The 57,671-nt window shown below is 51.7% G+C and carries 54 protein-coding genes (1 of these 54 only partly in view); 18 read left to right on the top strand and 36 right to left on the bottom strand.

All coding sequences use genetic code 11. The annotated features are described in order from the left end of the window. On the top strand, window positions 1-623 hold the final stretch of the coding sequence (mfd, locus tag AC2FC2_RS03100) for a transcription-repair coupling factor (protein ID WP_490658704.1). The gene continues 2,857 nt to the left of window position 1, outside the view; 623 of the gene's 3,480 nt are visible here — the last part of the coding sequence; the start codon falls outside the window, past its left edge; its stop codon occupies window positions 621-623. A gap of 32 nt (window positions 624-655) precedes the next feature. Here mfd and AC2FC2_RS03105 read toward each other — a convergent pair whose 3' ends face one another. Next, entirely contained in the window at window positions 656-1,756 is a 1,101-nt protein-coding gene (locus tag AC2FC2_RS03105) for a GGDEF domain-containing protein (protein WP_490658705.1), read from the bottom strand. A 201-nt stretch (window positions 1,757-1,957) separates the two neighbouring features. On the opposite strand from AC2FC2_RS03105, the gene AC2FC2_RS03110 reads away from it, so the two are divergent. Next, window positions 1,958-2,443, top strand: coding sequence for a heme-degrading domain-containing protein (locus tag AC2FC2_RS03110; protein WP_209632853.1), 486 nt, complete (start codon window positions 1,958-1,960; stop codon window positions 2,441-2,443). Between the two features lie 230 nt (window positions 2,444-2,673). After that, a complete protein-coding gene (gene dauA, locus AC2FC2_RS03115; protein WP_490658706.1) occupies window positions 2,674-4,362 on the top strand; it encodes a C4-dicarboxylic acid transporter DauA in 1,689 nt (562 codons plus the stop codon). Window positions 4,363-4,436: 74 nt separating this feature from the next. Here the strand turns inward: dauA and kdsA are convergent, their stop codons facing one another. From kdsA to AC2FC2_RS03150, 7 genes are all read right to left on the bottom strand, one after another. Further along, entirely contained in the window at window positions 4,437-5,291 is an 855-nt protein-coding gene (gene kdsA / locus AC2FC2_RS03120) for a 3-deoxy-8-phosphooctulonate synthase (RefSeq protein ID WP_265556988.1), read from the bottom strand. A gap of 33 nt (window positions 5,292-5,324) precedes the next feature. Continuing rightward, entirely contained in the window at window positions 5,325-6,134 is an 810-nt protein-coding gene (gene sirB1 / locus AC2FC2_RS03125; protein WP_490658707.1) for an invasion regulator SirB1, read from the bottom strand. Further along, window positions 6,131-6,529, bottom strand: a complete 399-nt coding sequence (locus AC2FC2_RS03130) for a SirB2 family protein (protein ID WP_490658708.1) — start codon at window positions 6,527-6,529, stop codon at window positions 6,131-6,133. Before AC2FC2_RS03130 ends, sirB1 begins: the two co-directional genes overlap by 4 nt. Before the next feature lie 176 nt (window positions 6,530-6,705). After that, window positions 6,706-7,542: a peptide chain release factor N(5)-glutamine methyltransferase gene (gene prmC / locus AC2FC2_RS03135; RefSeq protein ID WP_265556991.1), complete on the bottom strand. Its 837-nt coding sequence runs from the start codon at window positions 7,540-7,542 to the stop codon at window positions 6,706-6,708. Beyond that, entirely contained in the window at window positions 7,542-8,627 is a 1,086-nt protein-coding gene (gene prfA / locus AC2FC2_RS03140) for a peptide chain release factor 1 (protein WP_037420465.1), read from the bottom strand. Before prfA ends, prmC begins: the two co-directional genes overlap by 1 nt. A gap of 31 nt (window positions 8,628-8,658) precedes the next feature. Next, window positions 8,659-9,921, bottom strand: a complete 1,263-nt coding sequence (gene hemA / locus AC2FC2_RS03145; protein WP_209632846.1) for a glutamyl-tRNA reductase — start codon at window positions 9,919-9,921, stop codon at window positions 8,659-8,661. A 333-nt stretch (window positions 9,922-10,254) separates the two neighbouring features. Next, a complete protein-coding gene (locus tag AC2FC2_RS03150; RefSeq protein ID WP_490658709.1) occupies window positions 10,255-11,427 on the bottom strand; it encodes an acyltransferase family protein in 1,173 nt (390 codons plus the stop codon). 487 nt (window positions 11,428-11,914) lie between these two features. Between AC2FC2_RS03150 and lolB the strand changes: the two genes are divergently transcribed. From lolB to prs, 3 genes are all read left to right on the top strand, one after another. After that, window positions 11,915-12,538: a lipoprotein insertase outer membrane protein LolB gene (gene lolB, locus AC2FC2_RS03155; protein ID WP_209632845.1), complete on the top strand. Its 624-nt coding sequence runs from the start codon at window positions 11,915-11,917 to the stop codon at window positions 12,536-12,538. Then, the gene (gene ispE, locus AC2FC2_RS03160; RefSeq protein WP_209632844.1) at window positions 12,535-13,401 is read left to right on the top strand and encodes a 4-(cytidine 5'-diphospho)-2-C-methyl-D-erythritol kinase; all 867 of its coding nucleotides are present in this window, start codon (window positions 12,535-12,537) and stop codon (window positions 13,399-13,401) included. The genes lolB and ispE overlap by 4 nt, the downstream gene beginning before the upstream one ends. 172 nt (window positions 13,402-13,573) lie before the next feature. After that, window positions 13,574-14,521, top strand: coding sequence for a ribose-phosphate diphosphokinase (gene prs, locus AC2FC2_RS03165; RefSeq protein WP_041414469.1), 948 nt, complete (start codon window positions 13,574-13,576; stop codon window positions 14,519-14,521). Window positions 14,522-14,705: 184 nt separating this feature from the next. Here the strand turns inward: prs and ychH are convergent, their stop codons facing one another. After that, window positions 14,706-14,984, bottom strand: coding sequence for a stress-induced protein YchH (gene ychH, locus AC2FC2_RS03170; RefSeq protein WP_037420452.1), 279 nt, complete (start codon window positions 14,982-14,984; stop codon window positions 14,706-14,708). A gap of 312 nt (window positions 14,985-15,296) precedes the next feature. On the opposite strand from ychH, the gene pth reads away from it, so the two are divergent. Further along, window positions 15,297-15,887 (top strand): aminoacyl-tRNA hydrolase, encoded by a 591-nt coding sequence (pth, locus tag AC2FC2_RS03175; protein WP_061807756.1) that lies wholly within the window; start codon window positions 15,297-15,299, stop codon window positions 15,885-15,887. 43 nt (window positions 15,888-15,930) lie between these two features. Here the strand turns inward: pth and AC2FC2_RS03180 are convergent, their stop codons facing one another. Beyond that, complete coding sequence (locus AC2FC2_RS03180) at window positions 15,931-17,460, bottom strand: SulP family inorganic anion transporter (protein WP_209632843.1); 1,530 nt, start codon at window positions 17,458-17,460, stop codon at window positions 15,931-15,933. 989 nt (window positions 17,461-18,449) lie between these two features. On the opposite strand from AC2FC2_RS03180, the gene ychF reads away from it, so the two are divergent. Then, window positions 18,450-19,541, top strand: coding sequence for a redox-regulated ATPase YchF (ychF, locus tag AC2FC2_RS03185; protein WP_209632842.1), 1,092 nt, complete (start codon window positions 18,450-18,452; stop codon window positions 19,539-19,541). A 100-nt stretch (window positions 19,542-19,641) separates the two neighbouring features. Here the strand turns inward: ychF and AC2FC2_RS03190 are convergent, their stop codons facing one another. Then, on the bottom strand, window positions 19,642-20,928 hold the full coding sequence (locus tag AC2FC2_RS03190; protein ID WP_490658710.1) for an MFS transporter: 1,287 nt from the start codon (window positions 20,926-20,928) through the stop codon (window positions 19,642-19,644). A gap of 141 nt (window positions 20,929-21,069) precedes the next feature. On the opposite strand from AC2FC2_RS03190, the gene AC2FC2_RS03195 reads away from it, so the two are divergent. Continuing rightward, the gene (locus tag AC2FC2_RS03195; protein WP_490658711.1) at window positions 21,070-21,987 is read left to right on the top strand and encodes an AraC family transcriptional regulator; all 918 of its coding nucleotides are present in this window, start codon (window positions 21,070-21,072) and stop codon (window positions 21,985-21,987) included. 40 nt (window positions 21,988-22,027) lie between these two features. Here AC2FC2_RS03195 and AC2FC2_RS03200 read toward each other — a convergent pair whose 3' ends face one another. Together AC2FC2_RS03200 and AC2FC2_RS03205 are read right to left on the bottom strand one after the other, a co-directional pair. Beyond that, window positions 22,028-23,497 carry an aldehyde dehydrogenase family protein gene (locus AC2FC2_RS03200; protein WP_490307665.1) on the bottom strand — a complete coding sequence of 490 codons (1,470 nt, stop codon included), beginning with the start codon at window positions 23,495-23,497 and terminating at the stop codon, window positions 22,028-22,030. 17 nt (window positions 23,498-23,514) lie between these two features. Further along, window positions 23,515-24,264, bottom strand: a complete 750-nt coding sequence (locus tag AC2FC2_RS03205) for an SDR family NAD(P)-dependent oxidoreductase (RefSeq protein WP_209632839.1) — start codon at window positions 24,262-24,264, stop codon at window positions 23,515-23,517. A gap of 337 nt (window positions 24,265-24,601) precedes the next feature. Here AC2FC2_RS03205 and AC2FC2_RS03210 point away from each other — a divergent pair, with 337 nt between their 5' ends. Together AC2FC2_RS03210 and AC2FC2_RS03215 are read left to right on the top strand one after the other, a co-directional pair. Next, window positions 24,602-25,141 (top strand): dihydrofolate reductase family protein, encoded by a 540-nt coding sequence (locus AC2FC2_RS03210; protein ID WP_404759783.1) that lies wholly within the window; start codon window positions 24,602-24,604, stop codon window positions 25,139-25,141. After that, window positions 25,138-25,701 (top strand): TetR/AcrR family transcriptional regulator, encoded by a 564-nt coding sequence (locus AC2FC2_RS03215; protein ID WP_209632837.1) that lies wholly within the window; start codon window positions 25,138-25,140, stop codon window positions 25,699-25,701. Before AC2FC2_RS03210 ends, AC2FC2_RS03215 begins: the two co-directional genes overlap by 4 nt. Here the strand turns inward: AC2FC2_RS03215 and AC2FC2_RS03220 are convergent. The 10 genes from AC2FC2_RS03220 to ebgR all read right to left on the bottom strand — a co-directional run bounded on the left by AC2FC2_RS03220 (window position 25,684) and on the right by ebgR (window position 37,239). Beyond that, window positions 25,684-26,280: an ATP-dependent Clp protease proteolytic subunit gene (locus tag AC2FC2_RS03220; RefSeq protein WP_490658712.1), complete on the bottom strand. Its 597-nt coding sequence runs from the start codon at window positions 26,278-26,280 to the stop codon at window positions 25,684-25,686. The two genes, AC2FC2_RS03215 and AC2FC2_RS03220, sit on opposite strands and share 18 nt — an antisense overlap. 41 nt (window positions 26,281-26,321) lie before the next feature. Continuing rightward, window positions 26,322-26,660, bottom strand: a complete 339-nt coding sequence (locus tag AC2FC2_RS03225; protein ID WP_490658713.1) for an SRPBCC family protein — start codon at window positions 26,658-26,660, stop codon at window positions 26,322-26,324. Further along, window positions 26,657-26,971: an ArsR/SmtB family transcription factor gene (locus AC2FC2_RS03230; RefSeq protein WP_209632834.1), complete on the bottom strand. Its 315-nt coding sequence runs from the start codon at window positions 26,969-26,971 to the stop codon at window positions 26,657-26,659. The genes AC2FC2_RS03225 and AC2FC2_RS03230 overlap by 4 nt, the downstream gene beginning before the upstream one ends. Before the next feature lie 79 nt (window positions 26,972-27,050). Beyond that, complete coding sequence (locus tag AC2FC2_RS03235) at window positions 27,051-28,322, bottom strand: NupC/NupG family nucleoside CNT transporter (RefSeq protein WP_490658714.1); 1,272 nt, start codon at window positions 28,320-28,322, stop codon at window positions 27,051-27,053. 142 nt (window positions 28,323-28,464) lie between these two features. Next, window positions 28,465-29,403, bottom strand: coding sequence for a pseudouridine-5'-phosphate glycosidase (locus AC2FC2_RS03240; RefSeq protein ID WP_490658715.1), 939 nt, complete (start codon window positions 29,401-29,403; stop codon window positions 28,465-28,467). Continuing rightward, window positions 29,400-30,518, bottom strand: a complete 1,119-nt coding sequence (locus tag AC2FC2_RS03245) for a PfkB family carbohydrate kinase (RefSeq protein ID WP_490658716.1) — start codon at window positions 30,516-30,518, stop codon at window positions 29,400-29,402. The genes AC2FC2_RS03240 and AC2FC2_RS03245 overlap by 4 nt, the downstream gene beginning before the upstream one ends. Window positions 30,519-30,929: 411 nt before the next feature. Beyond that, a complete protein-coding gene (locus AC2FC2_RS03250) occupies window positions 30,930-32,426 on the bottom strand; it encodes an amino acid permease (RefSeq protein WP_490658717.1) in 1,497 nt (498 codons plus the stop codon). A gap of 100 nt (window positions 32,427-32,526) precedes the next feature. After that, complete coding sequence (locus AC2FC2_RS03255; protein ID WP_490658718.1) at window positions 32,527-32,979, bottom strand: beta-galactosidase subunit beta; 453 nt, start codon at window positions 32,977-32,979, stop codon at window positions 32,527-32,529. After that, a complete protein-coding gene (gene ebgA / locus AC2FC2_RS03260) occupies window positions 32,976-36,071 on the bottom strand; it encodes a beta-galactosidase subunit alpha (protein WP_490658719.1) in 3,096 nt (1,031 codons plus the stop codon). Before ebgA ends, AC2FC2_RS03255 begins: the two co-directional genes overlap by 4 nt. Window positions 36,072-36,258: 187 nt before the next feature. Further along, window positions 36,259-37,239, bottom strand: a complete 981-nt coding sequence (gene ebgR, locus AC2FC2_RS03265; protein WP_490658720.1) for a transcriptional regulator EbgR — start codon at window positions 37,237-37,239, stop codon at window positions 36,259-36,261. Window positions 37,240-37,664: 425 nt separating this feature from the next. On the opposite strand from ebgR, the gene ygjJ reads away from it, so the two are divergent. Together ygjJ and ygjK are read left to right on the top strand one after the other, a co-directional pair. Further along, window positions 37,665-38,732 (top strand): protein YgjJ, encoded by a 1,068-nt coding sequence (ygjJ, locus tag AC2FC2_RS03270; RefSeq protein WP_490658721.1) that lies wholly within the window; start codon window positions 37,665-37,667, stop codon window positions 38,730-38,732. 17 nt (window positions 38,733-38,749) lie between these two features. Further along, entirely contained in the window at window positions 38,750-41,128 is a 2,379-nt protein-coding gene (ygjK, locus tag AC2FC2_RS03275; RefSeq protein ID WP_490658722.1) for an alpha-glucosidase, read from the top strand. A gap of 46 nt (window positions 41,129-41,174) precedes the next feature. Here the strand turns inward: ygjK and AC2FC2_RS03280 are convergent, their stop codons facing one another. Further along, on the bottom strand, window positions 41,175-41,600 hold the full coding sequence (locus AC2FC2_RS03280) for a universal stress protein (protein WP_209632830.1): 426 nt from the start codon (window positions 41,598-41,600) through the stop codon (window positions 41,175-41,177). 146 nt (window positions 41,601-41,746) lie between these two features. Further along, window positions 41,747-42,265, bottom strand: a complete 519-nt coding sequence (locus tag AC2FC2_RS03285) for a hypothetical protein (protein WP_490658723.1) — start codon at window positions 42,263-42,265, stop codon at window positions 41,747-41,749. 282 nt (window positions 42,266-42,547) lie between these two features. Here AC2FC2_RS03285 and metQ point away from each other — a divergent pair, with 282 nt between their 5' ends. Continuing rightward, the gene (gene metQ, locus AC2FC2_RS03290) at window positions 42,548-43,363 is read left to right on the top strand and encodes a methionine ABC transporter substrate-binding lipoprotein MetQ (RefSeq protein WP_209632828.1); all 816 of its coding nucleotides are present in this window, start codon (window positions 42,548-42,550) and stop codon (window positions 43,361-43,363) included. Between the two features lie 61 nt (window positions 43,364-43,424). Here metQ and AC2FC2_RS03295 read toward each other — a convergent pair whose 3' ends face one another. The 5 genes from AC2FC2_RS03295 to AC2FC2_RS03315 all read right to left on the bottom strand — a co-directional run bounded on the left by AC2FC2_RS03295 (window position 43,425) and on the right by AC2FC2_RS03315 (window position 48,945). Beyond that, on the bottom strand, window positions 43,425-44,198 hold the full coding sequence (locus AC2FC2_RS03295) for an SDR family oxidoreductase (RefSeq protein WP_404759789.1): 774 nt from the start codon (window positions 44,196-44,198) through the stop codon (window positions 43,425-43,427). A 131-nt stretch (window positions 44,199-44,329) separates the two neighbouring features. Next, window positions 44,330-45,247 carry a sugar ABC transporter substrate-binding protein gene (locus tag AC2FC2_RS03300; protein ID WP_404759790.1) on the bottom strand — a complete coding sequence of 306 codons (918 nt, stop codon included), beginning with the start codon at window positions 45,245-45,247 and terminating at the stop codon, window positions 44,330-44,332. 63 nt (window positions 45,248-45,310) lie between these two features. Beyond that, the gene (locus AC2FC2_RS03305; RefSeq protein WP_209632825.1) at window positions 45,311-46,339 is read right to left on the bottom strand and encodes an ABC transporter permease; all 1,029 of its coding nucleotides are present in this window, start codon (window positions 46,337-46,339) and stop codon (window positions 45,311-45,313) included. A gap of 17 nt (window positions 46,340-46,356) precedes the next feature. After that, complete coding sequence (locus AC2FC2_RS03310; protein WP_209632824.1) at window positions 46,357-47,841, bottom strand: sugar ABC transporter ATP-binding protein; 1,485 nt, start codon at window positions 47,839-47,841, stop codon at window positions 46,357-46,359. Window positions 47,842-48,015: 174 nt separating this feature from the next. Continuing rightward, window positions 48,016-48,945, bottom strand: coding sequence for a sugar ABC transporter substrate-binding protein (locus tag AC2FC2_RS03315; RefSeq protein WP_404759791.1), 930 nt, complete (start codon window positions 48,943-48,945; stop codon window positions 48,016-48,018). Window positions 48,946-49,478: 533 nt separating this feature from the next. On the opposite strand from AC2FC2_RS03315, the gene AC2FC2_RS03320 reads away from it, so the two are divergent. The 3 genes from AC2FC2_RS03320 (at window position 49,479) to dcuR (ending at window position 52,763) form a co-directional block, all read left to right on the top strand. Further along, window positions 49,479-50,321 (top strand): class I fructose-bisphosphate aldolase, encoded by an 843-nt coding sequence (locus AC2FC2_RS03320; RefSeq protein ID WP_209632823.1) that lies wholly within the window; start codon window positions 49,479-49,481, stop codon window positions 50,319-50,321. A 123-nt stretch (window positions 50,322-50,444) separates the two neighbouring features. Further along, window positions 50,445-52,046 (top strand): sensor histidine kinase, encoded by a 1,602-nt coding sequence (locus tag AC2FC2_RS03325; RefSeq protein ID WP_404759792.1) that lies wholly within the window; start codon window positions 50,445-50,447, stop codon window positions 52,044-52,046. A gap of 3 nt (window positions 52,047-52,049) precedes the next feature. After that, window positions 52,050-52,763: a two-component system response regulator DcuR gene (gene dcuR / locus AC2FC2_RS03330; RefSeq protein WP_265557009.1), complete on the top strand. Its 714-nt coding sequence runs from the start codon at window positions 52,050-52,052 to the stop codon at window positions 52,761-52,763. 73 nt (window positions 52,764-52,836) lie between these two features. On the opposite strand, the gene AC2FC2_RS03335 is transcribed toward dcuR, so the two are convergent. From AC2FC2_RS03335 to AC2FC2_RS03355, 5 genes are all read right to left on the bottom strand, one after another. Then, complete coding sequence (locus AC2FC2_RS03335; protein WP_209632820.1) at window positions 52,837-53,190, bottom strand: hypothetical protein; 354 nt, start codon at window positions 53,188-53,190, stop codon at window positions 52,837-52,839. A 17-nt stretch (window positions 53,191-53,207) separates the two neighbouring features. Continuing rightward, on the bottom strand, window positions 53,208-53,525 hold the full coding sequence (locus tag AC2FC2_RS03340; RefSeq protein WP_490658724.1) for a hypothetical protein: 318 nt from the start codon (window positions 53,523-53,525) through the stop codon (window positions 53,208-53,210). 174 nt (window positions 53,526-53,699) lie between these two features. Next, the gene (locus tag AC2FC2_RS03345; protein ID WP_490658725.1) at window positions 53,700-53,918 is read right to left on the bottom strand and encodes a hypothetical protein; all 219 of its coding nucleotides are present in this window, start codon (window positions 53,916-53,918) and stop codon (window positions 53,700-53,702) included. Between the two features lie 277 nt (window positions 53,919-54,195). Beyond that, window positions 54,196-55,395: an enoyl-ACP reductase FabV gene (gene fabV / locus AC2FC2_RS03350; RefSeq protein ID WP_209632817.1), complete on the bottom strand. Its 1,200-nt coding sequence runs from the start codon at window positions 55,393-55,395 to the stop codon at window positions 54,196-54,198. 219 nt (window positions 55,396-55,614) lie between these two features. After that, window positions 55,615-55,965 carry a DUF4377 domain-containing protein gene (locus AC2FC2_RS03355; protein ID WP_490658726.1) on the bottom strand — a complete coding sequence of 117 codons (351 nt, stop codon included), beginning with the start codon at window positions 55,963-55,965 and terminating at the stop codon, window positions 55,615-55,617. 245 nt (window positions 55,966-56,210) lie between these two features. Between AC2FC2_RS03355 and AC2FC2_RS03360 the strand changes: the two genes are divergently transcribed. Next, window positions 56,211-56,747 (top strand): DUF4136 domain-containing protein, encoded by a 537-nt coding sequence (locus tag AC2FC2_RS03360; RefSeq protein WP_490658727.1) that lies wholly within the window; start codon window positions 56,211-56,213, stop codon window positions 56,745-56,747. Between the two features lie 561 nt (window positions 56,748-57,308). Here the strand turns inward: AC2FC2_RS03360 and AC2FC2_RS03365 are convergent. Next, complete coding sequence (locus tag AC2FC2_RS03365) at window positions 57,309-57,650, bottom strand: YebY family protein (RefSeq protein WP_037420318.1); 342 nt, start codon at window positions 57,648-57,650, stop codon at window positions 57,309-57,311. Between the last annotated feature and the right edge of the window lie 21 nt (window positions 57,651-57,671).

Here is a 57,671-nt window from a genome sequence, read left to right on the forward strand (position 1 = left end):
TTGCGCTAGCCACTCACGATCTTGAGATCCGTGGCGCAGGTGAACTGTTGGGTGAAGATCAAAGCGGCCAGATGACCACCGTCGGTTTTTCACTGTATATGGAACTGTTGGAAAGTGCGGTTGATGCGCTTAAGCATGGACGTGAGCCTTCGCTGGAAGATCTCACCAGCAACCAAACCGAAGTGGAGCTGCGTATGCCAGCCCTCCTGCCGGATGATTTCATCCCCGACGTTAACACCCGCCTGTCGTTCTATAAACGTATTGCCAGCGCGAAAAACGACGGTGAACTGGAAGAGCTGAAAGTGGAGCTGATTGACCGCTTCGGTCTGCTCCCCGATCCGGCACGTAACCTGCTGCAATGTGCGGCTCTGCGTCAACACGCCCAAAAACTGGGTATCAAACGCATAGAAGGTAATGAACGCGGCGGCTTTATTGAGTTTGGTGAGAAGAACCTGGTTGACCCGGGTTATTTGATTGGTCTGCTACAGAGTCATCCGCAAATCTATCGTCTGGATGGACCAACCAAGCTGAAGTTTATGTTGGACTTGGCCGACCGTCAGAAACGCCTGAAGTTTACCGAAGAGTTACTGACCGCGTTCCGCGAGCATACCTTGGCAGCCTGAATCACTCCCCTCCTGTGAATATCAGGAGGGGATCATTCGTGGCGGAAACCCGCACCAAGCGGTGAGAGTTGCATCAGCCGGCTGCACACCACCTGATTTTTCCCCCTGCGTTTGGCGTCATACAGCGCTTCATCCGTGACCTCAATCGCTTTATCAACCACCATACCGGGCAGATACAACGACGCACCGATAGACACCGTGATGTGTGCCTCATCACCGTCGTCCAGTACAAACGCGGTGGCCTCAACGCTACGTCGGATACGCTCCGCTACCCCACCAATCGTCGCCGGATCGTAGCTGGCCGTAATAACAATAAACTCCTCACCGCCATAACGGCCGACGAAATCGTCGCTGCGTACGCTGTTTTTTAACAACGCCCCCACTCGTGCCAACAGTATGTCCCCAACCAAATGGCCATAGGTATCGTTGATGTGTTTGAAATCATCCAAATCGAGGATCATCAACCCACAGGGACGACGCTCCATGTGTTGTAACATCAGTCGGTAGTCCACACTGGCGCGGTTACTGAGATGAGTAAGACTGTCGATGGTGGCTTTATCACGCATAGAGAAATACGCATGAATGTGCCGTTCCTTGAAGTTGATCGCATGGTAGCAAATGGCCAAACACAGGGCAGAAATAGCCTGGTACAGCAATACGTCTGGCCACCGTTCCCACATATCCACAAAAAACCAAACTACCGCGATGCGATACAATGCAATGATGCAAATGGTGAGATAGAACACCCGATTCGTCTTTCTCAACCAAACGCGCGACAGCATTAATGGAAGAATGATCGAGCCGATAAACAGGTTATCAACGGTAAAACCCCCACTCAACACCAGCGACATCAGATAGCAGGCCAGCCCACTGACGGCACCACCATAAAACGTCACTAATATCATCGGGATCATGGCGAAGCTGTAATGCACGTCACCGACCAACTCCAGCTTGTCCTGATTGAGAAAAAAAACCGCCAGGCCAGCCAGCACGCCAAAAAGCAGGCGTTTCCACAGCTCGGAATGGTAGGAAAAGGGGGCGTTCTTGCTGAGAGCAAAATAGCTGATGGACAGTGTGGCATAGGTAATGCAGGCGTCACTATACAAGGCGGGAATTGACACAACGTAAGTCATAAATATTCGCTATGCTCCACGAGAATAACAGGGTGATTAAACAATAAATGTTGAGAACCAATCCCTGTCTCATCCAGCTCAGCATCGGAGATATTACACAGATTAATAATAGATTAGCAGTTCTATGTTATTTCCAAGGTATCTATCCCCTGCGTCCGGTTCAGGATAGTCTGTTAGCGACCAAATGAGGGGGTGACAACCATGAATACTGATGATGAATTGCACGCGCTTACTGAACAGGAAACGGCGTTAGCCTTTAACCATTTTGATCATAATACTGCCTGGGAATTGGGCTCCGCACTGAAATCCGCCGCAGAACAACGCAGCCTGTCGATCGCCATAGAAATCCAGTTGGCGGGGCAGACTCTCTTTTACTATGCCATGCCTGGCACTACCCCTGATATTGCAGACTGGGTGCGGCGTAAACGCAACGTGGTAAACCATTTTCACAAGAGCTCTTATGCTATTGGCCTGCGTTTGCAGCAGCGGCAATCAACACTGGAAGAACGATACGGGCTGAGTGTTCGCGACTATTCGGTTCATGGCGGTGCCTTCCCCGTCAATTTAACGGGTCTCGGCTGCATCGGTACCATCAGCATTTCTGGCGCACCACAGCTGGAAGACCATAATCTGCTGGTTGGCACCTTAGCCCGCTTTCTTGGGTTATCCTTGCCCGCCGTGCATTAAGGGGTAAAAATAGCATTATTCAATTTAGACTGGCCGTTTAAGCCACGGCCAGTCTACTATCGGGTGTTAATCGGCATTCTAAAAGAGTATAACTCCGATTTTTAGCACGGCATTGATGTACATCTATGAATCATTGCCATAACAGGCGTATGGTGTCTATCAGCTATTCGAGACGGACCTTTTCTGGCCCGCCATTCCGTTCTCTTTTATAGACTTGGTTTGCACCTTAGATGAAAACGCATGAAATTAACGGCATCCGGCCGTTCAGCGCGCTGGTAGATGCCTGCTGGCGGGAACCTTACTCTCTGCAACGCCTGCTTAAAGACGCCATTGCCGGCGTTACTGTCGGCATTATCGCCATCCCGTTGGCGATGGCGCTGGCCATTGCCAGCGGCGTCCCCCCTCAATACGGGCTTTACACATCGGCCGTCGCCGGGATTGTGATCGCCATCAGTGGCGGTTCACGCTTTAGCGTGTCCGGCCCTACCGCCGCTTTTGTGGTGATCCTGTACCCCGTATCCCAGCAGTTCGGGCTCTCTGGGTTGTTAATCGCCACGCTGCTTTCCGGCCTGTTTTTGGTGCTGATGGGATTAGCCCGTTTCGGCCGGTTAATTGAATATATACCGCTGTCCGTGACGCTGGGCTTTACCTCCGGTATCGCCATTACCATTGCGACGATGCAGGTGAAGGATTTCTTCGGTCTGCACTTGGCCGTGGTACCTGAACACTATGTGGGTAAGGTTTACGCCCTGTTGCAGGCGTTGCCTACGTTGGACCTTGGCGATACGCTGATCGGTGCAGTGACCCTGCTTATCCTGATCTTCTGGCCGAAACTCGGTCTGCGGGTACCCGGCCATCTGCCGGCCCTGCTGGCAGGTACGGCAGTCATGGGTGTTTTGGCGATGTTTGACCACCCCGTAGCCACTATCGGCTCACGTTTCAGCTACCTGTTGGCCGACGGTACTCAGGGCCAGGGCATCCCACCTATCCTGCCGCAGTTGATGCTCCCCTGGGATCTGCCTGCGGGCGACGGCAACCCCATGGCCCTAAGCTGGCAAACCATCTCCGCTCTGCTGCCAGCGGCATTTTCTATGGCCATGTTGGGCGCCATTGAGTCCTTATTGTGCGCCGTCGTGCTGGACGGTATGACCGGTAAGAAACACAACTCCAATACCGAATTGATTGGTCAGGGTGCCGGCAATATCATCGCCCCCTTCTTTGGTGGCATTACCGCAACCGCCGCCATCGCGCGGTCTGCGGCCAACGTGCGCGCAGGTGCCACCTCGCCGGTATCTGCCATTATCCATGCGCTGCTGGTGTTGCTGGCACTGCTGGTGCTGGCACCCTGGCTTTCCTGGCTGCCACTGGCCGCCATGGCATCACTGCTGCTGATGGTCGCCTGGAACATGAGCGAGGCGCATAAGGTCGTTTATCTGCTTCGACGGGCACCGAAAGATGACATTCTGGTGATGCTGCTGTGCATGTCACTGACCGTACTGTTTGACATGGTGATTGCCATCACCGTAGGCATAGTGCTGGCTTCCCTGCTGTTTATGCGACGTATTGCACGCATGACCCGCCTGAGCGAACTGAGCGCCGAAAACGGCCGCCTGGTGCTGCGCGTAAATGGCCCGTTGTTCTTCGCCGCCGCCGAGCGCATTTTTAATGAACTCCTGGTGCGCAGCGAAAGCTATGACGTGATTGTGTTGCAGTGGGATGCCGTACCGGTGCTGGACGCCGGTGGCCTGGATGCCCTACAGCGCTTTATCGAGGCCCTGCCGCCAGGCAAGCAGTTGGCGATCACCGACATGCCTTTCCAACCATTGAAAACGCTGGCGCGGGCGCGGGTACAACCCATTGAGGGGAGACTGCATTTCTACGCAACGCTACCTGAAGCATTGGCGTCACACGTAGCCTAACAAAACAAAAAGCCCGACAAGTCGGGCTTTAAACCATAGCGGGCGCAGCAGCTACGCCCCTGCAAAGAGCACGTTTAGTTGCTGGTATCCAGCTCTGGGAAGCTCTTCACCAGCTCGTCGATGGCTTTCATCTGCACCAGGAACGGCTCCAGCTTGTCCAGCGGCAATGCCGACGGGCCATCACACTTGGCACTGTTTGGCTCTGGGTGCGCTTCAATGAACAGCCCCGCCAAGCCAACCGCCATACCCGCACGCGCCAACTCGGCAACCTGCGCACGACGGCCGCCGGAAGCTGCGCCAAACGGATCACGCGTTTGCAGCGCATGGGTGACGTCAAAGATCACCGGATGACCACCGGTCACGTTTTTCATTACGTTGATGCCCAGCATGTCGACAACCAGGTTATCGTAGCCAAAGTTACTGCCGCGATCACACAAGATCACCCGATCGTTACCGCCTTCCTTGAACTTGTCGACGATATTACCCATTTGCCCAGGGCTAACGAACTGTGGCTTCTTGACGTTGATCACTGCGCCGGTCTTGGCCATTGCTTCCACCAGGTCGGTCTGGCGAGCCAGGAAAGCGGGCAACTGGATAACGTCAACGACTTCGGACACGGGCTGCGCTTGTGAAGCTTCGTGCACGTCAGTGATGGTTTTCACGCCGAAGGTTTTTTTGATTTCTTCGAAGATTTTCATCCCTTCTTCCAGACCCGGACCGCGGTACGAATGGATAGAAGAACGGTTGGCTTTATCAAAAGAGGCTTTGAAAACGTAAGGGATACCCAGTTTTTGCGTCACGGTGACGTAGTGTTCGCAGATGCGCATCGCCAGATCGCGCGATTCCAACACATTCATACCGCCAAACAGCACAAACGGCAGATCGTTCGCTACGTTGATGTCACCAATGCTAACCACTTTCTGTTTCATGCTTTCGCCTTTGTTGATGTTAAATCAAATGAATTAATGCAGCGTAACCTGTTTCGGTTCAATCGAGTGGATCTGTATTTTGATCACTTCGCTGACCGGATCTTCAGGACACTGTTCGACAAAATAGTTAAGATCGGAAATGGCAATATGGTTGCATTCCAATTGGGCGTAAATCAGCCCGCGATCGCGAATTTCGTAAGGATCATCAGGATCGAAGCACAGCACCGTTTCGCTGGCGCGCAGCGCCATTTCCATCTGTTTTTCTTCCATCAGGGCAGCTTTCAGCGTATCGAGCATCTTACGCACCACCATGACGTTTTCTGACTCATCGAGATCGTCGTCTTCCAACTCGGCGGCCAGACCCAGGTTGCCCTTGATCCACACTTCCAGTTGGTGTTCGTTCAGCGTCTCGCCGTTCAGCGGATTAATCAGCCACATTTCGTCATCCAGCCAGTCTGCTCGCAGGATCAACTGAGTGGGGAAAATTACCGGCAACAGCGGTAAACCCAAGTGCGCGGCAATATGCAGGAAAATGGTGCCAAGTGAAACTGGCGTCCCCTGCCGTCCTTCCAGCACTTTATCCAGCCAGATAGCGTCAGACAGACGATAGACGCCGCTGGCACCACCAAAACCCCAGGTTTTGAAGAACAATTCAATGAGCGCGTCCAGTTGCTGTTCCTGGCTGAGATCCTGCGGCACCGCCGCTCGCGCGTCGTCGACCAGCTGTTGCAGCTTACGTTCGACCTCGACGACGGGGAAATCACGCCGTACGGACTGCGATACCAGGATCACGCCCTCGCTCAGCAGCGAGGTGTTAAATTCAAAATCAGCAATGCTACTCATAAGTATCCCATCAGAAACGGTATTTTCGTCGTGGCAAGTTTAATTATCAGGTACAAACAACCCAACGCCAACACAAACGCCAGTGTGCGCAGGCTCTGGCTTTTGGTCTTTTTGCCCAATGCGACGTAGCCAAGCAGGATATAGATAATAACGCCAAACACCTTTTCGGTCAGCCATGAGTCCATACCCAACAGCGGATAAAACTTGAACATCACAACCAACGCAATGCCACTGACGAACAACACCGTATCATTTATGTGCGGTGTTATCTTCACCCAGCGCTTGTTCATCATAGCCGAATTGCGCCACTTCCAGAAGAAACGCAATACAAACAAGACAATACTGATGGTTACCGTCAACAAATGCAGATGTTTTAACGCCGAGTAGACTGCCATATTGCTTCCTTTTATTTATTCGCTGTGTGCTTATACCCGCCGTCTTTCACGCTGCGGCGTTGTTATCTACATTCACGCATCCCGGTGACTTGCCTGAGCCAACATCAGGAAACGATCGAAACTTGCTGCCGGGTAATACCGTGAAAGCCAGAGGCCAGCGTTTTGTTGGTTTTCAGTTACTGCTGCGGCCATTGACCAAACGTCACCCGATCGTTGTCACCGTAATCACGGCGCGTGGCGATCGAAATAAAACCGGCGGCCTGCAGCAGCGCTCGTACGCTCTCACCTTGCTGCCAGCCATGTTCCAGCAAAAGCCAGCCCTGTGGCTGCAAATGCAGTGGCGCCTGTTGCACAATAGCGGATAAATCTGCCAATCCATGCTGCTGTGCGACCAGCGCACTGCTAGGCTCAAAACGCACGTCGCCCTGTGCCAGGTGTGGATCGGCTGCGTCAATGTACGGAGGATTGCTGGCAATCAAAGCGTACGTTTGGCCTGTCAGGGGCGCAAACCAACTGCCTTGAAGAAATTGCACATTGCCGATCGCCAGCTTCTGCGCATTATGCTGTGCCAGCGCCACCGCCTCAGGCTGCAAATCAACGCCCGTCACGCTACAGTCCGGGCGTTCGCTGGCCAACGCCAGCGCAATGGCGCCAGTGCCGGTACCGAGATCGAGGATGGTGCAAGGGGACGGTGGTAGACGCTCCAACGCCAGTTCTACCAAGCATTCGGTGTCTGGACGAGGGATCAGGGTCGCGGGGGATACCGACAGCGGCAGAGACCAAAACTCCCGCTCGCCGATCAGATACGCCACCGGCTCGCCGCGTTCACGGCGCACCAGCAGCCTTTCCAACTGTTCCTGCTGTTGCTGCGTCAGCAGCGTTTCACCAAACGCCATCAGGAAGGTTCTGGCCCGGCCCGTCACGAAACCCAATAGGATTTCGGCATCACGCCGGGCGCTTTCACTTTGCGTCAGACGGGCAACCGCCGCCCTCAGCCAAGATTGATAATCCATTACTCGGGCTCTGCGGACAGCGCAGCAAGCTGGTCGGCCTGGTATTCCTGCACAATCGGCTGGATCAACATGTCCAGCTTGCCTTCCATGACCTCATCCAGACGGTACAGCGTCAGGTTGATACGGTGGTCGGTCACTCGCCCCTGAGGGAAGTTGTAGGTCCGGTTGCGATCGGAACGGTCGCCGCTACCCAACAGGTTACGGCGCGTTGATGCTTCCGCCTGCTGACGCTTGGCCATCTCGGCAGCACGGATACGTGCGCCCAACACCGACATCGCCTTGGCTTTGTTTTTGTGCTGTGAACGCTCATCTTGGCATTCCACCACAATGCCGGTCGGCAAGTGAGTAATACGGATTGCCGAGTCGGTGGTGTTAACGTGCTGGCCGCCGGCACCAGAAGAACGGAAGGTGTCGATTTTCAGATCGCCCGCGTTGATCTCTGGCAGTTCTGCTTCCGGCACGGCCGGCATGACAGCCACGGTACAGGCAGAGGTATGAATTCGCCCCTGCGACTCGGTTTCCGGTACACGCTGCACGCGGTGACCACCTGATTCAAATTTCAATTGGCCGAAAACGCCGTCGCCAGAAACCTTGGCAATCACTTCTTTATACCCGCCATGCTCACCTTCGTTGGCGCTCATGATCTCGACGCGCCAGCGACGCGTTTCGGCATAACGGCTGTACATACGGAACAGATCGCCGGCAAAGATCGCCGCTTCGTCACCGCCGGTACCGGCACGGACCTCCAGGAAGCAATCGCGCTCGTCATCGGGATCTTTCGGTAAGAGCAGCAGTTGCAACTGCTGCTCCAGCTCTTCCGTCGCCGCCTTGGCCTGCTTCAGCTCTTCCTGCGCCATTTCGCGCATTTCAGGATCGTCCAGCATCATTTCCGCCGTTGCCAGGTCGTCCTGCACCTGACGCCATTCCAGGAAACAGCGGCTAACGTCGGTCAGCTGTGCATATTCGCGCGATAACGCGCGGAACCGATCTTGGTCGGCAATAACGCCGGCATCGCCGAGCAGCGCCTGCACTTCTTCATGGCGCTCTTGTAACGCTTCCAGTTTGGCAACAATAGAAGGCTTCATGCGTGGTATTAAACCCTGTTAAAAGAGAAAACTAATGCTGATCCAGCCCGAGGCTGTCGCGTAATAATTGCAACCGCTCCACGTCGCCATCGCCGGCGGCCTGTTGGAGGGATTTGGTAGGGGCATGAATAAGGCGGTTGGTCAGCCGGTGGGCCAGTTCGTGAATAACCTGTTCCACGTCGGCGCCTTGCGCAATGGCAGCCAAGGCTTTGGTTTCCATTTCTGCACGGATCTGATCGGCCTGCGAACGGTAATCGCGGATGGTTTCCACCGCGCCCTGTGAGCGCAGCCAGGCCATAAAGTTGGTGCTTTCCTGCTGAACGATCGACTCCGCCTGCACTGCCGCGGCCTTGCGCTGCGCCAGATTGCTTTGAATGATGGCGTGCAGATCGTCCACGCTGTACAAATAGGCGTTAGCCAGCTTGCCCACTTCGGGTTCTATATCGCGAGGTACGGCAATATCCACCAACAGCATCGGCTGGTTACGGCGCGCTTTTAGCGCCCGCTCCACCATCCCTTTACCGATGATCGGTAGTGGGCTGGCGGTAGAACTGATAATAATGTCGGCGTCCGCCAAGCGTTCGTCGATCTCCGGCAGCGTAATGACTTCTGCGCCGACTTCATCCGCCAAGAGTTGGGCACGTTCGCGGGTACGGTTAGCGATAATCATGTGCCGTACTTTGTGCTCGCGCAGATGACGCGCCACCAGCTCTATCGTCTCGCCTGCGCCGACAAGCAGCACATTCAGTTCAGCAAGCGATTCGAAGATTTGTCGTGCCAAAGTACAGGCGGCGAAAGCCACGGATACGGCACTGGCACCAATTTCAGTTTCGGTGCGCACGCGTTTGGCAACAGAGAAGGATTTTTGGAACAGACGTTCAAGCTCACCGGACAGTGACTGACCGCGTTGTGATTCAGCAAAGGCTTTTTTTACCTGCCCGAGGATCTGTGGCTCACCCAGTACCAACGAATCCAGCCCACTGGCCACACGCATCAAATGGCTAACTGCGTCATTACCGTGGTGCCAATACAGGCTTTTACTCACTTCTTCCGGGCGCAGATGGTGGTACTCACACAGCCAGGCAACCAGCTGTTCGTGAATATGTTCCTGTTGTTCCACGCTAAGGTAAAGCTCGGTACGGTTGCAGGTAGACAACACGACACCGCCCTGCACCAACGGTTGTTGGAGCAAGCTGGTCAGCGCCTGTTCGATTGACTCTGGAGAGAAGGTCACCCTTTCACGCAGAGAAACCGGAGCGGTTTTGTGATTTATACCTAACGCCAGCAGGGTCATTGCTTCGAGTAATACTTCTTTTGGTACGGGTTCTCGTTGAACGGCATTCTACTTGATGCGCGGGATCAATAAAAGTCACAACCGCATCTTCCGTTCAATCGCTGAAATAGACGACATCAATCGACCATAGCATTGATATTACAAAAAATTATCGTACATTCGTTTAAATTATGCTCACCATAATGATGACGATCCCTACAACTAAGCATAAGCGCATGGGATGTCGTGCTGAAATTATGGACTAAAAGTAACGCCCAAGTGAGATAAATCAAAAAATTCCGACCATGCAACAGCGAAGCTCTCTCTCATAATGCTGAGAAAGCTTCGTAAAATTTAACTCATCTTTCTGATCATACCCAGGTCAGCGATCTTGTTGTAGACGCCCTTCGAAAAACTGATTGAAAAATCATCAACCGGAACTACAAACCTTGCCAACACAATCGTGATTATTACGGATGTTGCCGACACAAATAACATGCTTGCCACTGATGTCGTTGCTAAGTCGCGGGTTAAATAAATGGTTAGTATAATCACCGGGATATGAATGATATAAATAGGAAACGAGAGCCTTCCTAAATACATGAGCGATTTATTTTCCAGCACACGACTAATTAAGCTACTGGTCAACACACCATAGACGATTAAAATCCCAGATAGAAAATTAAGTAAAAGATACGAACGATGATGTAACACTTTAACTATCAGCGTATAGCTTTCGCTATCATTATGTACACCAGCAAAGTATAAACCTACAACCAAAGAAATGAAACCGAGAGCGTTATTCTTATAATTAATGTTAAAAACTGAATAGATAAACCCAAAAAAGAAACAAAGCATTCCCAAGGCAATTGGCACACTAAAAGGTGCCAATGCCACAGATGCAAAAAAAAACATTGACAGTGACAGGAACTTATTCCGTTTGAAAATAATACAGGCCACATAAACAAACAGTGAACCAATCAACTCAATTTTCATCGTCCATAAAACGGGGTTATATATGTGCCCATCCCAAACAGGAAATCCTAAAAATGAACCGATAGCGCCATAAGAAAAAGCACCAATTAACGATGGGTCAGACGTCAAAAATTGACTCAACCAGCCATTCATGCCTAGCGAGCTTTGCGGAGCTGCCGATATAAAGAACAAAACAGCAAACATAAGCAAACAAGAGAAAGTGGCCGGTATCGCTAATCTAAAATATCGCGTAAAAGACGTTAACAGATAATACTCATCATTTTTCTTATCTATATTATGGGACAATACAATCCCACTCATAACAAAAAAAACATAAACTGCAGAAGAACCAGAAAATAGAAAACCAAACACGGAATTATGAATATAACTCTGTACCGAAAATGCCGCAGGAATCACATCACCAGAAAAATTATGCAAGTATATAAAGTAGATAAGTGACAGATGAGAAAATACCACTACCAAACTAGCCAGCCCTCTAACAGAATCAAGGCATTTGAGTTTTGACGGCTCTTTTTTAATCAAAATTTCCACAGAAAACCCCTAAAAAGATATCCATGGGAATATTAGTACAGAAATTTAATTGGGCCATTTGAAAGAGGGAGGGTTAACAATGAAAATATTTTTTATTTTTAAAAAAAACAAGATAAAAAATGATAAAACATAAAATAAACAACAAATTGCATGCAAATAAAAACACACGTACCGAGACTAAATACTAAGGTATTTCTTAATAGATTCCTTTTTTTTAGGAATTAACTTAGACAAATCGTATAGTGACGCTAGTCAGCCCAGCTAGACTTGAAAGATGGTATGGTAGGCTGCACCAGATTTGCGCAAGCAAACCGTTTTCAAAGCCTGCATTGTTCGTTTTAATGCGCAAACTGACAGTATTTTATACTTCTATGCCGTCATTCATAGCGCATGATTATTGACGTGTTGCTGTCGCCCCGCTAGCGTAAACGGTGATACCACGGTTTCGCTGTGCGTGCCCGTAAGGACAAAAGGACAAGAGAAAGTTATGCCAATCCGCAAAGTTAGTTTGCTACGCCTGATCCCGCTGGCCAGCCTGGTGCTGGCTGCCTGTACCACCACCAAACCGTCAGGCCCGGCAACCAGCCCAACGTCGCCGCAGTGGCGAGCCCATGAACAAGCGGTGCAACAGCTTGATCAGTATCAGACCCGTGGCTCTTTTGCCTATCTGTCAGACCAGAAAAAAGTCTACGCTCGTTTCTTCTGGCAACAGTATTCACCTGAACGTTATCGCCTGCTGCTGACCAACCCGCTTGGCAGCACTGAGCTTGATCTCAACGTACAGAAAAACGTGGTGCAGTTGACGGATAACCAAGGCAAACGCTATGTCAGTGACAATGCCGAAGAGATGATCCGCAAACTGACCGGCATGGCCATTCCGCTGGACAACCTGCGCCAATGGATGCTCGGTCTGCCAGGTGAAGCCAACGACTTCAAGCTGGATGACCAATACCGTTTGAACTCGCTGAGTTACCAGCAAGGCAGCCAGACCTGGACCGTGGACTACCAGGATTACAACAACAGCCTCACACCACAGTTACCAAGCCGCCTCGAGCTGAAACAGGGTGACCAACGCATCAAGCTGAAAATGGATAATTGGACACTCAAATGATCCGTCAGTGGCCAGCACCCGCTAAACTCAATTTGTTTTTATACATCACTGGGCAACGCGCCGACGGTTATCACCTGCTGCAGACGCTGTTCCAATTTTTGGATTACGGCGACACGCTGACCATCGACGTGCGGCAGGATGAACATATCCGCCTGCTGACGCCTGTCGAAGGCGTGCCGGACGAACAAAACCTGATCGTCCGAGCTGCACGGTTATTGCAGCAGTATTGCGATCGCCACGAACTGAACACCGCCCCGCGCGGTGCCGACATCAGCATCGAGAAACGCCTGCCGATGGGGGGCGGGCTCGGCGGCGGCTCCTCCAATGCAGCCACGGTATTGGTGGCGTTGAACGCACTGTGGCACTGCGGCTTGAGCGATGACCAATTAGCGGAACTGGGGCTGACCCTCGGTGCCGATGTGCCGGTTTTCGTTCGGGGTCATGCCGCGTTTGCCGAAGGTATTGGTGAACAATTACAACCGGCGAACCCGCAAGAAAAGTGGTATTTGGTTGCCCATCCGGGCGTCAGCATCCCTACCCCCGTCATTTTTGGTGATGCCGATTTAAAAAGAGACACCCCGGTTCGCCCGTTAAATGTGCTGTTACAGGCAACTTACGCAAATGATTGCGAACCAATAGCAAGAAAACGTTTTCGCGAGGTTGAACAGCTTGTTTCTTGGCTGTTAGAATACGCGCCGTCACGCCTGACTGGCACAGGTGCTTGTGTGTTTGCTGAATTCGACACAGAAACCGCCGCCCGTCAGGTGTTAAATCAAGCCCCGGAGTGGATACGTGGTTTTGTAGCGCGTGGCGTTAACGTCTCTCCACTACATCGCATTCGTTCCGGGCAGATTGAGCCGTAGTTCTCGTTTCGCTGCGCAGAGTCGTTCACACCTGGCCCTGTAATCCCTGCGCCGCTGCGGTTCAAATTGTTTTTTTACACACCCGTATGATATTGCGCCGGCGTCGCTAACTGCCCCTTAGCGGAGGCCGAATGACAATATCTTCTCTGGACGCATGCCTGAGGTTCTTCTCGTGCCTGATATGAAGCTTTTTGCTGGTAACGCCACCCCGGAACTAGCACAACGTATTGCCAACCGTTTGTACACCAGCCTTGGTGACGCCGCTGTAGGTCGTTTTAGCGACGGCGAAGTGAGCGTGCAAATCAACGAAAATGTACGCGGCGGTGATATTTTCATCATCCAGTCCACCTGTGCCCCTACCAACGACAACCTGATGGAACTGGTTGTTATGGTAGATGCCCTGCGTCGCGCCTCCGCAGGTCGTATTACTGCTGTTATCCCTTACTTCGGTTATGCCCGCCAGGATCGCCGCGTGCGTTCTGCTCGTGTGCCAATCACGGCCAAAGTTGTCGCCGATTTCCTCTCCAGTGTAGGGGTTGACCGCGTTTTGACGGTGGATCTGCACGCTGAACAGATCCAAGGCTTCTTCGATGTTCCGGTAGATAACGTGTTCGGTAGCCCGATCCTGCTGGAAGACATGCTGCAACAGAATCTGGAAAACCCAATCGTGGTTTCCCCAGATATCGGTGGCGTAGTGCGCGCCCGCGCTATCGCCAAACTGCTTAACGATACCGATATGGCTATCATCGATAAACGCCGCCCACGTGCGAACGTTTCCCAGGTGATGCACATCATTGGTGACGTGGCAGGCCGTGACTGCGTGCTGGTCGACGACATGATCGACACCGGTGGTACCTTGTGTAAAGCAGCTGAAGCGTTGAAAGAACGCGGTGCCAAGCGCGTATTTGCCTACGCGACACACCCGATCTTCTCCGGTAACGCTGTGGAAAACATTCGCAACTCGGTGATCGATGAAGTGATTGTCTGCGACACCATTCCGTTGTCACCAGAAATCAAAGCACTGAAAAACGTACGTACTCTGACGCTGTCTGGCATGCTGGCTGAAGCCATCCGCCGTATCAGCAATGAAGAGTCAATTTCTGCAATGTTCGAGCATTAATCACTTCTCTTTTCGGTGCGGCACCCTGCCGCATCGTCTTGATGAGTTGCCCGACAGCAGAAAAAGAAAAACCCGTTGGTGCATATGCAGCAACGGGTTTTCTACGGGTAGTCGAACATGACCTTAGACCTTAATGCGTGGCAGGTGTCCTTTGCCTAATGCTAGCTCCCTTTTATCTTTTTAATCAATGTGACGGACGATGATTATCGTTACGGCAACGTTTATCAAAGTGTTTTACCCACCAGTAGCGATCAGCCACCTGCTCACGACCGCCAATACGGGCACCGACCAGCCATAGCAACGCCCCCACGAAAATACTCATGATTGCGCCATGGGCGAAAAATTGCGGTAAATTGAACTGAGATACTTCAGCAACAATGGTATATCCGACGCCGCCGACCATCACGATCAGCCCCAGCCCCATAAAAAAGTTGCCCATTCTGTCCGCGTTTCTGCGTTTCATATGCCACCTCCATAGTGCCATTTGCCAACTGGGATAACTCATTAACTGGTTAACCCACTTTGATAAGTTGAGTATAGCCTCTGCCCCGGCAAGATGATTGAGGAAGTGATCACAAATGGTAAAGAAAACATGACAAATCTTTACCCTATACGAGTCATTAGCTAACAAATTGAATGGTTCCGCTAATGAATTAATCTTTCTTCTCGCGATAACCGTACATCGGTGCTGAGTATGCATCAGGATTTTGTCATTCGGTGTGTGGACAGGTAGACTAATGCCCTTTCCAATAAGTCGATCAAAGCGAATCCCCCAGTGAGCAGTATTAAATTGATAGTCGGCCTGGCGAATCCAGGCGCTGAATATGCCCAGACGCGCCACAATGCCGGTGCCTGGTACGTCGATTTACTGGCCCAGCGCCATAATCAGCAGTTGAAGGAAGAGAGCAAATTCTTCGGCTACACCGCCCGTCTGAATCTGGCGGGCAATGACGTACGCCTGCTGGTGCCCACCACCTTTATGAACCTCAGCGGCAAAGCTGTGCTGGCCATGGCCAATTTCTACCGCATTGAGCCAGACGAAATCCTGGTGGCGCATGATGAATTGGATATTCCACCCGGTGTCGCAAAAATCAAACTGGGTGGTGGCAACGGCGGCCATAACGGACTGAAGGATATTCAGAACAAGTTTGGCAATAACCCGAATTTCTACCGCCTGCGCATCGGTATTGGTCACCCGGGCGATAAAAACAAAGTGGTGGGTTTCGTGCTTGGCAAGCCACCGGCCAGCGAGCAAAAAATGATTGATGAAGCGATCGATGAAGCGGCGCGTTGCACCGAGCTCTTGCTGACGGACGGATTGGAAAAAACCGTTCGCCGCTTGCACAGCTTCAAGGCGCAGGCCTGATAGTGAACAATTGCAGCGGGCATCGCGCCCGCTGCTGGCTGCGTTAGGTTCTCAATTTGAAGGTTTCTTCGCCAACATTCGCGTCATCGGTTTGGTAACCTTCCTCAGCCACGTAATATTGGGGATCGTCCAGTTCGTGGCTGCAAAACGGGCCAGCTTGTTTCAACAGGCGTACGCAGTCGCTGCTCAAATGACGTAGCCGAATCGATTTCCCCGCCGCCAAATAGCGTGCCGTCAGCTTATCAATCGCCTCCACCCCGCTGGAATCCATCACTCGGGTACCGGCAAAATCCAACACCACATTTTGCGGGTCGTTTTTGGGTTCGAACAGTTCGGCAAAGGCCGCTGTGGAACCAAAGAACAGCGGACCGTCCAACTGATATACCGCAACCTCGCCTTCCACCTGATGCTGACGCACACGAATACGCGCCTGCTGCCAGGCAAACACCAACGCCGAGATAATCACCCCACTGATCACCGCCATCGCCAGATCGGTAAAGATAGTAATCAGGGTGACCAATAGCATCACCAACGCATCCGCTTTCGGCATTCGGCGTAAGCGGCGCAGCGAGCTCCATTCAAAGGTGTTGTAGCACACCACCAGCATCACTCCGGCCAGTGCCGCTACCGGCAACAGGCCGATATAGCCCGACAGGCTGACGACAAAAAGGATTAACAGCACCGCACCGACGGCACCAGAAATGCGCCCGCGACCGCCAGAGGTGAAATTGATGATCGATTGACCAATCATCGCGCAACCGGCAAAACAGCCAAACAGGCCACATACCGCATTGCCTGCGCCTTGGGCGATACTCTCACGGTTGCCATTGCCTTTCTTGCCGCCCATTTCATCAAGCACTGTCATGGTTAGCAGCGATTCTATCAATCCCACCAGTGCGATAACCACAGCGTACGGCAATACCACTTTCAGCATTTCCAGGTTGAACGGTGCCATCGGCAAGCTGAAATGCGGCAACGCCCCGGAGATATCCGCCAGATCGCCCACCCGCAGGGTATGCAGGTTAAACCCAATAGCCAGAGCCGAAACCACAATCAGCGCCGCTAACGAGGCTGGAATAACCCGCGTTAACCGCGGGAATAACACCACCACCAGGATCGCCAGAGCCACCAGTCCGTACATCAGCAGCCCCTGCCCTGCAATCATATGCAATTGTGCCAACATGATGACGATCGCCAGGCCATTCACAAAGCCGTGGATAGCAGGCAGTGGCACCAGCCGTATAAACTTACCAAGACGGAACACGCCGATCAGAATCTGGATAACCCCGGCGAAAATCGTCGCCCACAACACATAGGCCATACCCTGTTGTGCAGCCAGGCTCATCAATACAACCACTATCGAACCCGCTGCGCCCGAAACCATGCCCGGCTTGCCACCAAACAGTGCGGTCACCAGACCGATAATAAACGCGGTGTGCAATCCGACGATGGGGGAAAGCCCGGCGACCAGTGAAAAGCCGACCGCCTCAGGTATCATTGAAACTGCCACGACAAAGCCCGCCAGAACCTCGTTCTTGACGGCTGACAGCCTGAAATTGTTCAGGTTAAACATGGAATAATCACTTCTGACAGATAAAACACATTCCCGCAGCACGGGAAGCAGTACCGCATGGCGCGGCTAACCTCAGGAGGGAGCAACTCAGGGTGGACTGGGCAAGAAGTACATCCGACACGTTTCCTGTAGGTTAATCAGAAGTGTCAGTATGTGTAAATGTGATCTAAATCTCAATAAAAACCGACTGGGTTGCCGCACTTCACCGCCCGTTCGCGAAAAAAACGCCATGGCGTCGTCCATTTTGCGGCCCATTGAATTGCATGTGCTGATGAAAACGGCCAACTGAATTCTCAAGCCAAATCGCACTCTTACCTTCATCCTGGGGTTCAGGCGTGCAGAAAGGACCCTCTGAGGCAGCCAATAGATTCACATTCATCACCCACCCTCTAACTTTCAACGGAAATGAATAAGAAAATGACGACAGTAATAATGGCAACAGCGGCAATATAAAAATACAGAACTCATTCGTGATATGAAAATCAAGATAACTGACCAAGAAAAATTAAAAAATTCAATTTAAAATAACACCGCAGGCGATATTTAATAATTAAAAAACAACTTGATTAGATAACGAAAAACGTCCAACGACTCTCATAAATGTTATGTGTAAGCTGTATTCGGTGATTGCAAAACCACGGGCCAACGATAAATGCAACAAAGCACGCTAATAGGCCAATGCTCAGGAAACACCGCATTCCGCAATTCCAATTTTGGCAAATCAAGGCCCATCAACAAGGCGGAACCCGCTTGGCACCGCCAACACAACCTATGACAGGCCCCTGTTAAGGCTGATTGCCGGTTAAAAAAACAGGCCAGGCATAGTCGAACGTCAATCACTCACCGGCCGCATCACCCCATTTTCCTGTGATACACAGCCAGATCGAGAAAAACGGTCATTACGTGTATAATGGCGCCATTATTTCGTCCTTTATGCAGTGGGTTAAACCTAACCGGCTGATAGTTAAGATATTTAAGGTGAGAACAACATGGGATTCAAATGCGGTATCGTCGGCCTGCCTAACGTAGGCAAATCCACCCTGTTCAACGCGTTGACCAAAGCGGGTATCGAAGCAGCCAACTTCCCGTTCTGTACCATTGAACCTAACACCGGTGTGGTACCGATGCCCGATCCGCGTCTGGACCAGCTGGCCGAGATCGTTAAGCCTCAGCGCATTCTGCCAACCACCATGGAATTCGTTGACATCGCGGGCCTGGTTAAAGGTGCGTCCAAAGGTGAAGGCCTGGGTAACCAGTTCCTGACCAACATCCGTGAAACCGAAGCGATCGGCCATGTGGTTCGTTGCTTTGAAAATGACAACATCATTCACGTAAACAACAAAGTTGACCCGGCCGATGACATCGACGTCATCAACACCGAACTGGCACTGTCGGATCTCGACACGTGCGAACGTGCTATTCACCGCGTGCAGAAAAAGGCGAAAGGCGGCGACAAAGACGCGAAAGCCGAACTGGCCGCACTGGAGAAATGCCTGCCACAGTTGGAAAACGCCGGTATGCTGCGTGCGCTGGATCTGTCCGAAGAAGATAAGGCAGCGATCCGCTACCTGAGCTTCCTGACGCTGAAACCAACCATGTACATCGCCAACGTCAACGAAGACGGCTTCGAGAACAACCCATACCTGGATAAAGTGCGTGAAATCGCGGCGGGCGAAGGCTCGGTAGTGGTTGCCGTATGCGCCGCAGTAGAGTCAGACATCGCCGAACTGGAAGACGAAGACCGCGCAGAATTCATGGCCGAACTGGGCCTGGAAGAGCCGGGCCTGAACCGCGTGATCCGTGCCGGCTACGAGCTACTGAACCTGCAAACCTACTTTACCGCCGGTGTAAAAGAAGTTCGTGCCTGGACCATCCCTGTTGGCGCCACCGCACCGCAGGCAGCCGGCAAGATCCACACCGACTTCGAGAAAGGCTTTATCCGCGCACAGACTATCGCTTTTGAAGACTTCATCACCTACAAGGGTGAGCAAGGTGCCAAAGAAGCCGGCAAGATGCGTTCAGAAGGTAAAGACTACATCGTTAAAGATGGCGACGTGATGAACTTCTTGTTCAACGTCTAAGCCCCAGCCTCAAACTCAAAAAACCACGCTCCGGCGTGGTTTTTTCTTTTCATATCGCCTGACAATATCCGCAAACACCGGGTATCAGCTCTTGAACATGTCATGCCTTTCTCAATAAAAGCAGCCACAATGCGAGTACGGAAAACACGGCATATATCGCCATAAAAAGGAAAATAGAGGCTAATAACGCGCTAAAAACACCCATTTTATCCGCCAGCCAACCTGCGGCCAAAGGCGTGGCATTGAACAAATAAACGATAAAGTAAAACTTTGATACCGCATGCCAATCCGGCGCCGCCAAAGACATTTTATTCACCAAAATGGCGCCCCCCACAAAAACCGCGCCACACGAAAAGCCGGACAACGCCAGGCTGATTGCAGCACTCAAAACAGAGCCGTCCTCCAAAGCCATAGTCATAATCACCATCGAGAAAACTTGCGCAATCAGCCCCAGTATCAAAGAGAACTCAGGCTTCAAAAAACGCGGGAGCGTCAACTGCACCACGCCGGCAACCAACAAATAACTCGTGGCGATATAGCCAAAGTAAGCGGATGACTGAAGCCCGAACACATCAATTGCCGTCGTCGGCCCCAGAGAAAGGATTAATGCGGCATAGGACCAAGAGATGAATACACACAACGCAAGCAGGTAAAAGCGGGTTTTACTAAAGTCAGCGTCATTATTTTCTGTTGCTTTCGCCCCCTCTGCACTGGCGCTCGGTGGCGTATGCTTCGGCCAAAAAATAACGATGGCGAGAGCGGATAAAGAAACAAGCGTGGCGATGGTCACCGACGGCGATGCAAGGGGATAAAACGCCAGCTGAGAATAAACGCTGCTGATCATCGGCCCCAACGCCAGACCGGTCACCAACGCCAAACTGCCCAGTTGTGCGGCGCGTTTTGCACTGTCACCCTGGCTGAACTTAATCAACAGCGTGTTAATTATCGCCGTCACCATTCCAGCACCCAAACCGGAAATAAACCTGAAAGCGCAGAGCGCGTGTAACGAACCGGCAAATGAAAAGCACAGCGTTGGCACCACCACAACCATCAGCGAGGCAACCAGCATCAATTTGGCATTTTTACCGGTTATGTTGAGCTTCCGTGATAGAAACAGTGCCAGCAGCACGCCAAACCCGTATGAAGAAAAAATGAATGTCAGGTCGATATTACGCAGTTCAAAGGTTTCTTTATATAATGGATATAACGGCGTAGGAGAGCCACTGTTCAATAAGATAAAAAACAAAGCGGCCGTTAGCGCCGCCAATATGCCCTTATGGCCTCGGGTTATCTGAGAGTAAGTCATAATACCACCGTCATTGAAAACCCAAAGGGTAGCACCCTGCAAGATCGTGAACTTTCGCCCCCGTACTTTTTTTCTTATCATTCGGACATTAAAGCCAAATAGCCTATTGAAAGACGGCAGCCAACACACACCATGTATTCACCCACGACAGCCGCAGGGCGGTATGTACAGACATGTCCAAAATAGCTATTATTCCAATAATAAATTTTATCAGAGCAGGTAATGATGGATCCGTTATCCGATATTGTTTCCAGGCTGAAAATAAGCAGTCAGAAAATTGTCACTTTTGACATGGCTATCAATACCAAAGCGCTGTTTCCAGAATATTCCGGCATGAAGATCTACATTGCCAAGAGCGGCTCGTTTTTCATCAAAATGGATGGGGATACAGCCACTTATCAAATTGACCAAGGCGATGTGCTGATTTTATCAAGCGGACGAGAATTCAGTATTTTCGATAACGCCAATGCCCCGTCTATTGATATAAGAAAAATCCACGTGATGAAGGACAGATCCTCTTACTTTACCAATGGAGGGAACGCTTTCTCATTTGTGGGTTGTCGATTCGTATTCCAAATCAACGACACCTTCCGCTTTATCACCAGTCTTCCTGAACCCATAGTGATCAAAACGCAAAGAGAAGAAAACGAGGGCATTAAGGATTTCTTGACCCGACTGTCATCGGAGATAGAAAAACCGGGCCCCGGTGCAGAGTTAATCACAGAACATCTTTTACAAATCATTTTTACGCAGGCGTTGAGAGTGCTGTTGTCCTCAGGCGCGCTTGGCCGTGGCGAGGGTTGGTTTTATGCGATGGCTGACAAAAATATCGGACTTGCACTGACCTGCATACACGATCAGCCGGGAAAGAAATGGCGTCTGGATGATCTCGCCAAAGTTGCCGGCATGTCACGCACCGCCTTTACCACAAAGTTCAGAAGGCTGGCCGGCTATAGCGTCAACGAGTATATCCGCGTCTGGCGGTTTAGCCTGGCCATCGAGCGAATGGTGACCAATAAAGAAAAAATATCCCAAATCGCATTTGATCTGGGATACGAATCGGAAAGCGCGTTTAGCACCGCGTTCAAAAAAAGCATGGGGGAATCGCCAAGAAGCTACATCAGTAACCATGCTCCCTGACGAACCAACGGCGGCACATCCCTGTGCATTTCTTATGCTGTTATGCTTTTTCTGCAAACCAGACAGCGGGGAGATCCGTCTGCAACGTTATTGTTTTAATTTGCGTGTAGGCATTGAGCGTTTCTTTGCAAAACTCTCGACCAATCCCGCTGTTCTTGTAGCCGCCGAAGGCGGTGCCATCGGTAATATTTGAATAACGGTTAATCCAAACGGAGCCCGCTTCCAGCCTGTCGGCGGTATCCATGGCGTTTTTCAGACTGGTAGTGTAGATCCCTGATGCCAGGCCATATTCGCTATCGTTAGCCTGCGCGATCATCTCTTCGTAATCAGACCATTTGATCAACGTCAGTACCGGTCCAAAAATTTCCTCCTGGCAAATACGCATCGTATTTTGCGCAGAAAAAATCGTAGGTTCGATGAAGTACCCTTGCTCGCAACCGGCTACGATGCGGCGTTTCCCACCGGTTAGCAACGTTGCGCCCTCATCAAGGCCCGTTTGTATATAAGCGAGCACCCGCTTGCCCTGTTTTTCAGAAACCAGGCAGCTGACGCGAGAGTGCTCCTCTAAAGGCGAACCTATGCGAACGCGTTCAAAAGACGCCACCAGCTTGGCACAGAAACTGTCGTAAATATCTGCATGAACGAACAGCCGTGTTCCCGCTAGGCAGGACTGCCCGTTATTGTGGATGGCGGCGAACGTCACGTTATCCACCACCGCATCAATATCGCTGATATCAGGGAACACAATATTGGGGCTCTTGCCGCCCAGTTCCAGCGTGACAGGCACCAGCCGTTCAGCCGCCGCCTTGGCGACCAGCTTGCCCACTTCCGTGCTGCCGGTGAAAGACAGCTTGCGCACCTTTTTATTGCCGGTGAGCGCCGCACCCGCCACGCTCCCCAACCCGGTAATGATGTTGACGACGCCAGCGGGGAAAATCTTGGCAATCATCTTTCCCAGTTCCAGGGTCGAAAGCGAAGCGTTTTCATCGGCCTTCAGCACCACCGTATTACCGGTCACCAACGCCGGTGCCAATTTGAATGCCGCCATAATGGCCGGTGCATTCCAGGGAATAATCTGTCCACACACGCCAAGCGGCTCGCGCTTCGCCAGGCTGTAGCCATCTGCAATCCCCCTTCCGGTGTCCTCATGCCCCATGATCACCGAAGCAAAATAGCGATAGTGCCTGACCGCCGTTTGGTAATCACGGCGGACTTCACTGATACAACGGCCCACATCCTGCGCGTCGATGTGTGCCATTCTTTCCATGTCGCTTTCCAGCATATCCGCCAGTTGCAGCACCAGGCGTGCGCGGGCCTGTTGCCCTAACGCTTTCCATGCTGTGAAAGCGGCTTGTGCCGCCAGGACGGCGCGTTCAACATCCTGTTCGTTGCAGTAGTGCAAATCCGCCAGACGTTCTCCAGTCGAGGGCGAAATGACAGGATGGATGTCTGCGCCATCCAGCTCAAATACGTTGTTAATCAGGGGCCCGTAGGCTTTATTCAATTTCATATTCATTCCAACAAGCATTAATGTAAGCCGCCGCCGACGATCAGGTTCTCACCCGTCACCCAACCCGCCTCATCCGACGCGAGATAAGCCACGGCCGGCGCAATGTCCTCAGGCGTGCCAATCCGGCCCAGCGGCGTAATTGACTCAATGTGCGTTTTAAACCCGGTGTCAAAGAAGCCGCTGTCATGCACACCTTCGGTTATAACCAGCCCCGGATTGACCGCATTGACTCGAATATTTCGCCCACCGAGTTCATTAGCCAATGTCTTGGTGATTGAATCCACCGCAGCTTTTGACGCGGTATACACCAGCGAATTGGCTGGCGTAAACGAAGTTACGCTAGAGCTAATATTGACGATGCTGCCGCCAGATTCAGGCATAGCGGCAACCGCCGCCTTGCAGCAATAAATCAGCCCTTTCACATTCAGATTAAAATGTCTCTCATATTCGCTATCGCTGAACGCTTCCAGACTGTTCGTCGCATAAACCCCGGCATTATTGACCAATACGTCTAACCGGCCATATTGCTCGACAATTTCTTGAATCAACCCGTTAACTTCGGCTTCAATACCGACGTTAGCCTGCAACGGGAAAGCGACGCCGCCTTGCTCATTGATCGCTTTAACCAACCTATTGGCATCGTCTTGCCCACGGGAATAGTTAATGAAAACAACGGCGCCTTCTGCCGCCAGGCGTTTAGCAATCGCTGCGCCAATTCCCTTTGAACTGCCTGTAACCAGGGCTACTTTATTTTCAAAGCGTTTCATTAGTCATTCTCCTCGGTGTCAGTAAAATTCAGGGAGGAGATTACGTGGATCACGCGCAATGCTGCATAGCTGGACGAACATAAAACCTTATCGAACGAACAGCATTGTCAGCATGTAAATTGAGCGCCCGACAATAAACGCGCAATCAGAATGACAATCACAGGCGGTAACCATTCTGCTTTACGATTTTTGCTGCATAGTTCTGCGAGTACGGAAATTAAGAGTTCGTCAGTTATCTCAATCCACGCCCCAACGTGGATTTTTTGTTTTAACCGATGATATTGATTTTGAGCCACGTCAGCGCAATAATATACATCGTATAAATATGGAGCGCTCAATGGTTACCGCACACGTTTTCATCGCATGCAGTCTGGATGGTTTTATCGCACGGCAAAATGGCGACATCGACTGGCTATTGCAACGCGACACCTCGGCCGAAGATCATGGTTTCGACGACTTTATCGCTGACAAAGACATGATCCTGATGGGAAGAGGCACTTATGAAAAAGTGCTCACCTTCGATCGCTGGCCTTATAACCTCCCGGTACTCGTGCTGTCCGAACAGCTGGCCAAAGAACCGGTTCCTCTGGCTCTGGAGGGCAAAGTCCGGTTCTCCACTCTCACGCCAAAGCACGCGCTTGAGTCATTGGCCGAGCAGGGAGTGCATCGGGTGTATGTTGATGGCGGGCAATTAATACAGTCCTTCCTGCGCGAGAGGCTGATCGCCGATATGGTGATCACCACCGTTCCCGTGCTACTGGGTTCGGGCCGGCCGTTGTTCGGCGACATGGCACAAGACATCGGTTTAGCACTGGTATCAAGCCGAAGCTTCCCTTCGGGCCTGGTGCAGTCCCACTATAGGGTGCTGCCCCAGTGACGCGCCCACGCGGACGGCCGACCAACGGCAAAGGGGTGGCGCGAGATGACATTCTGAATGCCGCTCTTGGCCTGATGGATGAAAGTGGCGGACAAGGGCTGACGATGCGTGCCCTCGCCGCCCGGCTTGGCGTCACACCAATGAGCCTGTATCACCACATTGGTGACCTTGCCGGGCTGCTACGCGCCTTGTCGGATCGCGTTTATGCGGAAACGCTGGCAGGATTGGACGGGTTGCCAGATCATCAGGCAGAAATTCGCACTTTGCTCACTCGCTACCACCGTGCTGTGGGTCACCATCCCCAATTAACGCTGGCGATTTTTGCTACACCCGAAGCCTTTGCCGGGGTAACCCGTCAGATCACCGATCGCCTCATGGCCTTGCTGGCCAAGATCACGACAGATCCCCTTCTTTGGCGCGATATTTTGATTGATCATGCGCATGGCAGTGGCTTGGCCCTTGTTTCGGTTCGCGGCGAGCCCCTACAAGTCCAGGCACTACAAAAGCAATATCAACAGGCTCTTGATCGTCTGCTGAACACGTTATCCGCGAGCGCGTAGCACCTTATCAATCAACCCCCACTCTGCCGCCTCATCAGCACTCATAAAGCGGTCGCGATCGAGAACACGCTCGACCTCTTCATAGCTACGGCCACAGTGTTCGGCGTACAGCCGGATCACGGCGTGCTTGGTGCGCTTCATCTCTTCAGCGTGGATCAGAATATCTGACGCCTGCCCCTGAAAACCTCCCAGTGGCTGGTGCACATGCAAGCTAGCATTGGGCAGCGCCATGCGATGCCCCGCTTCCCCCGCCATCAGCAACAATGATCCCATCGAACGCGCGGTGCCCATACATAACGTATGCACTGGCGCATTGATGTATTGCATGGTGTCGTAAATGGCAAAACCACTGGTGATCACGCCGCCCGGCGAATTGATGTACAGATTGATCGGTTTCTCTGGATTTTCAGCCTCAAGAAACAGCAGCTGAGCACAGAGCATTTCAGCCACCTGATCGTTTACCTCGCCGTTCAGGAAAACGATACGGTCACGCAGTAAGCGCGAATAAATGTCGAACGAACGTTCTCCCTGGCTGGTCTGTTCCACCACCATAGGGACGAGCAGCATCGATTCACGCATGGGTGAACTCCTGTTTTCAGATTGGAAAGATAAATTGAACGTCAGGCAGCGCGCATCAGGTGGCATCCGCTGTCGTTCGCTGCCGTTAACCGGTCGTCGTCCAGCCGGTGAATGACACGTAGCAGGCTGCCACCCGTCGCGGTAGGCTGAATTTGCAACGTCACGGTGCTTTCGAGGTACGGAGGTTGGTCATCACGCATCCGGTAACTGATTTCTTTGCCCGGTGTCACAGCGACAGGTTCAGCATCGGCCAGTGTAGTATTCGGTAACCATTGCTCGCGCAATGCCGGGATGCCAATCGCCCGCCAGACCTTCTCTGCCGGTGCATCGAGACGGAATTCCAGCACCAGTGGCTGCGGGTTGGCATCGGTCGGGTTCATTGGTCCATCTCCTTTAACAACACGTTCAGCCTGTCGATACGTGCCGGCCAGAAGGCACGGTATTTATCCAGCCACTGGGCTATCAGTGCCAGTCCGAGTGGATCCACCTGATAATTGACGAAACGGCCCTGGCGCGCTTCGCACACCAGACCAGCCTGCCGCAACACCGCCAAGTGCTGTGACATCGCCGATTGGCTGATAGGCATACCTTCACGCAGCGCGCTGGCATTCATGCTGCCAGCGGCCAGTTTCTCGAAGATGGTGCGCCGGGTGGGATCCGCCAGCGCTTTGAAGATGTCATTTTCATTCATGACTAAACATTAGTACTCACTTATCTAATGCGCAAGTTTACAGCGCAAGATAACGGCTGACGGTTAAACCAGGCAGAAATCATCCTGCAAGAGTCAGTGCCCCCAAACCGATAAACAACCCGGCGATAGTGGCGCTCATCAGATTCGATAATGTGGCAGCCAGCAACGCGCGCAGCCCCAGGCTGGCAATATCCGAAGCCCGCTCAGGGGCTACCGCACTGAATGCCCCTACCACCACGGCGATCGAGCCAAAGTTGGCGAACCCGCACAGCGCGAAGGAAATCACAGCGACAGTTTTTGGATCCAGCATGGCAACGGTGTCTTTAAGGTAGGCAGAAAAATTTACGTAAGCGACAAATTCGTTGATGGCCAGCTTTTGCCCAATCAGGCCGCCAACCAAGCCTGCGTTGTCCCAATTAACCCCCATGATGTATGCCAACGGAGAAAACAGATAGCCGAACAGCCTTTCCAGGCTCAGGTGTTCCCAGCCCAACAGGCCGCCCACGCCCCCAATCAGGCCATTAATCAACGCAATTAACGCCACAAATGCCATCACCACGGTAGCGACACCTACCGCAATTTTCAGCCCGAGCATTGCGCCGCTGGCCGCCGCTTCGATAATGCTGGCAGGACGTTTTTCGCTAAATGACATTTGGCTGAACTCGACCTGCGACACCTCGGTTGCCGGGCTCAGCATCCGTGCAAACAGTATCCCTCCGGGGATCGCCATCAGCGAAGCCGCCAGTAAATATTCAATAGGTACGCCAAGGCCGGCATAGCCCACCAGCATCGATCCGGCGATCGACGCCATTCCGCTGCAAATCACGGTAAACAGCTCATTGCGGTTCATCTTGCTAATAAAAGGCTTCAGGACAGCCGGCAGCTCGTTCTGCCCCAAAAAAATGGTGGTTACCGCGGCAAAAGCCTCGACCTTGCTGATCCGCAGCATTTTCTGGAAAACATAACCCAATAGGTTAATCACCCAGCCCATCACGCCCAGGTAATAAAGAATAGAGATCAGCGCAGTAATAAAAATGATTGCCGGCAGAACATGAAAAGCGAAAACAAAACCCGCGCCGTCAAACAAAACATTCATTTTCGGCCCAACCAAGCCACCGAAAATAAATGCACTGCCCGCATCGCTGTACGAAATGACTTTATTGACGCCACCGGCAATCGCATTAATCACCCACTTACCGGTGGGCACATACAACATTATCGCGCCGAGAAGCACTTGCAGTATTAATGCACTGCTTACGGTTCTTAGGCTGATTCTTTTTCGGTTGTTGGAAAAAACAAACGCAATAAGGAGAAGAATACAGATACCAAACAGACTGCGCAGCAAGTCCATAAATCCATCCTTTTGTATCCGGTGTATTTCAAGCCGCAGCGTTGCTAACGGCAATACATGCCGTATCTGTAAGGGGCGAATAAATTCGCCCCGATTCACTCAAGCGGGGTGAAGCGCCCCAATCCTATCCCCGCACAATATCTTAGGCCGCTTCCTCCTGATAACAGCACGCAATCTGCGCTGCCAATTTGGCGTTGTTGAACACCAATTGAATATTGGCGGTCAGGCTGTCGCCACCGGTCAGTTCAGCCACCCGGGCCAGTAAAAATGGCGTGCTGTCCTTTCCCTGAACGCCCTGTTCAACCGATTCACGCACTGCCCGCTCAATGGCGGCATTAATTTTATCTTCCGGTACCGCATACTGCGCAGGGATCGGGTTGGCAATCACCATGCCGCCCTCCAGGCCCGCCTGCCATTTGGTTGCCATCGCCCGGGCAATTTCCGCCGGAGCATCCAACTGAATGCTCACGCTGAAAGGGCTGGTGCGGCAAAAGAACGCAGGCAGCGTTGGGGTCTGATAACCAATCAGCGGCACACCGTGCGTTTCAAGATATTCTGTGGTCAGCCCTAAATCTAAAATGGACTTGGCGCCGGCACAGATCACCGCAACGTTAGTGCGCGCCAGTTCCTGTAGATCCGCTGAAATATCAAAAGTGTGCTCAGCACCACGATGTACTCCGCCAATGCCACCGGTAGCAAAAACGTGGATGCCCGCCATCTCGGCGATAATCATGGTGGAGGCCACCGTTGTCGCACCCTGTTTACCGGCAGCAACGATAAATGGCAGGTCACGACGACTGACTTTCGCCACCTTATGGCCTTCTTTGCCAAGCAGTTCGATTTCCTCGCGGGTTAACCCCGCTTTCATGCGGCCCTTGATAATGGCAATCGTGGCGGGCACCGCGCCGTTGTCACGGATCTTTTGCTCAACGTCCAGCGCAGTCTGTACGTTTTGCGGGTACGGCATGCCGTGAGAGATGATGGTGGATTCCAGAGCCACAACCGGGCGCTTATTGGCCAAGGCCTCGGCAACCTCCGGCGAAATATCCAGATAGTCATGGGAAATAAGGGTGTTTTTCATGATTGTAGCTCCAACAGTTTTTGAACGCTGCCATTCGACAGGTTAGGGTTATTGGTGAACTCGCAAGAAAGCGTTAATGCCGAACAGCCTTGGGCAAAACGAATGCTGTCTGCCAGCGTCATATCTTCCAGCCAACAGTGAGCCAGGCCCGCCATCATGGCGTCTCCGGCACCGGTCACGTTGACAATGTTGACGGCCAATGGCTGTGACCAACCGTTTTGCCCGTCGATTTCGCTGTAATAAACGCCCTCGGGCCCCATGCTGAGCGCCAATCGTTGCACCCCTTGTTGGTGGAACCATTGGGCAATCGGCTGCGCGTCCTGTGGCCCGTGAATAGGCATGCCGCTGAGGATTTCGGCTTCGAGGCGGTTTGGTTTGAGCGTATGAATATGGGAGAGCCAACGGCGGATTTTGGGCGCTTTAAATGCCGATACGGTATCAACGAATACCGGTACGCTGCCGGAATGGCCGAATAACCAAGCCAGCGCATCCTCCGTGAGATTACAATCCACCACTAACACCCCCGCATGCTTGATCAGATCTTTAGAGGTGGCCAATAATGCCGGCGTGAGTTTTTCAAGGATCCGCATGTCATTAATGGCTACCAGCATTTCTCCGCTGTTATCGAGCAAAGAAACGTAGGTTGAGGTATTTTCGCCATGCAATTTATGGAAGTTATCGATATGCACTCCCGCCAGTTTTGCCTGCTCCAACAATGTTTCACCATAAAAATCATTGCCGACAACGGAAATAAGGTGACATTCTCGGCCTAACAACGCGATATTTTGTGCAATGTTCCTACCTACACCGCCTGGCGTACATTTTATTTTTCCTGGATTAGAATCCTCATAAACCAATTTAGATGCGGCATAACCACAGACGTCCATATTTGTCGAACCGACGGTGACCACATAACTGTGCTCCGACAATATATAGCCCTTGCCTTTTATATATCCTTTATTAATTAAGTTCATTATGTGTCCGGCGACACCAGAGCGGCTAATACCTAAAACATCGGCAATTTCCTGCTGTGGGATCAAAGGATCACGTCTCAGAATATGCAATATCTGTTTTTCTCTGCTGGTCATATTGGACACTTGTTTGTTTTTAAACATGAGTTTGTTTTATAACGACCATGAAATTCAGTAAAGTGAGATTCATATCTTTAACGAGGATTTGGGAAGGCGATCGTAATGCGGATGAATGAAGTTTCAGCAGTAATTCTGTGATAGTCATCAAATTATAAATGCGGTTTTGGGGGGAGGAAGTAGCCTAAAATAATCATTAGCCATAACACAGTATTTTATTCTGATAATAATCATAGTAAAACAAATGGATAGCGCTTTTGTCTTAAGAGACTAACTTTTGTTTGGTTGGCAGAGTTTAATCGATTTGTGGTGCAGTCTGAAAAAAAGCCATCCCGCAGAAAAGAGATGGCTTTCACAGTTGTCCTGAAAACAAATCAGCGGTCTAAAACCTCAACCGCTATTTGCTGCCACTTAGTCAACGCCAAGTAGCATGCATAATCACAACGACAAGCTGCTACAGCCCAAATCGCCACTGAGGTTCTTTTTACCGTTCTGCGACTCAAGCGCGATCTTCGCTAACGGCGTATCCTCATCGTAGCGCGCTTGAGCACTCAGGCTCTTCGCATAACGGTTATATTTCCACCAAGCATACCCAAGGAATATTACCAGCCCGCCCACGTTATAAAATACAATGGTCATGATGCTGGCACCAGTAGGGAACGTTGAGGCAACAAAGCCCACGGCAAAAATAGCGATCAGCGTGCTGACAATCGCAATCCCCTGTAGTCGTGAGCCCATTTTGAAGTCACGCTGTACGCGGTCGTACTTCAAACGCAGGTTCAGGTAAGCCAACATAATGAACAGCGGCGGCAGCATTGATGCAGCAGCGGTCATATTGATCAGCGTATTCATTAATTCTTGTACGCTGTCAGAACCCAGCGTCGGGATCAGCATCAGTGGGATCACAATGAAGAATTGCAACCACGCCGCACGGGTCGGGACACCATGCTTATTCAGCCGGATTGTTTTCTCGCCGAAGATACCTTTAGGAATCTCAGTAAAGAAGATTTTCACCGGTGCAGCGGTCCACATCAGCAATGAACCAAACATAGCGGTAAAGGAAACCAGACCAACAAAGCGGTTCATCAACACAACAGGCAGACCAAAATGCGCTGACAACCCTTCAAACACCTGCACCGTGCCGCCAGTAAAGTGCAAATCTGCGCGACTGACGAACACATTAAGCAGCAAGGATGATACCGAATACAGCACGCCGATCACCAGCCCGGAGATGATGATCACTTTCACAAACGAACGGCTGCCGCCCTTCACGTCATTCACATATACCGCAACAGACTCTGCTCCGCCCGCTGCCTGGAAAATCCACGCGGTAATACCCAGGAAGGCCCAGTTGAAGTTTGGCGTAATGGCCTCTACCGTAATCGGGTTAGCCGGCTCGATGCCGCCGACCACCGCCACTCCCGCCAGGATAATGTAGGAAAACGTCAGCAACAGCATCAACGAAGATGTCACAGACGTCATCGGCCCCAGCAGTTTGGCTCCGCTGTTAGAGATATAGGTCGAGAACGCAAACAGGAAAATACTGATGATCGAGGTCGTTAATGGTGTAAAGACATAGTCATAGCCGAGGAAAGCGTAAGACGCGTAAGCGATTACCCTCGGTAGCAACGCGGTAAAGAAAAACAGGTTAACAAACCAGTAGGTATAGGCAGTCATAAACGCCCAACGGCCGCCAAGAGCGCTTTTTACCCAAGCATACACGCCAGCTTCAGAGTTCTTATTCAGAGAAACGAACTCCGCAATGATTAAACAAAATGGAATAAAATAGATGATGGTCGCCACCAGGAAAACCGGGGCAGACGCAATGCCAAGCTGGATATTGTTATTAATGACATTATTGAAGCTGAACACTGCCGCGAACGTCATTGCCAGCAAACCGAACTTGCCGATAGTGTTTCTATTCGACACAGCCATAGACACTCTCCGAAATATGTAGGGTACTTATACCCGTCATCTTTCAAGCGACAGCATTATTGCCAGCAGCTTGAAAGTGATGGGATTTATTTTTATTCCACTATTTGTTAACGAAATAGCTGTCTTCAATCGTCACTTTCAAAATGACTTTTTTCACCTGGTTACTTTCTTTAAATCGGTGAGCCTGATGGTTCTCAAAAATAACGACACTGCCTTGTCCCACACGGTGTGTTTCGCCGTGCCCACTGAAAAACTCACGATCGGTTTCATCCTGATAGGCCACCACCGATATCAGCGTGCTTTTATCAGCAATCTCGATCGTTTCCTGTCCTGCAAGGTAATAGTGCAGATCAAAATAACGACGATTCCCCTCTAACCAGCCATGTTGCTGGTCTTGACCAGACGCCAGCCGATAAACAAGTGAATCGCCAACCGAATAAAAAACATTCGGCACGATATGTTCAATATTATTAATGGCCTCCATACAGCGTTGCCATTTTTTCCCTGCACGATAAATAAGCTGAAACTCCGCTAATGACTTGATAATAATCATGAGTTCGCCTTTTCTGACTGAGCGTTATTACTGACGGGTGCGAAATGATATTCGGCAAGCGTTGCACCATCGGTTTCTTGCTGGTTAAAAGGCACCAGCGTAAAGCCGTAGCTGAACGGCGACAGGTAAACTCGATATGAATCCAGTACTTCTGAGCCCCAGGAATTGGAACCCAGCCCCAAGATTTGATCATCAAGGTTTAACGTCAGGTAGTCGCTTTCCTGCAGTTCGTTAACATGCTGTGCCTGATGCAACATCTCGGCGCTGTAGGGCCACAGGCTGAAATTGAGTGGTCTTCGCGGTTGGATAAAGATCCCGTTGCCGTTAGCATCCTGCAAACTTAACCAACGTACCTCTTGGCGATTACCGTTATCCTGCGGGAATGGATAATGCTCGAACAACTCACCAACCTGCTGTTGGTAATACCCGATAAGATTGGCCTTACAGCTATCCGCGTAGTTTTCACCTGGCCCACGGCCGTAATACGCCACTTGTCCAAAACGGCGGCTAAGACCAAAGTCCAACCCGATTTTTGGAATAACCTGCTGGAAATCACCATAAGGTGTCCCTGACAGATCCAGGCTGACGTGGCCTTGCGGCGAGATCTGCCAGCGGTAACGACAGCGCATACCAAAATCAAATACCGGCGGTGCGATCAACGTTTGAACGTCGATCACAATGTCATTACCCTGTCGCTCCCAATGCAAACTGCGGAAATGGTGCTGCATGATCTGCAAATGGTTCGGCAGCCAGATACCTTCATATTCCTGCTTGTGGTTATCGATCACTGGCTTGAAGAAAGAAAGGTGCGGCGCACGTCCTACCACTTCGTCCCCCGCAACTCGCCATGACTGAAGTTCGCCATTCAAGCGCGAGAACGCGAGACTGAAGTTGTCGCCAGTGATGACTATTTGGTGGTTTTCATCTTCGCATTGCAGCGCAGAAGTGCGAGAGCACGCTGGCGGCGGGTTGAGTGACGCGGAGGCAGGTTGCAACAAATGCTGATACTGCCCCAACAGCGCCCCACTTTCGCTGTAGCGGGTTGCGCTGTCTTTATATACGGCGATATCAATGAAGGTTTCTTGCCCGCCCAGTACCACTTCTGGCAGATGAACCTCTTCGGATTCGCCCGGCTGCAAATGCGGTAGCTTAATCTCGTGGCTGGCCAATTGCCGGCCACCAGCCTTGATGCTAACTTTCAACGTAATATCCGCAAGCGAACTGAACCAATAGCGGTTTTTAACCTGCAGCACCGGCTTCATTTCACCTACACCGCTCACCTCTACTGGGCACAGAACCTGCTTGTATTCACGTAGGCCGGGGCCAGGACGCTGGTCAGGGTAGATCAGTCCATCCATACAGAAGTTGTAGTTATTCGGGTAATCACCGTAGTCCCCGCCATACTGATAGCGTTCACGCCCCTGTTCATCATGGCTCAGTAACCCGTGATCGCACCACTCCCAGATATAGTGCCCCTGAAGGCTGGCATGACGGTTAAGCACTGACTGATATTCGAACAACCCACCCGGGCCGTTCCCCATTGCATGGGCGTATTCACACAGAATGCGTGGTTTGGAATGCGGGTATTCTCCAAACGCATTCATCATCGCGACGCGGGAATACATGGTGCTGATCACGTCAACCACTTCCGCATCCCTGTCTTCTTCGTAATGCACCAATCGGGTGGCATCGAGTGCTTTACACCGTTTGGCCATGGCGCGAATGTTACAGCCATAACCAGATTCATTGCCCAGTGACCAGATAATGATTGAGGGGTGATTTTTCTGTGCCATTACATGGCGTTCAATACGCTCGACGTAGGCATTTTCCCAACGAGGGTCGTCAGTGATACGGCTAATATCACCCACGTTGGCGAAACCATGACTTTCCAGATCGGTTTCTGCCATCACGAACAGACCGTAGATATCGCACAACTCGTAAAAACGGGGATCATTCGGGTAATGTGCGGTGCGCACTGAGTTAATGTTGTGCTGCTTCATCAACACAATATCGCGTTCAACCCGCGCCATATCCACCGCTCGCCCTTTGTGGTGATCGTGGTCATGGCGGTTAACACCATGCAGCTTGAGATAACGTCCGTTGATGTGGAATAACCCGTCGCGCACGCTTATCTCACGGAACCCCACACGCTGTGGCACCACTGACAACAGATTGCCACTGCTGTCATACAGGCTAAGCAGTAATGGGTACAGGTAGGGGTCTTCCGCATTCCACTGCTTCGGCTGGCTGACCGGGATCTCAAACCGGCAATCGCTATGCTGCCCAATAGTGAGATTGTTCACCCTCTGTTCGGCAATGCACGTTTCACCATCAAAAAGCTGCGCGGTCAGACGGTAACCCGCCGCCACATTCTGCCCGAGCATGTGCAGCCCCACGTCTATCGCCAGCACCGCATCGCAATACTGCTTATCGAAGGACGTGACTATCCGAAGATCATGGATGTGCGTTTGCTTTTGACCGATCAGATATACATCGCGGAAAATGCCGGCCATCCACCACATATCCTGATCTTCAATATAGGTAGAGTCAGCCCATTGCATCACGCGGACAGACAGCAGGTTATCACCTGGCTTCACATGGTCACTGAGGTCAAACTCAGCAGACAACCGGCTACCTTTGCTAAACCCAATGTAGCGGCCGTTGAGATAGACCTCAAAATAGGTTTCCACACCGTCAAACTTGATGATGACCTGCTGATTTGCCCACTCAGCATCAAGCGTGAAATGACGTTGATAGGCACCAGTAGGGTTATTGGTCGGGACATAAGGCACGTCGATCGGGAAGGGGTACCCTTCATCCGTATATTGCAGCTGACCGTGCCCTTCCATTTGCCACATGCCCGGCACGTCAATATCACCCCACTCTGCCATTGGCTCGCTGTAGAACGCAGCCGGTACCCGATCAGGGTGCTCGAAGTAACGGAACTGCCAACGCCCGCTCAGCAGTTGGAAACCCAAACTTGCGTTGCGATCAAAACGCAATGCCTGTTCGGCATTCTGATAGCTGAAGAAACTCGCTCGCGGTGGTAACCGATTTTCCGACTGCTTTTCTATGTTTTCCCAATTTTTCACGTCACGTCTCCCGACATCGTTCAATGGGAGAACGATAGTAAATATTTAGTAAAAACTACAGATCATATTTACCTAATGCCGACGGGATCACACTAAATTTTAAATATCTTTTTTAATCATGATGTTAATTTTTACTCTGGCGGGCGTCCTGTGCTGCGGCAATCGGCCAGCAACACAGGGCGTTTTCTTACACTACGGTGGTGTCGCGCAGTTGAAGCGAACTAGGAACGAAGATGGATAAAGGAACGGTCCGATCATCACGAATACGCTCCATCAGCAGATTGGCGGCCTGAGCGCCCATGGTTTCTGAAGGAATGCGAACCGTTGATAAGGCGGGGAAAATAAAGCGCGCGGTCGGGATATCGTTCACGCTGATCAGCGCAATTTGCCCAGGCACCTGAATCGAATGTTCGTGTAAAGCACGTAAAACACCGATGGCGATAGAGTCGGTTGCTACAAACAGCGCAGGAGGATAATCGGCGGTACCGTCCAGCATTTTCTTGGCACACTGATAGCCCGCCTGACTGCTAAAATCACCGGTGTAAATATCCTTTGGCTGTACCACACTTTTCAGACGGCCATACTCTACAAACGCCTGCTCGCGCTGATCGGCAAAGGCCGGATCGTCACGCCCACCGATAAACCCAATGCGTGAGTAACCCCGCCCAATGAAATAGTCGATCACCTTCTGGCTGATTTTGAATAAATCAACGTTCACGCAATCGAACTGCGGATCTTCAACGATACCATCGACAAACACCACCGGCAGTTTTTGTTGGCTCAACTGCTCATACAACGCAGGCTGCGGTCGACCAATCACCAGCAGACCATCCGCTGCAGGCAACGATTTTTCACCATTGAAGTCGTAGCAGGCCACCAACGAAACGCCGAGTTTTTCACATTGAGTTTCAATGCCATAACGCATCGCCAGATAGTAGGGATCGTTAATCTCAATACCCTGCTTATAGGTAAACAGCGCAGCGAACGTCAGCCGATGTCCATTGTGACGCTTTGAAGGTTGGACTTTGTATTCGAGACGCTCCGCAGCTTCCAGGATTTTTTGCCGGGTTTGCGCCTTCACGCTCAGAGTGGGATCGTCATTCAGCACCCGCGAAACGGTAGCAACGGACACGTTCGCAGCTTCTGCGATTTCCTTCAGTGTGGCCATAAAGTCTCAATGGATAGACAAAAAACACTAGCTTACCGGGACAGCTCAACAAGGTATACGCCCAGATGATCCATCCCCCCTTTTCACCCAATGAATTTTACACGGCATCCTTAGAGCCAATGTCGTCATTCATCAGGTATACCCCGCCATAAACGTCCTTATAGCACCCTGCCTGGCGGTCAATATGTTCGCGATGCTACTGGCGAAGATACCGACTTCACCCTTTGTGATCAAGTTAACGCTTTACTGATTTTGCGGTATTTTTTACTAAAAATTTTACTAATATACCTTTCGTTTACCGTTCTGATTCAAACGGTATTTTATCTCTCCCAGGGAAATGGGGCCGACCCACATTGCGTTAACGGATTACGTTGGCAGGCTTCCGCCGGTTGACCATCCAATGACCAAACCAGATGCGTGTCCACATGAAAATAATACCCAATAATAAAATATTACCCGCTTTACTGCTGAGTATTCCGCTGAAATTATCGGCTCAGGAATCCGTGGTTCCCGCGGAACATAATGTCCTTCCCCCGCCTGAGTTAACAAGTTCTGGCTCTACCCCCCTACGTTTTTATGGCGAACTGGGTATTGGCGGCAGCGTCTATTTGAACGGCGAACACCAACATAAATACAGTGACGGTACCTATATCGAAGGTGGCCTGGAAATCAAACACGGTCAGTGGTTCGGCCTGATCTACGGCGAAGGTTGGACAGTGCAAGCAGACCACCAGGGCAATGCCTGGACACCGGACCACAGTTGGGGTGGGTTTGAAGGCGGAATCAACCGTTTCTACGGCGGCTATCGCACCAATGACGGCACCGAAATGATGCTTAGCATACGTAATGACTCCTCGCTGGATGATTTGCAATGGTGGGCTGACTTCACCCCAGAATATGGCTATGTGATCCCCAACACCCGGGATCTCGCCTACGCTGCAAAGCTGCAAAACCTGATCGGAAAGTTCCGCTACAGCATAACCGCAGCACCAGAAAGTCGTATTGATGAGAGTAAGGCGCTGCTTCACTTTGGCAAATATGACCGCTATTCGGACAAATACACCTACCGGGCAATGATCAACGGCTATACGCAATACGATCTACAAGAAGGCCTGACCTTACTTAACGGCTTGGAAATGACTGATGGCATGGGGCAACTGTATCTGCTCGGATTGAAAGGTAACAACCTGGCGGGCCGCGTCTGGCATCACACCGGCAAAGGTGATGGCAGTCACCTAGGGACAGAGTCTGGCCTGATGCTGAGTGCCATGATTGAGGCCACCAAGGGACTGTATTTCTCAACGGCCTACAGCTATGCCCGCCATCGCCTGGAAAATGCACCGGATACCGTTACCTCTTACGCGCAAGTCGGTATTTGGTACGAGTACGCCGGTGGCAAGTTGGCCACCGCACTAGACAGTAAATTCTACATGACCAACGACAGCACCAATGCCAGTAATTCGGTGTTTTTGATGCAGTATTTTTATTGGTAACGCACAAGGCAAATATAATGAATATGATGAATAAACTGCCGCCTCTGGCTATCGCCCTATCTGTGGCTCTTGCAATATCAGGCTGCGTTTCTCAGCCCAACGACGAGAATGCTCTGCGGGCAGACGATTACAAAAATGTGATTAATCGTAGCGGCGCACCTCACTACATGCTCGACTACGATTTTGACGAGCACCAACGCTTTAATCCCTTCTTTGATCTCGGTGCCTGGCACGGTCATTTACTGCCAAACGGCCCTGAAGGGGCTGGCGGTTTCCCCGGCCCGGCACTGCTCACCGAAGAATATATTAATTTCATGGCCAACAATTTCGATCGGTTGAGCCTGTATAAAAACGGTGAAAAAATAGCATTAAGTATGACGGCCTACAGCATCCCCGGCGCGCTTATTCAACAGCTCAGCGCCCCCGGCATCAAAGTGACCCTAACACTGCGTTTTGCGACGGCACGCACCTCACTGCTTGAAACGCAAATCATCACCGATACGCCACTTGAGCTGGTGTGGGATGGCGCACTGCTGGAAAACTATTACGCCAAAGAGCAGAAACCACAATCTCCACAAACCATAGAGCAAGCCTTCCCGGGTTATACACGGCATATTTTGCCGACAGCTGACGGTCTGCGAGTCACTTTTGGTAAGGTGCGGGCGGCTTCGCAACTGATGACATCCGGCGAGTCCGAGTACCAAATCCATAAATCGCTGCCACAACAAACGACAGTGAATGGCCATCAGTTCACGTCTAACGCTAAAATTGCAGGATCCACCACGCTGTATACCACTTACTCTCACCTTCTCACCGCCGCCGAAGTGCAACAAGAACAAGGTAATATTGCCGCTATTCTCACCAACCCACAGCAGTATATGGTGGCTTCCGCGCAGCGTTGGGAAAACTACCTCAGCAAAGGTTTGTCGAATCCACACGCTACGCAGGCACAAGAACGCGTAGCGGTTAAAGCGATCGAAACGTTAAACGGCAATTGGCGCGGCGCGGCCGGAGCAATGAAGTTTGATTCGGTGACCCCCTCAGTGACCGGGCGTTGGTTTTCGGGAAATCAAACCTGGCCTTGGGATACCTGGAAACAGGCTTACGCCATGGCACATTTTAATCCCAACGTGGCAAAGGATAATATCCGAGCAGTGTTTGCCTTCCAGATCCAGCCAGACGACCCGCTACGACCTTGGGATGCCGGCTTTATCCCTGATCTGATCGCCTACAACCCCAGCCCGGAACGCGGGGGTGACGGCAGCAACTGGAATGAACGCAATACTAAACCCAGCCTGGCGGCATGGGCGGTCATGGAGGTATATAATACCACCGGCGATAAGCAATGGTTGGCTGAAATGTATCCCAAACTGGTCGCTTACCACGACTGGTGGCTGCATAACCGAGATCATAACGGTAATGGCGTACCAGAATACGGCGCTACGCGGGATAAAGCCCACAATACGCCGGATGGCCGAATGCTGTTCACGGTAAAACGCGGACAACATGAAGAAACTCTGGCTGGTCTGAATAAATATGATCGGGTCGTGCGTTCCGGTCGCTATGAGAGTATCGACATTCCGGCCCAGATCGCCGCCTCGTGGGAATCGGGCCGTGACGACGCCGCTGCTTTTGGCTTTATCGATCCAGACCAACTGGCCCGCTATCTGGCAAACGGTGGCAAACGGCAGGACTGGCAAGTAAAGTTTGCTGAGAACCGTACCACGGACGGTACTCTGCTCGGTTATTCATTACTGCAAGAATCGGTAGATCAAGCCAGCTACATGTACAGCGACAATAAGTATCTAGCCAAGATGGCTGATATTTTGGGCCTCAGTACCGATGCCACCGCCTTCCGCGGCAAGGCCGAGAAACTGGCCGATTACATCAATACCTGCATGTTCGATAAAACCAGCGGTTTCTTTTACGACATACGTATCGGAGAAAAACCGCTGCCCAATGGCTGTGCCGGTAAACCCATCGTCGAACGTGGCAAAGGGCCAGAAGGTTGGTCCCCACTGTTTAATGGCGCCGCCAGCCAGCAGCATGCCGATGCCGTAGTGAAAGTCATGAAGGATCCCGGAGAGTTCAACACTTACGTCCCACTCGGCACTGCAGCACTGACCAACCCAGCGTTTGGTGCGGATATTTACTGGCGTGGACGGGTATGGGTAGATCAGCTGTACTTCGGACTTAAAGGGATGGAAAGCTATGGTTATCGCTCAGATGCCGTTACCATGGCGCAGGCCTTCTTCAACCACGCGGACGGACTGGTCACTGACGGCCCCATCCGCGAAAACTATAATCCGCTGACGGGTATGCAACAGGGTGCACCGAATTTCTCCTGGAGCGCGGCACACCTCTATATGCTGTATAACGACTTTTTCACTCAGTAAACCCACCGTTTCCCTGCCAGAACAGGCGACTGGCAGGGTATGAAGACTATGACTTAATCGGGATCACCAGTACGTCAAGGTTCAACTGGTTGATGGCATGCTGGGTGGAGGAAAAGAGCTTGTTCCACAGGTCGTGATGATGGCCGAAGATCACCAGATCGATGTTTTTATCCACGATGGCATTCTTCAATTCTTCAATGAAATCACCGCGCCCAATAATCACCTCGTTAATGGGGTAGTTCACGTTTTGGGTCAGTGGCTCCATCTCTTTTTTGATCTTGTCTTCAAAAGACACCCCATCGTAATTTCTCTCTGAAAAGCCAATCGCCGCGTGATAGGTATCATAATGAACATCGACGTAGATCAGAGAAAGTTTTGCCTGCAACGCGTCGGCCAGCCTCGCGCCTTTTTCCACCAGCCGTTTGCCGTCATCACTCAGGTCGGTGGCAATCACAATATGTTGGTAACACATAGCGCCTCCTGTCATTGATTCATAGAGACCCCCAACTTGCGCGGCAACACTTATGTTGCCCCGTTATGGATAATTTTAGTTCAGAACCCTGTGGGATGAGCGAGGATATTGCGGTGGAATGGCCCCTTTACCGGGGCCAGGCAGGCTCAGCGTACGCGTTGTGCCTCAAACCACACATTGCATACCGACAAGATCAACGTGTTGGCGTCTTTCACCAGCACATTCTCCCCCGGGACACCGTCAGTGCCCTGATCGGTGATGCCTTTGATCGCAGTATCCGCATGCTGGATAACGACCCGCTCAACCGCAGGTGTACTGATCCCCAGCATTGGGAAGTCGATATAAGAACTGCTGCCGGAGTTGTCCTCGACAAACTCCTGCGCCTCTACCGTGCTGACGGTAGCACCATCACTTTTCAGCGCGGTGCCATTCCAATTGAAGCCATCGGTCTTATAGCTGATTTTGCCGCCAATCAGGCTTTTCGCCTGTTGTTCGTCCCAACACCCCACCGTTTGCGTCGGCAAGATCTTGCTGACGTGCCAGTTGCCCAACAACGTTTTAGGGATCGGTTCTGCCACGGTTTCCGCCGCCTGAACCTGAATCGCTGATACGCAAGTCAAAACCACCAATGGCAGCAGCGCCTTGCGCCACATGTTAAATTGCATTTTTATTTTCCTTTGGCTATTTGCGCCCCAGGAGGGCTTTCCATCATCATAATGAGCCGGTGGAACCTGCGTCAAAATAAACTGACTACCAAGGGCACAAACAGGATATCGACACAGAACCCAGGCGGGTTGCGCAAGTTTGACACAGCCTGATGCGCTCATAGCAAATCGCTATTAATCATAGTGAATCAGTATTTTATTTTAGCCAGGTGATTATCTAGAGTCACAGCCACTATTGAGCCTGCGATAACCAGCAGGCTATTTTGACAAGGACTCTGGGAAATGACATTGACTCTGAAAAAACTCACCGCGGCGCTGGCAATAGCCAGCACCCTCCTGCTGACTGCTTGTGGGCCGACGGCACAAGACGATCACCATATCAAAGTCGGCATCAGTGCAGGTATCGATCAGTCACTGTGGGCGGTGGTGCAAAAAGTTGCCAAGCAGAAGTACGATCTGGATGTAGAAGTGGTGACATTCAATGATTACGTGCTGCCCAACGAAGCGCTGAATAATGGCGATCTTGATATCAACGCCTTCCAACATAAACCTTATCTGGAAAAGCAGAGCCAGGAGCGCGGCTACAAACTGGTCGCAGTGGGGAATACCTTTGTTTTCCCCATTGCCGGTTACTCGAAAAAAATCACCGCTATCAGCCAACTGCCAGACGGCGCTCAAGTCGCCGTGCCGAATGACCCGACTAACCTTGGGCGATCGCTCCTCCTGTTACAAAAACAGGGGCTGATCGTGCTGAAAGACGGCGTTGGGCTACTGCCAACCGCGCTGGATATCGTCAGCAACCCGAAGAAACTGAACATCGTCGAGATCGAAGCGCCGCAATTGCCGCGGGCATTGGATGACAAACAGATTGCGCTGGCGATTATCAACACCAACTACTCCAGCCAGATCGGCCTGTCACCGGCCAAAGACGGGTTGTTTGTCGAAGATAAGAACTCGCCTTACGTCAATATCTTCGCCAGCCGGGTGGATAATCAGAACAATGAAAACGTGAAAAATCTGGTCAAGGCCTACCAGACCGATGAAGTTGCCGCCAGCGCTGTCGACATCTACAAAGGCGACGCGGTTAAAGGCTGGTAATCTGCACCTCCCCCCATGGTGACCATCATGGGGGATTTTTCCCCCTATTTTTGTTCGCTTTTCACCCACCAAGCCCGCGATGTATAGATACGCCGCCATCGACCAGCATGGCGGTACCGGTGACGAATGACGACGCGTCAGAGGCCAGATAAAGCGCCGACCTGGCGATCTCTTCGGGAGTGGCCAACCGTTTAAGCGCATGTAGGTTAGCCACTTGCCTCAATGCCTCGGGGGTATTGCTCATTTGTCTCCCCATGTCGGTATCTGTGCCGCCGGGCAGCAATGCATTAACCCGGATCCCCAGGCCACCAAACTCCACCGCCAGAGCCTGCGTCAAACCAATCAGGCCCGACTTGCTGGCGGCATAAGCAGCAGTACCAGGGAAGGCCGCAGTATGGCCGACAAAGGTGGAAGTGAAGATCACCGACCCTGCCCCGCGGGCCAGCATGGCGGGGATTTGATATTGGGCGCCATAGTAGGCGCTGGACAAATTGGTTTCGATCACCTCGTGCCACTCATCCGCATTTAACGCCAATGATGGGCGCAATGGCCCCAGCGTACCGGCGTTGTTAAAGGCAATGTCCAAACCACCAAACGTGCCGACCGCTGTATCGACCAAGGCTTTAGCAAAGGCTTCATCCCTGACATCCCCTGCCACCCACTCGGCCAGGCCGCCCTCGTACCGAATGTCCATCGCCAGCTGTTCAAGCTGCTGCTCGCGCCGAGCCCCCAATACCACCGAGGCGCCCATCCGGGCAAAAAGCAACGCTGCGGCCCTACCGATGCCCGAACTGGCACCACTGATAATCGCTACCTTACCGCCCAATGTGTTCATTTATCATCCTCATCAAGTCAGGAGACCACATTGTGGGGGAATAGGTTATGTGATGCTCGCTGTAAGCGGACATACAATTGACGCGAAAAAAGCGCTGCATGCAGCGCCCTTTCAGCGTTGTAAAACCGCGGTTACTTCGCCACGTATTTCTGCATATTGGCTGGGGTCACCAGCTCGAACGGGATCCAATAGTAAGGATCGAGCTTTTCACCTTTAATCATGCGCTGTGCCACGTCAACCGAGGCCTTGCCTTGGCCGACAGCATCCTGAAATACCGTTACCTGCATCTTGCCGGAAGACAACGCTTTCAAGCCGTCTGGCGTCGCATCTATGCCGCCAATCAACACCTTACTGTCCTTTTTGCCCGCCTGTTGTAACGCCATGATCGCGCCAATCGCCATCTCGTCGTTATTGGCCGCGATAATATCGATAGGCTCACCGTTGGTGATCCAATTGAGCATCAGATCCATACCCTCACTGCGCGAGTAGTTGGCGCTCTGCTTTTGCACGACTTTCATTTTCGGGTACTTCGCCACCACCTCCTCCACATCCTTGGTACGTTGCAGCGCACCGGCGTCGGTCAGGTTGCCGATCATCACGGCGACGTTACCCTGATAGTTTGCCAACCGCGCCAGCTCCTCCATCTGCAATGTACCGGACTGCTTCTCGTCGGAGCCAACAAACATCACGCCAGACGGCAGTTTATCGTCACCCGGCGTGCGGTTCACATACACCAGCGGTATACCGGCTTTAGTCACCATTTTGGTGATAGCAGGCGTGCCTGCTGAGTTAACGGGATCGACAATAATCGCGTCCACCCCGGCGCTAATAAAGTTCTGCACCTGATCGGTTTGGCGGCCGACGTCGCCACGTGCATCTTCAAATTGCACGTTGATACCGCGTACCTTGGCTTCTTTGTCGATCGAATGGCGAATGATGGTCAGAAAGTTTTGGTCAAAATAGGCCATCGATACACCAATGGTTTCCGCCAACACCGACGTGGAACAACTGAGCGCAGCGACCAACACGATTCTTTTTACGTATTTCATGGCGATTCCCCTGAGGTAAAAAAAAACCGCCGGGCAAATTGCTCCGGCGGGGATTTACGGCAATCAGTGTTTTTTGCGGTTGCGCCGCATGTCGATAGAAACTGCAGCGACGATAATCACGCCTTTGATAATGTCCTGAATATAGGAGTCCACGCCGACAAAGGTGAAACCACTTTTAATCAGCCCAAGAATGACCGCGCCGATCAGTGTGCCGGTAATACGCCCGACGCCCCCCATCAGGCTACTGCCGCCAATCACCGCTGCGGCGATAGCGTCCAGCTCGTAAGACATGCCCATGCTCGACTGGCCGCTGCTGACGCGTGCCGCCAAGACCACGCCCGCCAGGCCCGCTAACCCCCCGGCAATGGTATAGACCATCACCAGGTATTTATTGACGTTAATACCGGACACTCTGGCGGATGTCATGTTGCCGCCAATGGCGTAAATGTATTTACCGTAACGGGTGTGTTTCAAGGCGATATGGAAGATCACGGCTATCACCAGGAAGATAATCACCGGCATCGCACCTTGGCCGATGGACGTAAACCCGTCTGACAGGAAGCTGACCGGGTTACCCTGGGTGTAGTACTGCGCCAGACCACGTGCCGACACCATCATGCCCAAGGTGGCAATAAACGGCGGGATACCGGTGCGGGTAATCAGGAATCCGTTGATAAAGCCACAAAGAATACCCACGCCGATCCCCGCACCAATCGGGATTGCAGCGGGCAGATCAAGCAGTGCCGGATACATCGGTGAGATACTGTCGGACGTTTGCGCCAGGCTGGCCGCGACCACGGCGGTCAAGGCAATCAACGAACCGGAAGAGAGATCGATACCGGTAGTGATAATGACCTGAGTCACCCCCACGGCGATAATACCGATAATTGCCACCTGTAACACAATCAACAGCAGGCGGTTAGGGTTCATCAGAAATGATTGGTCACGGATGTACCAACCGAGAATTTCAAACACCAACGCAATACCGATCATCACGATAAAGATACCGGTGTCTTTCGGCATTTTGCCACTCAGGCCAGAGAACAGCGGCGCTTTACCCGCAAGCGGTTTCTCGACTTTTACATTACTCATGGTGGTTCACCTTTGCGTTATTCAGAGGCCAGCGCCAGGATTTTTTCCTGATCCGCGTCGTCTTTATCCAAAATGCCGGTAATACGGCCACCGTGCATTACCATCACCCGATCGCTCATGCCGAGAATTTCCGGTAATTCAGATGACACCAAAATAATGGCGACGCCACGGTTCGCCAGCTCACTGATCAAACGGTAGATTTCTGCCTTCGCGCCCACATCAATGCCGCGCGTAGGTTCATCGAGGATCAAGATTTTCGGTTGTGCCAGCAGCCAACGGGCAATTAACACTTTCTGCTGATTGCCGCCGCTCAGGTTATTGATGATTTGGTCCATGGTCGGGGTTTTGATATTGAGCTTTTTGATCTGCTCCATACAGTCTTTGGCCATCTGCACATGGCTGACAAACCCATTTTTGCCAATGTATTCCGACAGGTTGACGATACTCATGTTCTCGACCACCGACAGCACCAGAAACAGCCCTGATTTCTTGCGGTCTTCGGTGAGAAACGCTAACCCGAGCTCAATGGCGCGGGACGGGGAATCCACCTTGGTGGCCTTGCCTTCAATAAAGATGCTGCCGCCGTCCGCCGGGTGCATACCGAACAGGCTTTCCATGACCTCACTACGACCGGCCCCCACCAACCCGGCAACACCGAGGATCTCGCCGCGTTTAACGCTGAACGAAATATCATGGAACCAGTTGGCACGACGCAGCCCTTCGACCCGCAGCACTTCCTCGCCGATATTGTTGTTAAATTTGGGGAACATCTGGGTCAGTTCGCGCCCAACCATCATGGTGATCAGCGACTGTTTAGTCAGGTTTTCGGTTTTATCGCAGGCGATAAACGTACCGTCGCGGAAAATGCTCACCTCATCGGTGATGGCAAAAATCTCGTCCATCTTGTGGCTGATATAAATGATGCCTTTGCCCTGCTCGCGCAGTTCGCGAATGATGGCAAACAGGTGTACGACCTCGCCCTCGGTCAGCGCCGACGTAGGTTCGTCCATGATCAGCACATCCGCGTTGTAGGAAACGGCCTTGGCGATCTCGACCATTTGCTGGTTAGCAATGCTCAATTCACCCACCAGCATTTCCGGCTTGAGCTTGATGTTCAGTCGGGCCAACAACTCGCGGGTTTTCTTGTTCAGTTGGTCATGATTCACAAACCCAAGCTTTGCCGGTTCGCGCCCCAACCAGATGTTTTCTGCCACCGTCATATAAGGCACCAGGTTGAGTTCCTGGTGAATCATGGAAATACCCGAATGCAGTGCCTGCAGCGTATCGCTGAAAGTCACAGGCTGGCCTTTTATTTTTATCGTGCCTTCATCAGGGTGATAAATGCCGATTAAGCATTTCATCAGCGTGGACTTACCCGCGCCGTTTTCGCCCATTAACGCGTGTACGCTGCCTGGTTTGATTTTAATTGAGACTTTATCCAGCGCCTTCACGCCGGGAAACTGCTTACTGATGCCTTCAGCCTCAAGAACATAAGGATACATACAAATAACCTCCGCCGTTCGTCAATGCATCCCTGCCGTATTTACCGCCGTTTGCCGGGTAAATACGGCAAAGGATATATACCCATCGCCTTCAAGCTGCAGTGTTGTTGCCTGCTTTTCCTTACCCCAGTTGCAGCTTGAAATTCATCAGGTATAACCGCGCTGTCTTAACGCTTACTTTCTGTTCTTGTCGGCAAATTCTTGATAATTGGCCTTGGTAATCAGCTGATACGGGATCAGTACGTTGCTTTCCACTTTCTCGCCTTTCACCAGCTGAATGGCCGTTTGCACCGCACCTTCACCCTGCCCTTTGGCGTCCTGGAATACGCTCAGCGCCAGATCGCCCTTCTTGATGAATTCCAGCGCGTCCGGTGTACCGTCAACGCCGGCCACCAACACGCCGCTCTTCTTCGCCTGCTTCAGCGCGAGGATCGCACCAATCGCCATTTCGTCATTGTTGGAGGCAATAGCGTCAATTTTCTGACCGGTCAGCGCCCAGTCGGTGGTGATGTCGACGGCTTCTTTACGGCCCCACTTAGCCGTTTGCTTGTCGAGGATTTTGATGCCGGGGTACTTGGCCGCCACTTCTTCCACGCCACGGGTGCGGTCACGGGTCGCCTCATTGGAAAGTTCACCCATCAGGATCATCACATTGCCCTTGCCGTTCATCAGCTTGGCCAACTCTTCCATCTGCAGCTTGCCGGCCAGTTTGGAGTCTGAACCGACGTAGGCCATGCCTGCCGGCAGCGTGACTTCCGGACGGCGGTTAACAAACACCAACGGGATCTTGGCTTTTTCCGCCAGTTTGATCATCGGCTTCACGCCCTGGGTATCGACCGGGTTGAGAATGATGGCGTCGACGCCTTGGCTGACAAAGTTCTCGATCTGTTGGATCTGCTGGGCAATGTCCCCTTTAGCATCTTCAAACTGACCGCTGACATTGCCGTCCTGTTTCATTTTGTTCTGCATTGACTGGCGTAGGATGGTGAGGAAATTGTCATCGAAATAAGCCATTGAAACGCCGATTTTGATGTCTTTAGCCAATACGGTGGCCGGCAACATGCACATCAATACCGAGGTGACGATCAGTTTCTTCAGCTTCATGTTCTGTACCCTTTAATTGTTAGAGTGAAGAGGCCTGTTGATTTGACAGCTAATGAAAAATATTTTTTACATTCAAACAACAATCCGGTCGATGTTATCCCTTTGATACGGCAGATTTATCGCATTTTCGCCGTATCCAAGCGGTGCGTAAAATTTTGATCTACGTCTCAAAATAGATTAGAAACAATACGTTAAAACAAACACTCTTAAGGGGAGTTTATCTTCCCACCTCGCAATCAAATGTTTATTTCATAATTGAGATTATTGAAACTTTTTAACCCAAACAAGCGAAACATGCGTTTTGGAATAACCAAGTAACAAAAACATGACACGGATCTAACAAATGACGTAAAAGCCATAAGCGCGATCGTTCCTTTAGTGCGTTAGGCTACGCAGAAGCCCCACAGCGATGAAAAATGGCGGCGCGATTTCTTCGAAAATATGCGAGCAAGCGCGCAGTTTGTGGATCCGCTGTTTCATCCCCCGCGTTACTCGACAATACTGAATGGACAGTATTTTCAGGAGGATCTGACATGCAGCTCAGCAGTAAGGTACGGATGAACCGGCTGTTTAATAACGGCAAGTGCCTGGACGTGGCGATTGACCATGGCATCGCCAATGAGCCCGATTTTTTAATCGGTCTGGAAGATATCGAACGCGTGATGGACAGCCTGATTGTTGCCCGGCCAGACGCCATTCAGGTCAACTATGGCCAAGCGGATTTGCTGCAACGGTCTGCGCAACGTGATAAACCGGCGCTGGTGATGCGTACCGACGTGGGTAACGCTTATAACGCCGCACGCCACCGTGAAATGTGGGCGGTATTGCATAACCCCGAGGCGCCCATCCTTGCGGCATTGCAAATGGATGCCGCTGCCGTGGTGGTTAACCTGTACCTCATCCCCGATGAACCCGGCATTTTCCGCCAGTGCGTAGACAATATTGGTCGCCTGCGTCATGCCTGTGAACGCTATGCTATGCCATTGATGATCGAACCCCTGGTGATGGCCCCCGCTGGTCAGGGTTCGGCTTATGGCTCGTTGGGCGACGTAGAAAAAATGGTTCCGCTGGTGCGCCTGGCACGCGAACTGGGCGCCGACATCATCAAGGCCGATCCCACTGACCAGGTGGAGGATTTCCATCGTATCGTTGAGGCGGCACGCTGCCCGACATTAGTGCGCGGCGGCGGTAAAGGCGAACTGGGCGCGGTGCTGGAGAAATCCGCCGCGTTAATGGCACAGGGCGCATCCGGTATGGTTTACGGCCGCAATGTGTATCAGCACAGCAACCCGTCCAACGTGGTGAGCGCACTTATGGCAATCATCCATCAGGGTGCCAGCGGCCAACAGGCACTGGAAATCTATCATCAGCCCTGATACCCGGCTTTTGTAATTAAAATAATCCCTCACCCGGCGGCAGCATGTTATAACCTGCTGCCGGTCGCTGCCCTGCACGTCATTCCTCGCTATTATCCTGATATACCCATTCGGAGAACCGCTATGCCAAAACAACGGGTACCGTTGAAGCTCAGTACTACTCTCACGTTGATGGTGTCTGCCATCATCGCTTCGGTATTGCTGGTGGTGTATGCGCTTTTTTTTGTGCAGATGAATCACGAGGGGCAGGATCAGCAACGCCAGAAGGCAATGGCAATCGCCGAAACCCTGGCGCTGTCCAGCAACGTCATTGATGGCCTGTTACACGAGGACCACAGCGGCGCAATCCAGCGTTTTGCCGAGCAAGTGCGCCAGCAAAACGAATTGCTGTTTGTGGTGGTGGTCGATATGAAAGGCATCCGCTATTCGCACCCCAAACCTTGGCTGATCGGTCAACATTTTATCGGGACCGATTTGGAACCTGCATTGCAAGGCAAAACCAACAGCGCTATCAGCCGCGGAGCATTAGCCCCCTCACTGCGCGTGTTCGCCCCCGTCTATGACAGCGAACGGCGGCAGATTGGCGTGGTGGCGCTCGGCATTGCGCTCGACACCGTACACCGAGTGGTGGGCGAAAGCCGCTGGATAATCTACTGGACCATCGCCTTCGCCGCGCTGGTCGGCACACTCGGCACCTTCTTTTTGGTGAAGGCGCTGAAGCGCATCATGCTCGGTTTTGAACCTTACGAAATCTCTAACCTGTTCGAACAACGCAACGCCATGCTGCAATCGATTAAAGAAGGCGTCATCGCGGTCGATAACCAGTCACGCATCACCATTGTTAATGACGAAGCCAAGCGCCTTCTGCGCCAAAGCGGGCCATTCGAGAACCTGTTGCTGGAATCCGCCAGCCGGTATTGGCCTGCTCAACTGCATCTGGCGGAAGTTTTGGCCAGTGGCAAACCGCTGCGTGACCAACAGATCAACTTTAACGGCAGTGAACTGTTAACCAACACCGTGCCGGTGATCGTTAAAGGCCAGGTGATTGGCGCCATCGCCACCTTCCGCGATAAAACCGAGATCAGCCAATTGGTGCAACGCCTGAGTGGCATGGCGCACTACGCCGATGCGTTGCGCGTGCAATCTCATGAATTTATGAACAAACTGCATGTGATCCTCGGTATGTTGCATATGAAGGCCTATCAGCAACTGGAAAACTACATCATCAACACCGCCAGTAATTATCAGGAAGAGATCGGCGCGTTGTTGCGGAAAATCCAGTCGCCGGAAGTGGCAGGCTTCTTTATTGGCAAGATCAGCCGTGCCCATGAAGCCGGTATTGAGTTGACCATTGATGAAGCCAGCCTGCTGCCCGAAACCGACGATGCGGAAACGACCCACGTGCTGATCAGCGTACTGGGTAACCTGATTGAAAATGCCATTGACGCTATCGATGGCGTTGAAGGGCATGAGATCAACCTAAGCTTTCATCACAATGATAATCACTTACACTGTATCGTCAGTGACGACGGCCCCGGTATCGATCCTGCACTCGGCGAACGCATTTTTGAACAAGGCGTATCCACCAAAGGACCCGGGCGCGGCATCGGTCTGGCGCTGATTCGCAGCAGCCTGGAGAAACTGGGCGGCAGCATTGATTTCGAATCTGAACCGGGTGAATTGACCCAATTTTTTGTACATATTCCCTATCAAGCCAAGGGCTGAACCATGATTAACGTATTGATTATTGACGACGACCCGATGGTGGCGGAGCTGAACAAATACTACCTGAGCCAGGTCAGCGGCTTTCACTGCCAGGCGACGGTCGCTACGCTAGCGCAAGCGCGTGCGCTATTGGCCGCCCCCGATGTCAGTATCGATCTGGTGCTGTTAGATATTTATATGCAGCAAGAGAATGGACTGGACCTGTTGCCCGGCCTGCGCGAACTGGGTGAGAAAACCGACGTCATCATCATTTCCTCCGCCAGCGACGTGGACACCGTACAACGCGCCTTGCACTACGGCGTGGTGGATTATCTGATTAAGCCCTTCCAGTTTGGTCGTTTCAAAGAGGCGCTGAGCAACTACCAACAGCAGTCGCAGATCCTGGCACAGCGCGAATTCTCACAAGGGGATGTCGACAGTTTGTTGCGCCGTCAGCCCAACAGCGGCGAAAGCAAAAAACTGCCGAAGGGATTAACCAGCATCACGCTGAGTACGGTATGCGAATGGATTGAACAGCAGCACGACGGGGAGTTTTCTACCGATAACCTGGCTAACGCCATCGGCATCTCGCGGGTGTCCTGTCGAAAATACCTGATTTATTTGGCGGAGAGCGGCATTCTCGGCACCCGGATCCTCTATGGCACCACCGGCAGGCCGGTTTATCTTTACCAGTTAAAGCCAGACGCGATTGCCATGTTGAAAGAGTACTGCCGCTAACAATATCCCCGGCAAAGGCCGGGGAGTAATGGGCCGTTGGCCGCGCCAACTGGCACAGCCCCCGCAGCAGGCTTTAGCGATACCCTTTAAAACCGGGGAAACTCATCCCACCGCCCGGCAGGTAGCAACGTTTGCTATGCTGCTGTTTGTTTTTGCCACAACGGTATTCACCATAGTGGGTGTTATGCTGCTGCCGGCTCGCATGTTCCGCAATTGCTCGCGCTTGTTCCTTCGCAATCGCCTCGTCATTGGCCTGCGCCACAGCCTCGGCACTCCATATTTTGTGCTTAAGCACACTGCGCTTTTGCTGATAACTCTCAGAGATTTTATTATCCGACGGTTGTTCGCCGTGATACTGCAAATCAACCAACGCCAGTGCGGAGAAAGAACAGCATTGCACTACGCAGGCAAGAAAAATCCGTTTCATTGATGCATTCCTAAGATTTAATCGGGTTGTGCAGGTGACGACACATCTGCCAGCGCGTGATGCTCTGCGAGCGAGGCGGTTACGCACTCCCGCTGCGAAGGAGTTGCCTCCAACGCTTTTCGCTGAGCGCGCAAAATGGCAAGCTGCGCCTGTTCCATGCGTATTTGCTCTACATGCCACACATGTCGCATCACTCGATTTAGCCGCTGCCGATAATCAACGGTAACGCCACTTTCTCCTGAGGGTAAAGCTGGTGGGCGCCTGTCGACAAACGAATAACAACAGGAAGACGCCAGCAGCGTTAATGCCGCCGTCATCACAGAAGACAATTTCAAAATATTAAACTCCATTTATGCCTATGGGGAGGCGTATTCTCATTTCATCCATGAGAATTCCCTTGATAATTAAATAACCCACTGTCAAAAAATAGATTACGCGATAAACACTAAACCTTAATGAAATAGAAGATACTGAGGAGCATAATCGGTAGATAAAATATATTTAGCTGCTTAACGATCCCATAATGCTGACCAGTCTATCGTTCCACCAATACTCGGCTGCCCTTGGTTTAATACCGTGCTGGCTGGCTCACCGGCGCTGATGCGCTGCTTTTGTTCCCGTGTCGCCGGTGAAGGCTGCTCCCAACCGGTATGAGATATACCAGGCTCAATAGCACTGCAACCGCTCAAGGTGATTAATAGCCCAGGGATCCATTGGCGTAATATCATATGTTCTCCTTTAAAATAGACGCAACCGTCAGTGACAGTAAATAGAAAATCACTTTTTTTAGTTTATTAACGCTAATTCAGCCGTGCTGGAACGAGGCCGATCCGCATTGATTATAAATACTGTGGGAAAGCGTTAAAACTGAAAATAAACAGAACAACCGATGAAATCTGCCGCACGAACGCCACAGATCACACTCATCCACCGCCAAATACCCCTCAAGGTTTACAAATAAAAAAGCCGGGAAATCTCCCGGCCTTTTCTCAATGCTCGACAGGCTTAGACTAACTCAACCACATCAAACTTAACTTCACCGCTCAGGTCAGCGTCGTAATCAACGCCTTGCAGACCAAAACCGAACAGGCGCAGGAACTCAGCCTTATAACCCAGGTAATCGGTCAGTTCATTGATGTTGCTGTCGTTGATCTGTGCCCAGATTTCACGGCAGGTGTTCTGCACGTCGTCGCGCAGTTCCCAGTCGTCCAGACGTAGACGGTGCTGCTCATCGGTATCCGGAGCCGTGCCACTGTACAGCTTGGTGGCGAACAGGCGCTGGATCTGCTCGATGCAACCTTCGTGGATCCCTTGTGCCTTCATGATTTTGAACACAATAGAGATATACAGCGGCATTACCGGGATAGCGGAAGAAGCCTGAGTCACCACTGACTTCAATACGGCAACGTAAGCCGCGCCGCCTTTGGCTTTCAGTTTCTGATCGATAGCCTGAGCTGCGCGATCCAGATCTTCTTTTGCTTTACCCAGGGTACCGTGCCAGTAGATTGGCCAGGTCAGGTCAGTACCAATGTAGGAGTAAGCCACTGCCTGCACGTTGTCTGCCAGCACGCCGGCGTCTTCCAGTGCGTCCATCCACAGCTGCCAGTCCTGACCGCCCATCACTTTGACGGTATCAGCAATTTCTTGCTCGTTGGCCGGTTCAACCACGGCTTCAACCAGCACGTCTTTGTTGGTATCCAGTGCTACAGATTTGTACGGTTCGCCGATAGGTTTCAGCGCAGAGCGCACCACTTCACCGGTTTCTGGCATTTTACGCACCGGCGAAGCCAGCGAGTAAACCACCATATCAATCTGGCCCAGATCCTGTTTGATCAGATCGATAACCGTTTGGCGGCATTCATTGGAGAACGCATCGCCGTTAACGCTCTTCGCGTACAGGCCTTCTTCTTTAGCTGCCTTGTCAAAACCAGCAGAGTTGTACCAACCGGCAGAACCGGTTTTACCTTCACTGCCTGGCTTTTCAAAAAATACGCCGATGGTGGCCGCACCGCTGCCGAATGCGGCATTGATACGTGACGCCAAGCCGTAACCGGTGGAAGCACCGATCACCAGCACTTTTTTCGGCCCGTTTTTCAGTTCGCCACGTGATTTAACGTAGGCGATTTGCTCACGGACATTGGCTTCACAACCTGCCGGATGAGCGGTAGTGCAGATAAAACCACGAATTTTAGGTTTGATAATCATAGTAATTTTTTCTTGGTAGCTAAAAACCGAAGGACAATATACCTGATTTTCTCAATATACTTAAGCTGGGCGCATGACAGAATCGCAACAAGTACAGTGAACAGACCAGTTGCAGCGGTGAAAATCTTGCCCATGTGACAGGAAAATGGGGATAAGCGCAAGGAATTAAGGGTGGGCCTCAAGGCCAGGCAATTGCGCGCCCGGCCCATTAAAAACCAATCAGACTTTGTTCTTTTCCAACTGTTCGAGCAGCGTATAACGCAGTGAAGAGGCATCAGCAGGCGGGTTTTCCACCTCCGTCACCTGCACTTTTAGGCGATAGTTGTAGCCAGGTTCAAAAGTAAAACCGTCAATCCCGGTATAGAACAAGCCCCACGGCTCTTGTGCGGAATGCCGCACTTGCATGCACTTCATTGGGGCAACGCCCGTACAATTGACCAGCGCGCTGTTAACCAGCAACACTTCCGTATGGTTTCCGTCTTTCTTCACGGGTTGGTTCACTGTCGCTCCCTCCTGGCTGCAGCCAGCCAAACCGGCCAGGGCAACCAATAACAACGCTTTGATTTTCAATGTACTACACCATTAAGTCTTTAGGTGCGGCGATAATAGCAAAACGACTGCTACCAACGCCATCAGCGTGTTCCGAATTGCGAATAGGTTGTGTATGTCCACTGACTGTAGCGGAACAAATTAGCAATAGTGAACCTGCTCTCTTTTTGCCTTGTGCCGCAGCAAAAATGACGTCAGTTCGCCATTTGCCAACCGCAGCTTCTGCGTCTAACGTTATGAAATCAATAATCCCAAAGGGGTTTTCTATGCGTTTACTTTCTTATGTTTTCATCGCGAGCTCGGTGGCTTTCTTGTCGGGCTGTGCCAGTCAACCTAAAGTGACCAGTGACTACGACCACAGCGCTAACTTCACCCAATATCATACCTACGGTTTTGCCACCGAAAACGCGGGGCAATACCAAACCTTGACCGGTAAATACATTCAAAGCGCGATTAAACAACAGATGGAGCTGCGCGGTTATCAACCCAGCGCAACCCCTGATTTATGGGTCTACAGCAGCACAATGAAAGAAAACAAAGTGCAGGTTAACGATACTCCCGTGCCGGTTGGCCGCAGAGGTTATGCAGGCTGGGGGGGTTATAATCAAAGCATCTGGAGTTATACCGAAGGTACGCTGACGGTTGATCTGGTGGACAGCAAGAAAAAACAACTGGTTTGGCGCGGTTCAGCCAGCAATACGCTCAGTTCCGACGGACAACCTGCCACCCAGGCCCAGATTCAGCAGGCGGTGACCGCCTTGTTTGCCGTCTATCCTTTTAAGGCCGGGGCGTCTGCCCGCTGATAGTCATCAATAATACAGAAAGTTTCTGCCAGAACGGCAAGCCCTATTTCGGTCAGTAGGGCTTAATGCATCCCACGCACGGCCTCACTCCCCTTGCCTACCTCACACACTGCTTGCCTCTCGGGTATCAGGGTAACGCTGCGCTACGCCCATTTCGTGCCAGACCATTTAGAGGAGGCAATAGCGCTCAATCCACTGACATAGACCTTCAAGGGCAGTGGCGGCAAAGTGGCGACAGAGGAAGAAAAAGGGTGTAATACGGTAGAATAGGAGGCGTGATAAGTGGTTGTTTTGTTTGTAAGTTACTGTTTTAAAATGATAAACAAAAAAAGACCGAATACGATTCCTATATTCGGTCTAGGGAAATGGCTCTTGGGAGAGAGCCGTGCGCTAAAAGTTGGCATTTTGTGCAAAGCTTGTTCAGCCGTGCACTTTAAGAGTAGCTTACCGCGCTATTTTTGCCAGCCAGCACAGGCTCGGTGATAGTTTCATGAAGAAATTAATTCCGCACAATTTCTCACCACAGAGTTGTCTCAAACTAAGCCATTGTGGGATAAGCGATTAGTTAGCGCAGAGCTTCTCGGCACGTTCACGGTACGGCTCAACACTCATTTTCTTACCGGGGTTGGCGGCGTCATCCAGCAGGATGACATCCAGCGGCTGGGCACGCTGCTGCCCTGCTTTCACCTGCGCCTCTGCGGCAGCATTGAGCGGATACTGCATCAGTGTGCTGTTGTTGAGTACGAACAGTGCGCCGCCACTGCGGCATTGAAGCGTCACTTCTTCTTTGGTGAACGCCCACTGTTTACCGTATTCCAGTTTGGTGATGTTAACCAGTTGGTCTGCCGCCAGCGCACCGGTCGCGGTTGCCAGCAGCGTCATGCCAAGTAATACCGATTTCATGTTATGGCCTTAAGGTTGCTA

It is taken from the genome of Serratia sp. CoH_122_TC_1 (assembly GCF_058191755.1).

What these genes read in the sequence shown, in the direction of transcription:
- AC2FC2_RS03105 (WP_490658705.1), bottom strand. Translation starts at nt 1,756, where the DNA reads ATGACTTACGTTGTGTCAATTCCCGCCTTGTATAGTGACGCCTGCATT.
- fabV (WP_209632817.1), bottom strand. Translation starts at nt 55,395, where the DNA reads ATGATTATCAAACCTAAAATTCGTGGTTTTATCTGCACTACCGCTCAT.
- AC2FC2_RS03200 (WP_490307665.1), bottom strand. Translation starts at nt 23,497, where the DNA reads ATGAAATTGAATAAAGCCTACGGGCCCCTGATTAACAACGTATTTGAG.
- AC2FC2_RS03180 (WP_209632843.1), bottom strand. Translation starts at nt 17,460, where the DNA reads ATGTTTAACCTGAACAATTTCAGGCTGTCAGCCGTCAAGAACGAGGTT.
- AC2FC2_RS03240 (WP_490658715.1), bottom strand. Translation starts at nt 29,403, where the DNA reads ATGAAAAACACCCTTATTTCCCATGACTATCTGGATATTTCGCCGGAG.
- ygjK (WP_490658722.1), top strand. Translation starts at nt 38,750, where the DNA reads ATGAATATGATGAATAAACTGCCGCCTCTGGCTATCGCCCTATCTGTG.
- ygjJ (WP_490658721.1), top strand. Translation starts at nt 37,665, where the DNA reads ATGAAAATAATACCCAATAATAAAATATTACCCGCTTTACTGCTGAGT.
- AC2FC2_RS03110 (WP_209632853.1), top strand. Translation starts at nt 1,958, where the DNA reads ATGAATACTGATGATGAATTGCACGCGCTTACTGAACAGGAAACGGCG.
- AC2FC2_RS03360 (WP_490658727.1), top strand. Translation starts at nt 56,211, where the DNA reads ATGCGTTTACTTTCTTATGTTTTCATCGCGAGCTCGGTGGCTTTCTTG.
- AC2FC2_RS03205 (WP_209632839.1), bottom strand. Translation starts at nt 24,264, where the DNA reads ATGAAACGCTTTGAAAATAAAGTAGCCCTGGTTACAGGCAGTTCAAAG.
- AC2FC2_RS03335 (WP_209632820.1), bottom strand. Translation starts at nt 53,190, where the DNA reads ATGAAACGGATTTTTCTTGCCTGCGTAGTGCAATGCTGTTCTTTCTCC.
- AC2FC2_RS03190 (WP_490658710.1), bottom strand. Translation starts at nt 20,928, where the DNA reads ATGATAAGAAAAAAAGTACGGGGGCGAAAGTTCACGATCTTGCAGGGT.
- sirB1 (WP_490658707.1), bottom strand. Translation starts at nt 6,134, where the DNA reads ATGAGTAGCATTGCTGATTTTGAATTTAACACCTCGCTGCTGAGCGAG.
- AC2FC2_RS03250 (WP_490658717.1), bottom strand. Translation starts at nt 32,426, where the DNA reads ATGGCTGTGTCGAATAGAAACACTATCGGCAAGTTCGGTTTGCTGGCA.
- kdsA (WP_265556988.1), bottom strand. Translation starts at nt 5,291, where the DNA reads ATGAAACAGAAAGTGGTTAGCATTGGTGACATCAACGTAGCGAACGAT.
- AC2FC2_RS03220 (WP_490658712.1), bottom strand. Translation starts at nt 26,280, where the DNA reads ATGCGTGAATCGATGCTGCTCGTCCCTATGGTGGTGGAACAGACCAGC.
- AC2FC2_RS03225 (WP_490658713.1), bottom strand. Translation starts at nt 26,660, where the DNA reads ATGAACCCGACCGATGCCAACCCGCAGCCACTGGTGCTGGAATTCCGT.
- prmC (WP_265556991.1), bottom strand. Translation starts at nt 7,542, where the DNA reads ATGGATTATCAATCTTGGCTGAGGGCGGCGGTTGCCCGTCTGACGCAA.
- AC2FC2_RS03295 (WP_404759789.1), bottom strand. Translation starts at nt 44,198, where the DNA reads ATGAACACATTGGGCGGTAAGGTAGCGATTATCAGTGGTGCCAGTTCG.
- AC2FC2_RS03285 (WP_490658723.1), bottom strand. Translation starts at nt 42,265, where the DNA reads ATGCAATTTAACATGTGGCGCAAGGCGCTGCTGCCATTGGTGGTTTTG.
- ychF (WP_209632842.1), top strand. Translation starts at nt 18,450, where the DNA reads ATGGGATTCAAATGCGGTATCGTCGGCCTGCCTAACGTAGGCAAATCC.
- AC2FC2_RS03345 (WP_490658725.1), bottom strand. Translation starts at nt 53,918, where the DNA reads ATGATATTACGCCAATGGATCCCTGGGCTATTAATCACCTTGAGCGGT.
- dcuR (WP_265557009.1), top strand. Translation starts at nt 52,050, where the DNA reads ATGATTAACGTATTGATTATTGACGACGACCCGATGGTGGCGGAGCTG.
- AC2FC2_RS03245 (WP_490658716.1), bottom strand. Translation starts at nt 30,518, where the DNA reads ATGTTTAAAAACAAACAAGTGTCCAATATGACCAGCAGAGAAAAACAG.
- AC2FC2_RS03235 (WP_490658714.1), bottom strand. Translation starts at nt 28,322, where the DNA reads ATGGACTTGCTGCGCAGTCTGTTTGGTATCTGTATTCTTCTCCTTATT.
- ebgR (WP_490658720.1), bottom strand. Translation starts at nt 37,239, where the DNA reads ATGGCCACACTGAAGGAAATCGCAGAAGCTGCGAACGTGTCCGTTGCT.
- AC2FC2_RS03195 (WP_490658711.1), top strand. Translation starts at nt 21,070, where the DNA reads ATGATGGATCCGTTATCCGATATTGTTTCCAGGCTGAAAATAAGCAGT.
- AC2FC2_RS03255 (WP_490658718.1), bottom strand. Translation starts at nt 32,979, where the DNA reads ATGATTATTATCAAGTCATTAGCGGAGTTTCAGCTTATTTATCGTGCA.
- AC2FC2_RS03320 (WP_209632823.1), top strand. Translation starts at nt 49,479, where the DNA reads ATGCAGCTCAGCAGTAAGGTACGGATGAACCGGCTGTTTAATAACGGC.
- AC2FC2_RS03365 (WP_037420318.1), bottom strand. Translation starts at nt 57,650, where the DNA reads ATGAAATCGGTATTACTTGGCATGACGCTGCTGGCAACCGCGACCGGT.
- AC2FC2_RS03315 (WP_404759791.1), bottom strand. Translation starts at nt 48,945, where the DNA reads ATGAAGCTGAAGAAACTGATCGTCACCTCGGTATTGATGTGCATGTTG.
- AC2FC2_RS03210 (WP_404759783.1), top strand. Translation starts at nt 24,602, where the DNA reads ATGGTTACCGCACACGTTTTCATCGCATGCAGTCTGGATGGTTTTATC.
- lolB (WP_209632845.1), top strand. Translation starts at nt 11,915, where the DNA reads ATGCCAATCCGCAAAGTTAGTTTGCTACGCCTGATCCCGCTGGCCAGC.
- dauA (WP_490658706.1), top strand. Translation starts at nt 2,674, where the DNA reads ATGAAAACGCATGAAATTAACGGCATCCGGCCGTTCAGCGCGCTGGTA.
- AC2FC2_RS03310 (WP_209632824.1), bottom strand. Translation starts at nt 47,841, where the DNA reads ATGTATCCTTATGTTCTTGAGGCTGAAGGCATCAGTAAGCAGTTTCCC.
- hemA (WP_209632846.1), bottom strand. Translation starts at nt 9,921, where the DNA reads ATGACCCTGCTGGCGTTAGGTATAAATCACAAAACCGCTCCGGTTTCT.
- prfA (WP_037420465.1), bottom strand. Translation starts at nt 8,627, where the DNA reads ATGAAGCCTTCTATTGTTGCCAAACTGGAAGCGTTACAAGAGCGCCAT.
- metQ (WP_209632828.1), top strand. Translation starts at nt 42,548, where the DNA reads ATGACATTGACTCTGAAAAAACTCACCGCGGCGCTGGCAATAGCCAGC.
- AC2FC2_RS03280 (WP_209632830.1), bottom strand. Translation starts at nt 41,600, where the DNA reads ATGTGTTACCAACATATTGTGATTGCCACCGACCTGAGTGATGACGGC.
- AC2FC2_RS03305 (WP_209632825.1), bottom strand. Translation starts at nt 46,339, where the DNA reads ATGAGTAATGTAAAAGTCGAGAAACCGCTTGCGGGTAAAGCGCCGCTG.
- ispE (WP_209632844.1), top strand. Translation starts at nt 12,535, where the DNA reads ATGATCCGTCAGTGGCCAGCACCCGCTAAACTCAATTTGTTTTTATAC.
- AC2FC2_RS03325 (WP_404759792.1), top strand. Translation starts at nt 50,445, where the DNA reads ATGCCAAAACAACGGGTACCGTTGAAGCTCAGTACTACTCTCACGTTG.
- ychH (WP_037420452.1), bottom strand. Translation starts at nt 14,984, where the DNA reads ATGAAACGCAGAAACGCGGACAGAATGGGCAACTTTTTTATGGGGCTG.
- AC2FC2_RS03300 (WP_404759790.1), bottom strand. Translation starts at nt 45,247, where the DNA reads ATGAAATACGTAAAAAGAATCGTGTTGGTCGCTGCGCTCAGTTGTTCC.
- AC2FC2_RS03130 (WP_490658708.1), bottom strand. Translation starts at nt 6,529, where the DNA reads ATGGCAGTCTACTCGGCGTTAAAACATCTGCATTTGTTGACGGTAACC.
- AC2FC2_RS03230 (WP_209632834.1), bottom strand. Translation starts at nt 26,971, where the DNA reads ATGAATGAAAATGACATCTTCAAAGCGCTGGCGGATCCCACCCGGCGC.